The following is a 57671-nucleotide window of genomic DNA, read 5'->3' on the forward strand; positions in this document are numbered from 1 at the left end:
GGAAGACCTAATGGTTTGCAATCACCATGTTCTCTTGCTCCCTCTACGGGCGCACGGCGTCGCCATAACATGCCCCATAGGGTATCATCTCTGGTCTTACACAACGATACATACCCGTATGTTTTACCTTCTGATATGTTTCTGCGGAGAACTGAATTGCTAATTCTTTTGTGTATTTCCCCCCGTTTTTTGCAATAAAATCAAAGAATCCTGTTCCAAATAGTGATAGGTAAGGATTTGAAGTTATCTTCACCTTTTCCCCCACTTCACACCGTACGTGAGAGTTTCCCCTCATACGGCGTTCCATCTGATTCAATTGACCTAACTTTTATATTAAAGAGAAGATAGGTGCTCGATTCGCAAGTATTCTTAGCTTATCGAACATTTGCTTCTTTTCTTCTTCTATTTCATAGTTGGCTAAGATGGATTTTGCCTTCTCTGAATCATCATGATGAATTGCGACATGTATATCTTCTAGCACAATTATCAGGTTTTCATAGTCGTCTTTCCCGCCAAATTCCAACGGAATTTTATGGTGGCAGTGCCAACCAATTAGACCCAATTCCTGTTTAGTAATTGCACATCTTCCATACTGTGCTACAAATTTTGAAATACGATTGTCGTTATATTCTACGGTTCGATGATTCATATAAAATCGTTGCACATGTCTAAGTGTTTCTTTATCAATAGCTTTCAAGGTATCGTGAATTTCCGCCCTACCTTCTTCGGTATAATTTGAAATAGATTGGGTAAAATTCCTTGCTGATTTATGCTTTTGTGCGTGAATCGGGATTAGTACAATATGTTGAATTTTATAGAGTTTCGGATTATAGTTCCGATACCTTTTTCTCAAAGCGGATGAAATATCGTGCTTAGTGGCTCTTTTCCAATCTCGCCTCAGTCGGTTATAGAGTGTTCTTATGAGATGGCAACTCATTTGATCTAAATCTTTATTAATATGGGTTGCAGCCGCATAATAATTTTGTATGCCCATCACAACTGTGTTGTAATGCCATACTGCCTCTGGCGTCTGCTTTTTACTTATTTTCTTGATGGCTTCCTTCAATTTTCCGTAGGCATTTTCTCTGGCTTTTTGACACATCCTGCTATGAGCAACATGCCGATTTCTCTTTTTCCGTGCCTTAATAGTGAATCCCAAGAAGTCACTAGACTTCTTCTGTAAGTTGACAATTTGGGATTTCTCAGTGCTAATTTCAAGCTGTAGCCGCGTTTTGAGAAAATCTTTTGTCGCTTCAAACATCTTAAGAGCCGTTGAGTAGTTACGACATAATATTTTGAAATCATCTGCATATCTAATGAGAAAGCATTCCTTCAAATTACTTTTCTTTAATGCTCTATACTTATCTTGTCTCGCCACATATGGATGTTTAGTCTCTATGGTCTCCCATTGGTCACTAATCCACCAATCTAACTCGTTTAAAACCACGTTAGAAAGAAGAGGACTTAAAATGCCTCCTTGCGGAGTCCCCTTATTCGGGAAACCTTCATTAATGATCTCTGCTTTTAACAAACTTGAAATGATAGAAAGTAATTTTTTATCTCTTATACCCATGTTCCATAGCTGTTTCATGAGCTTTCCGTGATTTACATTGTCAAAGAATCCTTTGATATCTATGTCCACACAGTAGTGAAAACCTCTTCCTTGACTGTTCACCAAAGATTTCACTCTTGCTAATGCATGATGTGTACTTCGGTTTGGACGGAACCCATAACTATGAGCATGAAACTTTGCTTCACATATAGGTTCAAGGATTTGTAAGATACACTGTTGAAACAGTCTATCCCATATTGTTGGTATTCCAAGAGGTCTCTTTTTACCATTAGGTTTCGGTATAAAAACTCGCCTAACCGCTTGTGGTTTGTACCAAGAGAACATTGATTTAACCTGTTCTATCACTTCAGCTGTTAAAAGCAATTTTATGTCGTTGATGGTCATCCCATCGACTCCAGCTGTTACACTCCCCATATTTCTTTTAATGTTTCGATATGCCAATTTGATATTTTCATCCATCGTCATAAGCTCTATTAGCTTATAAAAGTTGTCTCCATTTCGACTTTGCTGATATAAACCGTCCAGAACGGACTGCATATCATAGTATTCAGCGTGTCTAAGCTTCGCAGTTTTCTTTATAAGTCGGTGCTCCTTTCAGAGTTAACCTTTTTTAGTCTCACAAGAACCTTATAATTCGACTGATTTGCCTCATAAAATGGTTGGTCAATCTTCTTCAGACTAATGGCCATCCCTTCATGATGTTTCCATCATTTCATAGGTACTGTGCCATCACTCTCACCACCATAAATAAAGGTTATATGTGCGCTAATCTCACAAACATTTTCCCCTTAAACACTTCACCAAAGATAAGTTCTCCATGTTGGTGGCTTTCCACGTTCCACTACTTCTATCTGTTCATGACACTTTTAGGGCTCTCCTTTAAGCCTGTTGACTGGATGCCGCCTGTAACGACATATGGGTTTTCATAACAACTATTCTTACTTACCCACACCAACGCCACGCCCGTGGCACACACATTTCTATGTGTTAAGCGTTCTAGACCCGTACATTCGGAGATTCGTCAGATTCTGCCTACCGATGGTTTTTGTGAATCCATTCTACCCATGAGTGTTTTGTAGACTCCCGACCTATAGGCTACATCATCCACCTCTGGACAACTTTCGTAGTACTTCCGTACTTTACGGTAGCTCTCGGCCGACTTTACCGAGCTTCACACACTTACAGTTCTTATCCACTGCATCATGCATGTCGGAGTATCAGAGGAAGCCCTTCCAGGCGTTACCCTTTCATTTGACTTCTCGAAATAGTAGTTCTCCTGATTTCATATCAGTGCTTAACCTTTTCAGTTAAGAACGTGTCACACAGTTGTAGGCCTGCAAAGCGGTTTTTATGTGATCCATATCACCTGGTCCCGTGACTCCCGCTCGCTCAATTGCATGCTTAAATTCCTGAACACCTGCCCAAATACTATAGTCTGGATCTGTGATACAATTTGGTGCTTTACAATACTTTGTGTTGTAAGCTCCTTCTGAGCTTTGCATAGGATCCAGTCCACGTCCGCCACTCTCCTGCATCATTTGAGCCAACATTAATGGAACAAACGCTTCTACACCAAATTCCTGCGCATACTTCCGAATGGTAGGTTCCCATTTCAACACTTCAGCCGAAACATTTGCTGTCCCCATACCACCTTGCGGGTATGTAATATCCCCTTGTTTTTTATTCCCTTCCATTCCACCGATTAGTGTCATGGTAGCTCCTATAAGAAAGGTTCAAAGGAGAAAAAGTAGACTCAGAGCAATCACAACGATCCACTTTTTCGGAATCATCTTCAGTACAAGATGCATGAATTACGCCCCTCCTCCAAATACCGCTAACTCTTCTTCTGTCACATCGACTTTAAATAAAATATTCTTTACGGCACTGATACATAAGAGCACATCTCCTGTTGGTAAAAACGGTATTTCATTCAGTTCACTTGTACTGATTTGCCCCGCAAACACTCGTCGTAACATGTCTAGATTGTTGCTGTCTTGTTGCATAATAAATTTGTACTGCGTAAGCTCAAAGAGTGTCTTAATTTTTTCTACTGCTGCTACACTTGCATCCTCTGGCACAAAGTCTCGGATAGAATGACTTGCAAATACAATCCCTGCAAAATATTTACGTGCTTCTCGGCTAAACTTAATCGTGAAATCCACCGCATGTTGACTACGTTCACTCGTATTTATTAAATGATGTGCTTCATCCATGATAATAAGAAAACGCATTACGTCTTCAAATTTTAATTCCTTTCTATCAAACGCTTTCCACTGCGGTTTTCCGTTTTCTAGCATCTCATCCGTTTTTTCTGTGTTATTGCACAACTTTTTGCTCAGTCGAGCAAAAACCGAATTAAGTCCCCGAATCAAACACTTATCCCAAACACCCGGGGCTATTAATCAAGCAATCAAGAAAGTTACTACTTATATTGATAATATTGTCCTAGAATATGAGGGTGTTACTACAAAAGATTATCTTACCAAACGAAAATATGAAGCATTAGAAACTGTTTTATCCTATTTGGTACAAGAAGGGTATTCTCAAGTAAAGCAAGATCATATCAGCAAAAAATCAGGTATTTCAAAACCAATTATTAACTACATATTTAATTGGTTACAGGACTTGGGAGTATGCCAACAAATCAAAGTACGAAGACATGGTAAAATTGCCCCTTCAATTTACATTTTAGCTCTACATAACAATTACTTAAAAATCATTGAATATTTCAAGGTGAAATGGGCTGTAGCAATTGATGTATGTTCTACTTTCACTAAATTTTTAAAGAAAAAGCTCTTTAAAAAAGCTGTTGAATCCAAGCATGAGAAAAAGAATATTTTATCTAATGGCATAGATATTTTAAATTTTGAAGAACTAGAAAAACCAAATAATACTGCACAAAACACTACTGATAGATCACAAGATTTAAATGATTATTTAAGTAAAGATCAGAAAAAAGCATATCGCTATATAACAAGTCAACCAGTAACATATTTAACAGAACAGGATGCTTATACTATAGCCTTAAGAATGTCGAAAAAAATTGACCGTTATCAAAGATGGGATTTTGAAAAATGCGTTGAATGGTTTGAATATAATCAAGCTGAAATAAGTAATCCCGCTCATTTTATGAAAATGTTCGCTGAAAAATCTAAGCAAAGAAAAGAGCGTAACGATTACATAGCAAAAGAAGCCTTAACTAATATGGAACACGAACAAAAATACGAAAGCAAACTTCCAATTATAGACTGGCTTAATAGCAAGAAAATGGATTCCGTTTTACAAAAAATGGGCGTTCTAAAGTCCTAATAAAAAAACATCTAAAACTTAGCCTTGCTCAAAAAAAATTAATTAGCAAGGCTATTTGTCGTATATTCTTATAATCCCCAAGCAACTTATCCTTCTTCGATACAAAGAAATTCAAAACACCTCTCAGCTCCTATAATTATTTCTCATCTTCTAGACTATTCAGCTATGAAATTTACACTTATGTAAAACTGAAAATTCACTTATTTACTTACAGATTAACCTTGAAATTTACTAAGATAAAATCTTGAATCGCTTGGTATAGTTAGCCTAACATCCCTAAAATAGATTCTAATGTTTATAATAGTTTTATTTTTTAAACAAGATTTAATAAATATAGTATTCTATCCCAAAAGGGCAACAACATAGGTATTTTCTTTATTTAGTGGTATGGTTTTGATAATATTCATAAAACTATATGTGTAATGATAATAATATCATTTAATTTTGCTCCTAAAAATGCAGCAACCACCTACCGATTAATTCGATAGGTGGTTTTAAAGTTGTTTAATTTTCGGATAGCCAATAATTAACAATCGCCCCCTTTAATATTCAATCCCAAACATTAAAAATTATTTCACCGATATTTTCTGGTCGCCAATATTTAGCATCTTTTAATTCTTCTTCTGTTAAGTCGTGTTCCTTAGGTATAAAAGGCTTTTCTAAATAAACTTTCGATAACACTTGATAGTACGCTTCAAACTCACTTTCTAATATGGGCATATCAATAAAACTAAAAATAATTTCTCCTTCTACATTTTTATCCGCAAAAGCTAAGAAAGGATAAAACTCATGTAATAAAATAATAAATTTCTTATTGTCTATTATCACTTTCACTTCAAAAAATTTTTTTGGATAGTGTGGTTGTATCCATTCTACTATTTCACATTTACATCTCCTCAATACATCATAAAATATTCTCTTTGTTTCATTTTCATTATGGGAATTTAAATGTATTGCTTTCAACCCTGTAATATATGGCGGTAATTTCACTCCCAAAACCTCCTTCCCTTAAATTAACTAACCGGATATCGAAACATTATTCCTTATCTCCAATATCAATTGTATCTTCTTTGTATTGTGGGATTCCGCATCTGTATTCTCATCACCATCCGTTATCTAAGTATGCTTGTTTCGGGATTAAGTGTTCACTTTTGTATTGATCCGTCCATTTAGTTCTTCTCACTTCTACAAAGTACGCTGTTTCTACTGGCACTATAAAGTCTTGCGCGATGCGTGTTCCTCTCTCAATTACATCCACCTTAAGTATGTAAATTATAAGTTTAAATACTGAGTTTATTTATTGAAAACAAACCATAATAATCATTATGTAAACAAGCTACATTTTTCTTTCAATCTCTAATACACAAAATTCTTCAACTACTCGATTATATTTACACATACGATTGGAGAAAATAAATATTAATAGCTTACAAATATCTGTTTTCCAAGAAACCTTCACTTCAAAAAAACACAAAGGGGTTAAGTGAGAAATAATTCACAAAATATCGATGTCTTGTAAACAAATTCACTGATTACAGCACGATAATTAGCATTAACATATCAACAGACATTAACATGTTAACGAAAACAAAGATAAAAATGTTAATTTCATATCAACAATAACTTAATTATTAAACTAATATTGATTTAAAGTTAATGAATATATTAATAGAAGGATATTTTCTAAACTCTTAATAAATCACAGGCCATTAGCACTGATCGAAAAAAAACTATAAAACGAATATCCCCTTGTAAAGTATATATAGTTGTAAAAAAGAAAACACCTTCACAGATACTCTATAAATAACCTCTGGTAGATTACTGCTATTCGTTTAAATAAACTATAAAACGTACAAATCATTATCAAATACTGTTTTGAATCACTTTAAATTTTAATGAAGACTCAAGAATCAACTATATATAATTTCCACAGAACGAAAAACATCGATATTTATACATTTATAATCGATATAACATTAACAACTAAAGAGGCTTTCATCACTACAGTTAATGTCTTGTTAATATCAGTTCTATTACATATCAATTTCACATTTCATGTTAATGTCATTCTCTCTAATGAACCTAAATTATATATACAAAAGTAAAATTCAATCCACCGGCTGAATAATATTTAGTACTCAAGTGCGTAAAAATGCTTACCATACACAAATATACTATTTATGAAATTTTACATCTAACTTATCAATGAAGGATTCTAAAAGCACCGGATCGATTCTTTTTACTGTGATAAGACATAATTAAAGATTAATATCACCAATATTAGCAGCGTAGCAATTCGTATCCAGCTTAATGTTATTACAAAGTTTTAATATCATCCATATTTTATGTATAAATCTCTATTTTTCTTTTTATAAATACTGTACAGATTGTTTTGTTAATCTCATAGTAATCTTAAGTTGTTTTACTAATACATAATTAACTCACTATCATCGATGTGCATGTAGTTTTAGTTGATATAACATTAACAACGATAATATATTTTGTTTTTATAGTAATGTCTTGTCGATATACTCTTCATTACATGTTAATTTCATTTTTCATGTTAATGTCTGTTTTCAAGGTGTTTGAGATACTAGATTGCCCAAGCATCTAACATATCAACCTCAATCTCTCTAATTTGCTTAAATCATCCTATAAACAACAGTTAAGTTCGCGCTATAAGCTAAACATTATCCATATTCAATGAGCATAATATTTTGTGCGCTTTATATAAGCTTACTAGTGGTAAATTAGATATATTGAACCAACTAAATTCTATATCATGACAAAATACTCTTGCAGTTTTATATAAAATAAACAATGAAATCAATACTAATCATAACAGGGAACATACTATTCATATCACTTCTATAAGAATAACAGGGCTAGAGAAACATTAACTCTATTTAAAAGATTAAAGGATCAATAATTTACTAGTATTATTTAGCTACTAGCATCATCACATTAGTAGTATTGCCTTTTTGTATCTTTTTATACATTGAAATTGGAATTTAATAACCTACTTTTCTCATTTTCCACAGAACGCAGTCAATATATCCTCATAATTTGTTTACAAAACACTTATATTTCCTTATCATTAATAATAAGCAATTTAATATGTTAATCTCATGGCAACTATAAGCCGCATTTCTAGCGCAAAATATACTTATTATCATTAATATAACATTGATATTTATATGTTTTTAGTTAACAAAACATTGACGTTCTAAACAAATTGTAGATTTATAGTCAATGTTTTGTTAATACACTCTTGGTTATATGTTAATCTCACATTTCATGCAAATACCTACTAACTTAGGTATTTGCATTGATATCATCGAAATAACTATTAACATGTTAATTTCAGTCCACATGTTAATTTTAATTCAAGTGTGTATTTGATGATTTTTTCAAGGAGGTAGGACAATGATTGATCAAAAAAGCGATGATGATATATTAAACGATAATGTTTTTGAAAAGGCATGGAGGATAACAGAATTCTCTAAATTAGTCGGACGTCACCATAACACAGTGTATAATTGGTTCAATATTTTAGAAGAAAAAGGGCTACATGAAACTTTAAGAACCCATAACACAAACGAAAAGCTCTATAATACTTTAGATCTTGAAATCGCTCTTTTTATAAAACAAAAAAGAGATGAGAAGTGGTCTTTAGATGCTATTATTGAACTTTTACCACATCAATTTGATTTAAGACCAGTACCACTAGAGAATCAAGCAAATGAAGTATCTACCCAATTAAACCTTCAAGCAACTGCAGAAATCATTGAAAAAATGGTAAATAAGCAAATAGAAGAAAAAATAAAAAATATTGAATCTCAGTATGAAGAGAAGATAGAAAATATATTAAAACAGCTACCACAACCTGAAGATGCAGAAGCTTTAAAGATACGTCAACGTCAAGAAAGACTAGATAATTTCATTATTGAACATAGAGCACGCCAGGAATTAAGAAAGCAAGCAGAAGGCCTCTGGAATAGCAAACCTGATGAGGAACGTATTAAAAAGGTAGGATGGTTTAAAAAAGAAGAAGATTTAGCTAAAAAGCAACTCTTCATTGAGCAGTACATACATGATAATATCATTAATTATATGAAATCTCTCATGAATACGACGGTGGAATAAGAAAAAGTCTGGAGCGAGCTCCAGACTTTTTCTTATTTTGTAGTACCAAACATCTTATCTGGATCTAAAAAGTCCGCTAATTCAGCATCTTCATTGGCTTCAGCTTCTGTATTTTCTTCGTCACTACCCATATCGATAAAATCACCAAAGGCAAAACCTAAGTCCTCATCCTCATCTATACTTTCTATCGTACTAATTTGAGACTTTTTGTACTGAATTTGACTTTGCTTCTCTTTAAATTCATTAAACTCTTCAACTAATCCCTTAGATAATCTTGATGGTAATGCATCAGTTTTATAAAACGTATATACACTTCCCAAGAAATCATTCTTACTTACTAAATATCCATTAAAAACAGTACCGTTTATAGGTAAATTATTTGAGACTTCTACTTTAGCATCATCCATGAAGGAATCATCAATGTTTTTTTGTTCATCTAGGATAGCAAGCATACCAAAATGATGCACTTTTGATGCTTCAACAGAACCATCGTTATTCTTTTTCATTAAATCAATTGGATGATGGAAAGAGCTTCCTCTTAATGATTCTTTAAACATTTCTACAATTGCATGGCTATTTTCAATCTGGTTCATATTACGTGAAACCTTATTAATTACTAAACAACCTGTTTTCTCAAGTAAAATACGTTTAAAGTCTTGAGAATCAAGTATTACAGATGTTCCTGATCCATTTGCAGCTGTATTTAATTCATGAATAATTTCACTAATGCGTTGATTTGCATAATCACGTGAATTAGCAATACCTTTTTTCTCATTTTCATTTAGCTCTTTAAATTCATCATAAAAGTGTTGATTATCAGCAAATACTACAAATGCTACACCTTTTGATTTATCATTAGCTAATTTCCAAATCTCCTGAGAAAATTTATTAACTTGTCTTAGTACATCCGGTCCATCTGCTCTTACTGGAAGTGTTACAACAATCCCCATTTTAATAAAATCTTTACGCTCAATAGCATTTTCAAAAGCGATTCTCGCAAATTTTGCTTGATCTGCTTTTATCTCTGCCATAGGGTATTGTTGTGCAACTTTTTGTAATTCTTGTCTAATTACAGGCTTGTTATGAAAAGCGGAAAACTCTTCAATCGCCTTAATGATTGTAGAAGTTCCTGTTCCTCCACCTAAGCCTGCAAAGAATAACACAAGTTCATCAGATGGTCTTACACGTTCCGTGATAAAATCTTTTAATTTTTCTTTTGCCTCATCATTTGATTCAAGTACCTTTACTGCACGCTCAGGATTTTTACCTAAACCACCTAATTTAAGTGAAACTTGGTTGCTTTTTGGTACATTTTTTAGTTCTGCTAGATCTCCATCATTACTGTTTAATGCTAAGCAGTTATATACTGATGTTCCATCTGTATGTTTATATTCAGCAAATTTATCTACCATTCTAGTACCAGCCTGACCAAAACCAACCATCGTCATCTTAACTGCTACTTCATTCTTCAAGAAATTTTTCGCCATTATTTTATCTCTCCTTATTTACTTATTTACTTTTTTTCTTTTCCCTAACTCAATAAGTACTTGTTGTCCTCTATAAGTTGAGATTAAAAATTTATACGGGTGCATAGACTTTTCATAGATTAAAGACATTGATGATAGTGTACTAACACTTATTTCAGCCGAACGTCTTGATATATTTGTGCGTTCAACCTCTAATGAATAAGATTTGCCTTTTGTTTTCTTTACTCTCCTATCTATGACTACATTTTCTACTATTTCATTAATTGATATGCCCCTCATGTATTTGGTTTCTTGAAATTGTTTATTAACGATGTTTCCTATGTATAGAAATACACTATATAGTATCTCATCTTGTTCAAGAATATCTGCGAACATGTTCACTACTTCATCTGTAAATTTTATCGTTTGATACTTCTCGCTTAAAACCTCGTTCAAGTTGTCCCCCCCTTAAACCATTGGTTAATTATTCCTAGAAACATAGTACATCATTATAAGGCGTATATCAAGTCATTATATATAAAACTTATATATAGAACCTATAAATTCCATTATTAGAAAACCCTTTATTTCACAAGCTTTCATTTATACAGCGTATATATACAGTGTATATATACTATATTAATCTTATATTTCATGTGATTCACATTCTAAGCTCTTAATAGAATAGATTTCACTATCATTACTATATTAAGCCCCAAAAACAGCACAATACGTTAACATGAAACTCACATATTAAATAACACATTTTATTATACGCTGTATATATACATTTTATTTATACAACGTATAATAAAACCTTAATATAAAAGGAGTTTAACCTTTAACATATCAATTTTATATCAATATTAATATAATAAGGAGTTTATATAGGACTTACATATAAAGCTTATATATAAAGCTTATATAAACTCCTTATTATTGATAACAAAAAATGCAATGCTGTAATAGCATTACATTAATAATACTTATACTGCTAAATCACTTTCATTTAATACCTGAAACAGCTTATCCTGAGTATCTTTTTTGTTCATTTGTTTGGTTCTATATGATTCATTTCTTGTTAGGGGAGAAGTTGTCAATGTCATGTTATATTGATGCATCTCTTCATTTAACTCTGTTGTTGGTTCCCAAAGTTGCACATACAGCAAGAAAAAATGTGTTTCTTTTGAATCTAATTCATTATCTGTTTCAGTCATTTCTAGAAATTTAGTTGTGAATGTTGTTAATTTCATATCTACAAAATCATTCTTGCTTACCAATAACTTACTCAATAACTTCTGTGAACTACCCGCTACTTAACGTTCCTTACGGACTGTTTGAAGTGGGGGCTTCTTGAGAACTAGATACTCTTATTAGCTATCTATCTTTACCAAGCTAGGTCTTTTTTTATTTATCTTTTTCCGACAGAAGGCTCCTTCCTCAAAAATGGGAAGGTGTGAAACACCAATTTTAGGTGGGAGATGAATGGCGGTAGGCGTAAGCCTACGTTTTTTAGTATACTGTAGGCATCATACAAAAAAAGTGAGGTGCAACCCATGTTAGTAAATAAAGCATATAAATTTCGTATCTATCCAAATAAAGAACAAGAAATATTAATTGCTAAAACCATTGGGTGCAGTCGCTTTGTATTTAACCATTTTCTTGCTCTTTGGAATAATACCTATAAAGAAACAAGAAAAGGATTAACCTATCCTTCTTGCTCTGCCGAGCTCACCCAATTAAAGAAAAAACAGGATACGATTTGGTTAAAAGAAGTCGATAGTATTGCCCTTCAATCCACATTGAAAAACCTCGCAGATGCTTTTTCACGTTTTTTCAAGAAACAGAATGATATCCCACGATTTAAGTCTAAAAATAATAAAGTTCAATCCTACACAACCAAGCAAACAAACGGAAATATTGCAATTGTAGGTAACAAAATGAAATTACCGAAACTTGGCCTTGTCCGCTTTGCCAAAAGTCGTGAAGTAGAAGGGCGTATTTTAAATGCAACGATTCGAAGCAACCCAAGTGGTAGATATTTTGTATCTGTCCTTGTCGAAACAAACGTACAAGAAATGTCTAAAACTGAATCCACTTGTGGAATTGATGTTGGATTAAAAGATTTTTCCATTCTTTCTGATGGTACAACATACAAGAACCCTAAATTCTTCCGTATATTAGAAGAAAAGTTAGTGAGAGCACAGCGTATCCTTTCCAGAAGAACGAGAGGTTCTTCGAACTGGAATAAACAACGCGTGAAAGTTGCACGAATCCATGAACATATTGCAAATGCAAGAGCTGATTACTTACATAAACTCTCTACTGAAATCATCAAAAACCACGATGTCATCGGTATGGAAGACTTACAAGTCAGTAACATGCTCAAAAATGGAAAGCTTGCAAAAGCGATTAGTGAAGTATCTTGGTCACAATTTCGAGCTATGTTGGAATATAAAGCGAAATGGTATGGTAAACAAGTTGTCGTGGTATCTAAAACATTTGCTTCTAGTCAACTATGTTCCAATTGTAGATTCAAAAACAAAGACGTTAATAATCTAACAATTCGTGTGTGGGATTGTCCTTCTTGCGGCACACATCACGATCGAGATCAAAATGCAGCACTCAATCTGAGAAATGAGGCAATTCGTCTCTTAACCGTAGGAACTACGGGGATAGCCTAATCCATTAGAGTTCAATAGAACTCTGTACTTAGGAATCTTCCACTTCAAACAGTCCGCAAGGACGTTAAGTGGTGAGTAGTTCAGCAAATACCTTATATGTAAATAAAATCCCAGGAAATCATAGTTCCTAGGATTTTTTATCAATTTGGTTAAGAAGCATAGCATGATTTAACTTAAATCTTTAAGTAGATTATTTTCCCATGGAACAACACTCAATAGAGTTTTTTTATAATCAAACAAGTACGATACGTAATTAATATTATACTTATCTTTATTTATGAATTCTGTATCATTTGCGTTAAAGTGGCTGCCGATACGAAAGGCGTTAAAATACTCGTGCCAGTCTGAATAAGAATGTTGTGAAAGTCGTGCAGCCTGTATCATAAAGTTCTTTGCTTCCTGTTTTGATAAATAACCGAGTCTTCTACCGATCCGACATAAACAGATACACCATGCATAATCAAACGCTGCAATTCCTGAATCCGTCAAAATATGTAATCCGTAATTAGCAATATAAAGTTTTTCATGGTCAGGATGGTCTTTCGATAATTGTTTTCGCGCTGCCTCGGAAAGAGGAGTCAATTGATGGCGTATACGATTAAATTCATGCCGTGTCCCTTCTTCTAAAAACCAAATGATTTTCTCTTTTAACTCCGTCGAATTTTCGATTTGCCATGTCCATAACACGTTCTTCAAAAAACGTTTCCCAATAAAGCGGTCTCTGATAAGGGTAAATTCATATCGGGTAAAATAGTTTGTAAGGTAAACGCAATTCAAACAAACGGAAGACAGGCAGCGGAAATATAGTTCGAGTTGTTTCTCTCGTTTTCTTTTATATAAAACAGGCATTCTGTCTCCTCCTTATGCGAATGTTTTAAGCCTAACGAATTTCCATGCTTCCCAAATAAGTGGGAGTAGGAGAAGTAATGCATATTTAGATGGTAATGGGGTTAAAACAATAAGAATCATAAAGAGCAAATAAACCCAGGTGCGGCTAATAAATAGAAATAAAAAGTATAGCGCATAGCGGATAATAAACTTCATATTTATTTCTTGTTTCTGTCTCTTCTCTGGAATTTCAGTGTGAATTCGAATACAGTATGAACGAAATTCGAAGCGTTCCACATAACGCTTTACCACATCCAACGCCCTAGTGGCTACAGTTTCTATATCACCTGATTCGAACGAATGCTTCACTATTAAGAATTGTGCGTCCATATGCTCCGGCTCAATCGACAGTAAATGCTCACAGTCCTTGATAGCATCTGCAAACTGCCCGCGGTCATAGTAAATCTGGGCCCGATAAAGTAAACCATCTAGGTCATCCGGGTAAATGGCAAGTATGTCATTGAATGATTGTAACGCACGTTCTTTATTTTCTACGCGCAAATAATAAATGCCCTGCATGCGTAAAAGTTCCGGATCTTCTTGATAAAGCTCGTATGCAAAATCGAGTGCACTTTTTGCTGCTTCTAAGTTATTATTCATAAGTGTGAGCTGGATTTCTTCACGTAAATGAAAATACGCTTCAAAATCTAAATCATCACTTTTCTTGAAAACATCATAACGCATTTCTTTCTCGCCGCTAATTCTCTCTAGCAAAAACTGTACTGTTTCTTCACTATATTCAAATTTCAACTCCTCTCTTTGTTCACTAAAGCGAAATACATTGTCGAGAAGTTCCCAAATCGAGCAGGGGAAATGGTAATGATATTGTAAAAATTCTATTAATCTATCTTGAATCACTGCCGCATGTTCTACGTCCCATATCACATCGGAACTTAATAAGTCTTCCCAATTTTTCGGTTCGATTCGTGCAAAGAAATCGTTATACAGCGTCTCGATTTTTTCCGTAAATGCGTAAACGGGATGTTCTGAAACGAGAGTGGCGGCAAGTTCAGCGTCACCATCCATCCATGTAGGAGATACAGGGTGGATATAGGAATTCTCTTCGTTTTCATCCGTTTTTTCTAGTTGAAAGGGAGGTGCAGTCTTCATTTGTTTTGCGCTTTTTATCGCTTTATCAAATGCTTCTCTCAGCCGCTGATATCCTTCAGGATCGTCTTCGGGATGATAAATCTTTAGAAGTTTTGCATAAGCCTTTTTAATAGCTGCAACATTATCGGTAGGCTCAATTTCTAACGTTTCCCAAATGCTCATGAATGACTGATCCACCTTTCAATATTCTCTAAATGCTCTTTTAATATATGAGCGGCTTCTTTCACTTTTTTATCATTTTGCGTTGTGAGCGCATTTTCAAATTGCTGTAACAAGATCGCGACTTTTTTGCGTTCGTCACCGAGTAACTCTTCATAGAGCCGTTCGCCTTTTACGAGCAGCAATCGGTTTTCGGACCGGTCTCGTGGATGAATTTTAATTTCTTTCAATTCTAGTAGTCTAGCTTCAATTTCTTTTTCTGTAAGATTTCCGGCGTTTTGTTGGATAATTGCTCTTTTTTTCTCTCCAGTCGTTGTACTTATTACCTCGACTTCGAGAATGCCATTTATGTCATATGTATAACGAATGTCAATCGCCTCTTGTCCAGCAGGAGCAGGAGGGACTTTAATTTTAAGTTCGCCAAGTTTTAAGTTATTTTTAACCAAGCGGTTTTCTCCTTGATAAACATCGACAAGTATGGAGTGTTGTCTATCATTGACAGTATAAAGTCGTTCCACTCGACTTACAGGAATCGGTGTATTTCGTTCAATAATCGGGAAGAAGTATCCGGATCCTTGTTGTCCATTTCCTAATGCTTGAACAACACTAGTTCCTAACGTATATGGACAAACATCCGTTAAGATAACTTCTTCTAGTGCTTTGTTTCGTTCTTTTAAAGCAACTTGAATCGCAGCACCTAAAGCAACCGTTTCATCAGGATTAATATTCGCATGAGGCATGCGTCCGAACATTTTAGAAATGACGGATTTGATAAGCGGCATCCTTGTCGCCCCGCCAATTAGAATGACAGCATCTAAATCCTTAGGGTTTAGCGACGCATCGCGAAGTGCGCGTTCAATCGGATAGCGAAGCCGTAAGAGAAGCGGGGTTACTAATTTTTCAAATTCACTTCTGTTAATGCGAGTTTCATACGTCTCATTATGAATAACGACTTTCATAATCGCGGCAGGCTCATTACATAATGTAAGTTTGCAACGTTCTGCTTGTGCATAAATTAAAGATAGCGTTTTTGAGTCAAGGGAATCGGAATCGAACTGGTGTGACTCTAAAAAAAAGGACATGAGACTGTTTGTGAAGTCTTCACCTCCAAGATAATTATCGCCGGCGATCGATTTAACATCCATCACTCCTTCAAATAATTCCAAAATGGACACGTCAAATGTTCCGCCGCCTAAATCAAATACAAGAAATTTTGTCTCTGCCGCTTCCTGATACAGTCCGTAAGCGATAGCAGCTGCCGTTGGCTCACTAATGAGACGTTCAACTTTTAATCCAGCAATTTCAGCAGCTCGTTTTGTCGCTTTGCGCTGAGCATCGTTGAAATAAGCAGGTACGCTAATGACAGCACCAGTAACCGCTTCGTTTAAATAAGCTTCTGCATCTTGTTTTAAAGATTGAATGATAAAAGATGAAAGTTCTTCTGAAGAAAATGTATACATACCTAACTCGTATTTTTTCTCTGTTCCTATAAATCGCTTAAACGTTGATGCTGTAACGTGCGGATGGGTAATCAGCCGTTCTTTGGCAATGCGTCCGACTAAAACTTCACCGCTCTCGTCAACGCTGATGACAGATGGTGTAAGATATTCGCCAAGTGCATTTGGGATAAGGGCTGCACCATGATCCGTCCAATAGGCTACTAAACTATTCGTTGTTCCTAGGTCAATTCCAATCGTTGCCATAATAATCTCCTCCCGTTTTTATTCCATCATACTATATATTATTATATATAGTATGAGAAAAAATGGAATCGTAGGGTTTTATTTCTTGAAGGAAAGGGGGAGAAACAGATAGTTTAGTAGTGTTGAGTTTGTTATAAGTGAAGAGGTATAATTTCATCAGAATGTTTTTACAAACATGGGGAAATTTTATGTAAAGGGTGGTAAAGAGGTCAGATGATAATTGGAATTATATGTTTGATTTTAGGAATAGCGTTAATTTGGATGAGTGGAGGGGGACTTTTATTATTGGTGCCTGGCATTCTGTTTACAGTGGCGGGTGGTGTTATATGTGTGATTTTTAGACGGTTAGAAAAAGAGAGAAGAAGATTAAGGAAGAATGGTTAGAAGTTACATATTGTATAGTTTGTACTTACATAATTAGGAGGAAGCATCAAGTCTAAAACATCTCTTATATTTTATAAATTATAAAAAAGAACCCTAAACTTCTCGTTTTAGGGTTCTAATTATGAAAGAATCGTTATTCTATATGACTAGTTAACAAATAGACAATATATCTATTCATTGTGCTATTTAAATCTAACATTTCCCTGTTAAGTTATTAATTCTAATATTTTTTTAAGTTATGCATATATTTATATGAGGTATAACTTATCCCAAGTAACAAACTAATTCTGTAATAAAATCTAATATAAATATATATCTTATATATATTTAAAATATAAAGATAAAACTTTTATAGGACAAGTAAATAGGAGGTTTCTCTTACTGTCACAAGGATTCTGAAGATGCTATAGCGTAAAAAATCAAAAATAGTAGTATTTAACAACGGAAAAGTAGGCATAATATTGATATAAAAACTACAAATAATCATAAACAAAAACATATATTTCTACATAAAAAATGAAACAAATTAATGCATTATTAAACATATTTATTCATTCGCTTAATTCAGTATTAATCCACTGTATTTCCACAATTTTATTTTATTTACCCACAAAATGTTCACATTAGGTGCTAAATAATTAACATAATCCGAATTTATCACAGTACTCACACAAATATTGATGATTTTTGATAGATAAGTTACTAGAATACCTTTATATCAGTGATTATTGTATTATGTTATTCACATTTGACTATATTTATCTACTTATACACAAAACTTTAATTTTTTCTTGCGATTATTTGTAGGTATTTGAATGCATTAAGGCAGCTCATAACGTGTTTATATGAAATTATGTGTGGAAATTTAGTCAGTTACAGTGCAGTTGTTGTATAGGATTGCATAAAAAAAGACTCTATTATTAATAGAATCGACGAAAGTTGATTGTTATTAGGAATCAGTGCAAGGCTTTCAAATAATGGAACAAACACGAATAGCCCTCTACTTTTAATTTTTTCAAAAATAGAGAGCGGAGTATTTTTAATTGGTTTCTATTACTTCAAGTACTTGTTCAGCTGTTGTTACTTGAATACCAGTGCGTATTAACATTTCAAAGGCACGCATAAATGTAATCAAATTGAAGTCATCCGGTACTTCAATAACACGAAGCTTTTCTTTAGGTAATCTATCTATCTTTTCAATGAACAATTCGCGAACATCACTAGGAATAAAGCGTTCTTTATGTCCTCTTGCTTTTAAAAGCTCACGTATTTCAATTTCTAAAGCCATATAAGCATTTAGATTTGTACCTTGTTCATAGGCGTACTTTCTAAACAACGTTTCTTCTTGATACTTTAGATAGTTGCGGTGATACGATTCCTCTGTAACAGGTACAGCAAATTTGTATTTTAGTAATTCATACGTTTTACGGAACAACTTTTTGATGTTTCGAAGTGAGTACATAGAGAAATGCAATCCGAAATCAAATACAGCTTGTTCTTTTTGCTCTTTAGGTACATGTTGTGTAATAAGAGGATAGATACCTTCCTTAGCCGCCGTATCAAGAATTTGATATTGTGACGTTTGGTTTAATAGTTTCTTCAGTGTATATACTAACTTACTTGGATATTCCTCATTACGATCTATCATGTCACGCAAGCTATAAATTACACTACGAATTTGTCGGTGGCATGTATATTTAAGTACATGAATAAATTTATTCATGTCTTTTGTAAATTCACCAATATTCATATCTTGTAGCACAGATTCAATAAAACGAGCTTTACGAGCATAAGTAACCTTTGGCGTGAATGGATCACGATACTGTACTTCTCCTGCTTCTTTTGTACATAAGAAATCCGTATGTAAGGAGAGATATAAAGTCGTATATCTTTTTTTATTATTAACCCCTTTTTGTAATTTGCAAATTTTGAATAGGGGAGTTCCTGTACATGGTAGTGCAGTTGTTAATTCTGTCATGACGGCACGGAGTTGATGCGGGTATTTCTTATGTAAAAAGCGGTACATTCCACCAAAATGAGTTTTATTTCCTCTTTCATCCTGTTTGTCCAAGGAACGTTTTAGTGTAGTTTCTCTGTGCTGTTGCATAGCAATGTCCAAGAATAATTTCTTAGCTGCAATTGACAGCCCAAAGAAAGCCTTTGTAAATACCACTGGGCTAATATAAACATAAGGGTTTGCCTTTTCAGTTTCTTCATTCATAAAATGAGTTAGCTTAATGGTATAGCGGCCATCTAATTCCTTTTCAATCGTGACAATGTTATGTAGACTTAGTTTTTTTAACGCAATGTAGAATTGAGAATGCTGTATGTAAGCAAACTCTTCTTTATATTGCTTGTAATCTTCCCACATCATATGTACTGTTACATTTGGAATAACCCCATTTGTGTAACATTTCTTGTGTAGGTATAAGAAGACTTCTAAATCTGCGTTTGTAATACCATATAATTTATGTTTTCGTCCCATAGTTTCAGAAACAGCAGACAGGGTACGACGTGAAAAAGATGGTTTCGCCTGTTCTACAAAGCCATCTACATCTGCAACACGTTCTTCATATGTCATTTGATCCAGTAGATCTTCAAGGTATGTATCTTTATAGCTGTAGTATTTCTCCTCGAAAGTTTCAACAAGTTTTTGCCAAGACTTCAGTGTTACTAATACTGCATTTGTAGATTGTCCATTTAGACCACGTTGGTTATGAATAATAAATGATTTTCCCATCTTTTTCACCTCCTACCTGTAAACTCAGAAATATATGCCAGGATACTATAAAATATACCAATTTTGATTATAACAAATCGAAAATTGCTGAAAGGTGCTCCTTTAAGGGGAATTTTGAGAATATGAAACACGACATAAAACCAGTTGTGACAAGGGATACAGGATTTTCTTTATTTTTTTTTGTGTCAAGGATATGGCAAAAACCGTTTCATGTTTTAGATGTGTCAAATTATTAGTGAAACAGTAGAAAAACGTTGATATATAAGGGATAAATGAAGATGTTTCATGTTTTTACGTCAAGGATATGGCAAAAGTGTTTCATGTTCATATATGAGTCATTTATTATGGGGATATCCATTGAATGTAGTGGTATGAAGGGTTATAAGAAAATTGAAAAGGATATAAGGTCAAGGATATGGCAAAAACCGTTTCATGTTTTAAAATTTACAAGGTCAAGGATATGGCAAAAGTGTTTCATGTTTTATATGTAGGGGAAAAAAGAAAGAAACACCTATAAAACCTTGATACATAAGGGTTTATAAGTGTTTCTTATATTTGATAAGGTCAAGGATATGGCAAAAATGTTTCAGGGTGATCTAGGATCCGCTTTGTACATAGAAGGTAAAACGCTTGATATATATGAGTTTATGGGATGTTAAAAAAAAATTGAAAATATATATTCAAAATAAGAAAAATTAACTAATGTTTCATCTTTTGAATTTTAGGTCAAGGATATGACAAAGATGTTTCAATTGTTTGTTTCAAATAGATATGAATGAATCTAGCTCATTATATACGTGTTATTCATGTAAAAGCTTATATAAGAGTATGGTAGAGAAGTGATAAGGGAAAAAGTGTGTTTCATATTTATAAAAAAGGTTAACAATATGTCCAAAAGTGTTTCAGTTATTAATTCGTTAGATTAATTGATGGCATATTGGTTGGTAATGTATAATAAATGTTATTTCACTTGTACAAACAAGACAAAAGTGTTTCATTATTTTTTTGAACATAACAGAACCAGAAAATAATAATGATTTATATATAATTCGCTAAATATTGGTTTGTTTGAAAGGAATGTACGAAAGAAAGGAGTGACAGCGTGGAGAAATTAGCACAATTGTTTACTGATGCTTTGTTAATATCTGAACCTTTATATGGAAATAACAAAGCAATTTGGGAGAAATGGACTTCTTTTAGTGCAGACGTAGAAAAAGATAGTAGTAAGGTTGTAACATCACAATATGTTTCACCATCTTTTTCAGCATTAGTATCGTGGCTTAGTAAAAAGAATGAAAGTGGAATAACCTCACTACAAATTGCTATTAAGTTGAACCAGTATAAGAACGAAATCCATTCAGAAATTGAACATCTTTTAACAGAAGAGTTTAAAAATGATAACAAGCCAAAATTAAGTGATGAAATAGTAATTCAGGTAGAAGAAAACAAAGATGAAACAGATGATAAAGATTATTTTGAGGTCAATAATTCTGCGGTTTACTTTAAATTACGTGACGGGATCTCCAAGAATCATTTTGAAGAGGATTCAAATATAGGTGTTAAATCTTATCCGATTGAAACGAAAGAAAGTAATGCGATAGCTCAGCTTTCTTCTCATAGGGATGAGGATTTGAAGCTGATTAAAGATGATGAAGCGTCCCGGTGGAACACTTTAGTTAATGATGTAATGAGTAATATGGATGATCTTACAGCGGATGTATTAGATTCAATTACTATACAATGGCTAGCTCAAGCTCAGTCACCGGACGAGTTCATCGAATTTTCATATGAGCAAGTGTTGGATATGTGTAATGTACCTAAAAAGAAAGTAAGTAAGGGAGAATATTATAGACCTGAAGATAAAATTAAGGTTGCTAAGAGGATTGCTGCTTTAGCGAGCATTTTTATATATTTAAATGATGATAACGAAGTAGTTGTTTTAAATGATGAAAATGAAAATGATGAGGAATATAAAGTAAAAAGGGAAGTAATTAAAAGGTTATTTGTTTTAGATTCAGTTGTATTATGGAGACATAATACAACAAATGAATATATGGGTATTGAATCCTGCCGAATTAAACCTGGAAGCTTTTTATCAAGTTATTTATATGGTTCAAATAATACTACAGCTTTATTATCTAAAAAGGCACTTGAATATAATAGTTATCGACATAAATATCATAAACGCTTAATTCGTTATTTAACATGGCAATGGAGAATTAGGCAAATATATTCTACTTTAAAGCGCCCATACTCCATTGGAGGCGATAAAGGATTATTAGCTGTCATGGCAATTCCACTTACATGGAAACCAAGTCGTATTCGAGAACACTTAGAGAATGTTCTTACTGATTTAGAGAGAGAGAATGTGATCTCTAAGTGGGAGTATTCAAGTACATTAGATGAAGAACGTTTAAATAAGAAAAATTGGTTCAAAGATTATTGGATCGATTTAAATATTACTATTCTTCCGCCAGAAGAATTAATTAAGTCTATGTACAATTTACCAAAGAAAAAAACATTAGAAATAGAGAATAATAATGAAACAACAATAGAATATAGTGAAAAGACTAAAGATATTATTGATATGCCACAAAGCACAGTTAGTAAAGAACCTGACATTTTTGATGAAGAAGTTGTTCGAGGAAAAATACTAGATCGACACAATGTTGATAATATAAGTATACGAGAGCTTGCAAAAGAAATAAAAATATCGGCACCTACGTTATCTAGATTTTGCAATAGACAAACCAAGCGTTTATCAGCTAATGCAGTTGAAAAAATGTCAAAGTGGTATGAGAGACAAATGATATTAGAAAAGATGTAATCGTCAAATATATATTTATAGAAATGTGAGAGAGCCTATTTTGGATATTAAATAAAATAGGCTCTTTACTTATGTTTGTGTTTCAATTATCAATCAACAGATCTATTGTAGCTTTATAATCAAGATTGATAAAAAAGAAACAGTTAATCCATTATTAGTAGCGAACAAAAAAACTCCATTTTGAAAAAAGATTGATCAAAAGGGACTTAATTCTCTAAATGAAGTATATAATTTTTATAATAAAGTTTGATCATTTCTAGGAGCCTTATTGTACTAAAGCACCCATTAGTGCAATAACAGTTTATTATTGAATATGAACAGTTAAAAAAAGATTTGGCAAAAAACGCAAAAGATCGAACGAATTATAGCTTAGGTAAAACTAATTTTGTAACTGAAATATTGGAAAAAGCTATGAAGTCTTATAAAGATTATTGTCGAACGTCATTCTAAAATGGGAATGGCGTATTTTTGTACTTTTTTGTGGTACAAATTCGAAAAAGGAAGCCATTATCATATGTATTAAATGCATCTAGAATTTTATGTGGATGGTGAGGATATGAGCCAATATCAAATGCTGTATAGTACACCTTATTTATATTCTTCAAAAATGCTTAGACAAATGTACAAAGAAACAAAAAAAGAGGGAAATCTTTGTGCTATACGAGACCACATGTTAAGACATGAAGTGTATCTGGATCGACAATATCGGGCGTACTATTATTTAAGTCAAGACATTGAAGAGGATCTGTATGGGGATGAACATGCTTTGTCCTGGAATGAGTTATTAGATGACTACCAACTCTACAGGGATCGTAAAGGGAATTTGTCCATTAAACCAAAAGGATGGGATTAACATGACAATCATTGGAGAGTTAGGAGTTGTGTATGGTGTGACAGGAGTCTCTATTTTAGGGATTAAATTGCTGAAAAGGAAAGGTCTTTACCTTCCAGATTGGTTGCTACGTGCGGGTCTCAAATGCTTATTGATTGGGAGCGTTTGGTATGTGCTAATGGATATACTAGATGTGTTTCTACGTTAGTATTTTATCTGGTAGTCGAAAATAATTATAATAGCGCATCTTAAGTGTTTTTTCTAAGCATCCATACAGGCTCAACTACCTTAAGGAGGTATGGAGGAAATGTTATCACTTTTATTAATTCCAGCAACCTTTATAACAGTAGCTTATTTTTGCCAAGGTAAAGGAATGAGTGATAAGAAAAAAATTGCAACCTTTTTTGAAATTACAAAGATCTGTGTTCAGCATAAAGGGGAATTACAATATCCGATTTTCATAAAGGAAATGGAAGATGCCATAAGTAAGAATTATGTTTACAAGTTACCACTTGGTGTCCCAAGTCAGCTAATCAAAAAGTTAGCTGAAGTATTGGAAGAAGGACTCTACAAACCTGTTAAAATATCGTTTCATCAAAGAGAGCTTCATATTCGGGTATTTAAGCAAAAAATACCTGAAAGGTGGAATTGGTCTAAGGATTTGTTAAAGGAGCAAACATGGCGTGTTATGATGGGGAAATCGTTAGATAAGTACATCTATCATGACTTTGAGAGCACACCGCATATGTGCGTGTCGGGTATGACGCGTTTTGGAAAAACAGTATTTCTAAAAAATGTGATGACGAGTTTAATTTTACAACAGCCTCAACATGTGAGTTTTTTTATTATCGATCTGAAGGAAGGTCTAGAATTTAGTCCTTATAAGGATCTGTCCCAAGTAGTAGAAGTAGCTGAAAACCCACAACAAGCGTTAGAAATGTTGGCTAAAGTACGTAAAAATATGATAAGACAGGTTGAGATAATGAAGAATTCTTATTTGACCAATATCATAGATACATCAATTAGAGAACGCTGTTTCATCATAGTAGATGAAGGAGCAAACCTTTGTCCTACACAAGGCTTACCTAAAAAACAACGTGACTTATTATTTATGTGCCAGGAGATGTTATCTGAAATTGCACGAGTTGGAGGAGGTTTAGGATTCCGGCTCATATTTTGCACTCAATATCCTACTTCGGATACATTACCAAGGCAAATTAAACAAAATGCTGATGCAAAATTAGGGTTTCGGTTACCTACAGCAATTGCTTCTCAAGTTGCTTTGGATGAACCAGGGCTTGAGGATTTACCTTCCCTTCCAGGAAGAGCATTGTTTAAGACAGATCGTACAGAAGAAATTCAGGTACCTTATCTGAAGGATAAAGAAATGTGGGATTTACTAAAGCAATACAAGGTGGTGAAACAACATGAAGCATCAAACGCTCAAACAGAAAGTGAGGCAAATCGAGATTTTATCCACTTTGAGTAAATTAGACTTTGCAACGAGGAGACAATTGCAAGCCATTCACTGTTTAGGAAGTATTCGGAATGCAAATCGTGTATTAAAGGATCTGACTCCATATTGTCACATCACAAAAATAGCTCGTGAACATGTATATTATTTAAATAAAAAAGGACGTGATTTATTAGGAATCACAAGGACAGTAAAGGAAAATAGTCAATTACAGCATATATTAATGAGAAACGAATCCTGGATGTGGCTAGGATTTCCAGAATGGAAAACAGAAAGACCTATAGAATTTTCAATCAAGGGTCAGCGATATCAAATTATCCCAGATGCAACCTATTTTGATGATAAAGTCCCTCATTTCGTAGAGGTAGATCGCATGCAACATATGAAAGCAAATGAACATAAAATACAGTTATATGGCCATATAACAGATATCTATAAAAGACAGAATGCTATTGTTCCAGTGATTATCTTTTTTACACTGTCAGACTATCGGCAATCTAAATTAGAGCAATATGCTGTAAAACAAAATGTATTTATGAGAACGTTCGTTATGGACGATATATTTTAGTTGTATTAAACATTTATGTCCCAAAAGTCATGATAATCAACACGCTTATCAAATTTTCTTAGTGTTTTAATAATTTTGGTTGCGGATGTTAAAGTGGGAACACGATCTTTTTTATTTGCTAAATCACTTATTAATGATTTACTTAATCCAGTTCGTTGTACTAACCATTGTTGTTTAATTCCTCTACGATCTAAATAATCACCAAATGGAGTTCTTTTTTTTCCTAGCCCAAACATAGGGAATCCCTCCTAATAGAGAATATCGTACTAATAGCTTGTACAATATTCCATAAAACTAAACCTTTGTTCATAAATATGGAATTATGTTTTAAAACGAAGCATAGAATAATATAAAGAAAATCGAAAAATATGGAATAATTTTGAGGAATCTAGCATTCATAGTAATAGCTACAAGTTGCTGATACACTATCCTAATGGCAACTTGTTGCAAAGGGTATTCCTATAAAATCAAAAGCTTAAATCCATTGATACACATGGATTTAAGCTTTTCTTAATTTATGAAGCAATGAGAATGAGTTTAATAAGTTAAGAGATACTAAATTGATCAGTGGTCGAATTTTGAAGAATTACATATAATTTCACGTACCATATTCGTATTAAAAATTATTTATAAAAGGATTGTATAATACAAAACAATGGGTTTATAATAAGAACGAATGTTCTGTTTTGGGAGGGTGGAATGATGTTCGATTACTCAAAATGCATGAATCGAATGATATTCTGTATCGATTTGTGTTCATTTTTCGCCAGTTGTGCTTGTGTGGTGAGAGGTTTAGATCCATTAAAGGTAAAATTAGCTGTTGTTGGAGATGTAAGTCGAAATGGATCTATTGTACTGGCTGCCACTCCTGAACTGAAAAAATTAGGGATTTCTACAGCAACCAGATTTTATATTGATGTCCTTTTTTGAGTTAAATTAGAATTAATAATTCTATAAATGCTTATCTTAATTTTTATCGAAAGTGAAAAAATATTTAGAGCGAAATTAATTAAAAATCGCGGATAGTGAAATGACAAATAATCCTTGATGATACTATCAAAAAATAAAAAAGTTGTTTAACAGTAAGTCAAAGTATTTAAAAATAAGATCAGTAAAGTATGATGACAAAAAAGATGGTTTCTTCTTATTAGGGGTCCTACTGTATCGCCATCAACCTAAGATAAATCATTATCCCAAAAACGAAAATTTTATTTCTCTATAGTTGTTTATAGGAATTTATTTGGGGGTACTTCAAAATTTTAAGCTGATGGGCATGTGGCAGGACTCCATGCCCATCAATTTAAGAAAATTCACTACCCCTATAAAAAGTAAACAAACTCCCCTGAAAATTTCCTAATGCAGTCTTAGCTTGATAGCGATGGGGTATCGCCATCAAAACGCGAATTTCGTACGCTAAGCGAAGTTTAACCTAAAAAAGTCGAATTCCTATACGCTAAGGATTCGACCTTTTTAGATTGGATTGTTCCACTAAATTTCCCTTTAGAAAGAAAATTATTACTTTAAAAAATTTTAAAAAATAAAATGTATATATTTTTAAAGCATGCTACATTCGAAATGTAACAAATAAATATAAATGAAGAAGGGAAGAAAGAATCTATGAAATTTAAAGTCGAAACACTTCCAAACTATCGCATTGCTTATGTGCGACGAGTTGGTCCATATGGTCCTGCAAATATTGAAGTAATGGAGAAGTTAAAAAAATGGGCTAAAGAGAAAAATCTTCTTAAATCAGCAGTCCTACTTGCAATTCCACAAGATAACCCTGAGACAACACTTCCTGAAAACTGTAGATTTGATGCTTGTATTGTGATTTCAAAGGATTATCAAATAGATGATTCAATTTGCGAAAGTGAACTTTCGGGCGGAAAATATCTTATTTACGAAGTCAAACATACAGCAGAAGATATTCAAAAAGCATATGCTGATATTTTTCCATCTCTACAAAGTAAAGGATATCAAATTGATAACAAACCCATTTTGGAAAGATATACTGGCGATATGATTAACAATCCTTATTGCGAAATATGTGTACCTGTAAAAAACTGAAAAGTTCCTTAGCGTACGCAATTCGCGTTTTGATGGTGAGGCTCCATCACCATCAAGCTAAAGCTTTTAATTAACCCCATAATAATAATTTTATGCATCATTGACCACTAATAATTAGACTTATGTAAATTAAACGAAAAGGTTCGGGAAAATTCCGTACCTTTTTATTATTTCTTCCTCTAGTTGCCATTTAACCCTTGACTTAGAGTCATGTCTAAGTAGTAGCATGTAAAGAAAGGGGGAAATGGAAATGTATAGTATATCAGAAGTAGCTATAAAAACAGGATTCACGGCTCATACTTTGCGCTATTATGAAAAGATTGGTCTATTGTCTTCTCCATTAAGAAAAGGTGGAAAAAGAAGGTATACAGAAGGTGAAATTAGATTACTTAAATTCATGAAAATGTTAAAGCAAACAGGGATGTCTTTAGAAGATATCCAAGAATTTTTGAAGGATGGATGTCTTCTAGAAAATATTGATTCTAATGACATCCAGTTAAAAAAAATTCAAACCAGAATAGATATTTTAAAGAAACATCTTCTCCTTTTAGAAGAGCAAAAACAAGAAATTGAAACAGTTATGAATGTGGCGAAGGTAAAATTAGAGACATATGAAACGATGATCGGAGGCTTACAAGATGAAGAATAAGATATATCTTATGTTAATAGGTTTTGCTGTATTTACAGGGGCTACCTTCAACCTAGCTAAGTATTCTGTTCACTACTTCTCAGCTGCGAGTGCTGCAGCATGGCGATTTGGTATAGCTGCATTGGTTATGGTACTTATCTTGGGATTTCAAAAACAAATAAAGATAAGAATCATTAAGGCTCATTGGAAAATGTATATCTTACTTGGTATTATAGGCATCTTTGGATTCAACACTTTTTTCTTTTTAGGGATGAAGTATACTTCGCCTTTAAATGGGGCATTGATTATGGGAACTAATCCTTTAGTAACTGCACTTTTTGCATATTTTATTTTAAAAAATCCGATTACAAAACAGCAAATGCTTGGCATAGCTTTTGCTTTAGTAGGTGTTATATTGGTGCTTACTCAAGGTTCATTAGAAATTATTCGAACTTTATCTATTTCTAAAGGTGATTTACTTATCTTAGCAGGGAATATATGTTGGGCTTTATACGGTGTATTAGGAAGAAAATATTTAAATGGTAGTTCTTCAATGGAGACAACCACTTATACGATGGTAATTGGTTCTCTTTGCCTTACGATACTAGCGGTCTTTTTGCCAAGCCCTCAAACTTTATCTTATGCTACGTTCTCAGCTTGGGGTGCTATTCTATTTATGGCATTATTTACGAGTGTATTAGGCTATCTTTGGTGGAATAAAGGTATGGCTACTATTGGGGCAAGTAACACGTCTTTATTTTTTAATTTAGTTCCAGTAGTCACGATGATTCTTTCTATCATAACTGGTTCTACTATTTTATTACCCCAAATAGTAGGTACATGTTTTGTGATTTTAGGAGTTCTAACAGCTTCTGGCTTCTTGCGTTTGAAAAGAGAACAAAAAGTTTCAGCTCCATTATAAGAATGAATTTAGATAAAGATTATATAGGGATACCACCCCATCGCCATCAACTTAAGATATCGGTTGGTCCCCAAAATGAAAAAAGCAAACTGAATTTACATAAATAACTGCCAGGAGATAAAAATTTCGTTTTGGAAGTACCTCAAAATATTAACTTGATAGGCATTTAGCGGTACCCCTAGCTGTACTTTGTCTTTCTAATTAGTTGATTTAATACCAAACACTCGTTATAACCATACATAATTTTCTTAATCTTTATAACAATATGATAAAATATAAAGGAAATGTTTAAAGGGGGATTAAAAAATGAGGGCTGTAATCCAAAATAAATTTGGTGGAGCGGATGTACTATCATATACAGATATTGAAATGCCTAAAATAGGTGAAAATGAGGTTTTAATAAAGGTATCATATGCGAGTGTGAATTATGCTGATATAAAAACACGGTTAGGCAATAAAGGGAAAGGGAATTTTCCTTTAACCCTTGGATTGGATGTCGCAGGAATAATAGAAGAAGTTTCTCCTAATTCAAAATTTTCAAAAGGAGAACGGGTAATATCTTTTCCAAAAAACGGATCATACGCAGAATATGTAGTTGCAAATGAACAATTAGTTTTTAAGATTCCTGATAATCTTTCATTAGAACAAGCTGCAACAATGCCGACAGTATCTATTTTATCCTATATACTACTATATGAAATTGGACAAGTGCAAAAAACAGATACCATTGTTATACACAGTGCTGCAGGTGGTGTGGGTTCAATGCTTGTACAATTGGCAAAATTAGCTGGTGTTCAAAAAATCATTGGTACTGTTGGAAATCTAAACAAGACAGATTATGTTAAGACATTAGGAGCTGATATAGTTTGCACCTACAAAACATTTGCAGATGAAGTTTTAAAGCAAACAAATAATAAAGGTGCAAATATCATTTTTGACTCCGTAGCAGGGGAAGTCACGAGCAAAAGCTTAGAGTGTTTAGCATTATATGGTACACTTGTTCAATTTGGTAATAGTAGTGGTAAAGCTGGTACTTTTAAAACAAGCGATGTTCACAGTAGTTGCAGAAATATTAAAGGTTTTAGCTTAGGAACAACCCGAAAACATAATCCATCACGGCTAACACCCGTTGCAGAAAAAGTTTTAGAACTATTCGCTTCTAACAAAGTTTCTATCCCCATTGCTCAAGTATTCAATTTAAGGATGCGGCAGAAGCCCATAAATTAATTGAAAGTCGTAATTACCAAGGAAAAATATTGATTGAAATATAAAAAATATGTGCAATAACACACTACCACTTATAAGCAAAAAAGTGCATTTATTTTAGAGTGAAAACTAGATTAATTAAAAAAGAGGCTGTCCCAAAAGCCTCTTTCCATTAAACAATTAGCAATTTATGTTATTAAATTATAAAAGTTTCGGAGGAGAAAATTATGAAAGTAAATAAAAAGGAAATACAAGTAAACGACAAAACGATTCGTTATACACATATAGAAAAGGGTTCCAAAACAATTTGCTTCATGTTTTCAGGTTCAGGTTACAATTATGATAAACCCTTGTTTTATTATTCGACGATGTTAATGCTTCAAAACAAAATCGATGTTGTCCATATTCATTATTCTTACGATAATCAAATGATGGAAAAACCGATCGAAGAAATAACAAAAATAATGATGGCTGATATTAATCCTGTGATTTCAGATGTTTTAAAAAATGGACAATACAACAAAACGATTTTTTTAGGAAAATCACTCGGAACAATTCCAATTGCGAATGACTTAATGAAGAAAGAGGAATTCTTAAAGTCAAAAATGATATTACTCACCCCTCTAATAAATTTCGATTCGATTTTTGACTCAATCTTGAATAGTCCTCATCAAGGGCTTCTAGTTATCGGGGATAAAGACCATTATTACAATGCAAATCAACTTGACCAATTAAGTAAATCAAATGTAATGGTTGATGTTATCCAAAATGCAAATCATTCCTTAAGCGTTGGAGAATTTGAAACAACCAATTCAATTTTAGCTTTATCAAGGGTGATGGAAAAACTCCAAGAAACCGTTCGGACAAATTAGTGATAAACTAATGTCGCTTTTAAATAAAGTCACGGTATTTATAAAAAAGACGCGATGTTTTGAATAAAGTCGCGACGTTTATAAAAAAGTTGCGATGTTTTGTCCCTTTGGATCTGTTTATCTAAAGGGATGTTTTTAGAGTGAAAAGAAGATCTGAACTGAAAGGCGGATTAAGGAACTGTTGAGTAGCAATAAAGTTACCCCACTAAAGGACCATATTCTGGAATATGTGATTGTATAAATAATTAAATTTTGAGATAATTGCTATTAAGGAAAGGGAGTTAAATGGAATAAGATTGCTCAATAAAAGAAGTAATGAAAATATGACTTACAAGGGGAAGAGTTATGAAGCATAAAACATCAGAAAGATTATTTAGAATAGATTGCGGAGATATCTATCTCCAAGAGTTTTCCATTAAAGATGCAGATAGTATATACAGAATTTCAAATCAACCCGAAATATATAATTTCTTGCCAGACTGGAAATCAACAAAAGAACAAAGGGTAGATTGGGTTACCAATTATGAAATACCAGCAAATAAAGCATTTCTTGATGCCGCTGTAAATACATCAAACATAGATGGTCATTTTTTAAAACTAGGGGTATTTATTAAGGAAACAGATGAATTTATTGGTTGGTGCTGTGCAGGTATTAAAGATGAGCTACCTTCACCGAATAGAGAAATAATGTATGCCATTTCAAGTGAATATCAAAAGAAAGGATACGCTACTAAAGCGTCTACAGGATTGATTAACTATTTGTTTACAAATACAAATTTAGATGTCATTAACGTAGTAGCTTTAATTAACAACGTTTCATCAAATAAAGTTATTGAAAAATGTGGATTTACTTATCTGAGTCAACAGACAATAGAAAACGAATTATATAATCACTATATATTAAATAAATAAGAGTGGATGAAAAATCATTAATAGAAAATGTTGTTGTTCCAGAAAAGGGCACGATTGTTGAGCAAACACAGATAGAAAATGATTAAACTTTTTTATAAAAAATTATTCACTAGCAACAAACACCCCAAGCATTTTGACCAAACTTTTTTCAAAATGTTTGGGTTTCTTCTGTTGAAAAATCAATTTTTGTAGCATGTTTTTGATCGAACTTTATTACAAACCAACAACTAATATTATCAAAAGTTAACCAATTTGGGTGCTAATTTAATTGCTAAAATAAATACAAAAGAGGGGCTAATTGCACCTCTTTTTAAATGGCTATTTTTAATTTTGTACTTCAAATCAGAACCCGTTAGCTTAATAAGGAAAAAAGGTTACTAATGGATTTGTTTTCTTAAGTTGATGGGCATGTATAGTGACCCCTATTACAAAACTACTAAATTTAATTACGTAGTTTTTTCCAGTTTGCCAACATAAGATTTTCTTCTTGTCTAATTTCATTTTCAACTTTTGCTTTTTTTGCATTTAATCCCGGTTCAAGAAATGAACGAAGGTCGTCCAAATTATCAAAGGCATTATGGTTTTTCGATACAGATATTTGGTTTTTTAAACCATATTTTGCTCTATATTTTTCAACACCACTATGATGAGCCATTTCTAAGGTCATTTTTTCATATTTTTTGATAGTGCCCTCTAGCTTAGATATTTCCAGTTTTAATGTTTTAATTTGCTCTTTGAGTATATTATTTCGTGATGTTAAGTTGTTATTTTGAGTCAGTGACTCATGCAATAAATTTTCACATGTTAAAAGATGTTCTAAAAGTTTTGGTTTATCATGGATATATTTATCAACAATATCAGAAAAGTTAGGTATTTCATGATTATCACCTGATTCTGATTCTACTTTAATAGTAATGGGCTCGTTTGCTAGATTAATTATTTCTCTTCCCCATTTAGCCCAAACATCTTTATTATATGTTGAAGGAAATTCGTCTGGTTTTATTTTACGCATTTCTTCTGAAAATCTTACTAAATGAGAGATTCTGATTATTCCAGAAGGGTTTTTTTGTCTGTAAAGATAAACTAATTTCTTTAATCTAGTTTGTTCTTCTGGATTATCATATTTTCTTTTACGACCAGCACCTTTTGGGTTTTTTAATTTACTCAATTATCTCACCTTTTTATTCAAAAATTTTTGAAATAAGCATAGCATAATCATGAATTTCTCCGTTTGTTAACTTGGATTCTCTAGCCAGTTCAGCTAGTTCTAAAGGGTTTAATCTACAAGACTTATATTCTATTTTAATATCCTTATAAATCCTCGATAGTGTTTGTGCTCTAATTTTAAGTTTTTTGTTGTATTCAGTTTTTAATTCAATAATTTCTTTGAAATTACTTTCTATTTCTTCACGAGGGATCCAATTTTTGGAGCAGAAAATACAAAGTCTAGATTCACATCGTCTTAATTCATCTGTGCGATAACCAATTTCAACTTCCTCTTTATATTCAAACATTTCCTGAGGCGCTAGGGACCTGTTAATTAGATCCTTTATTGCAAGCGTAGAATGATAGTTTACATCTCTAGATGTATTTATTAAACGGTTTAATAAGATTGCTTCATATGCCTTAGAATCTATGAAAAATTCAATATGCTTTTGGTAGTGGTATTGGGATTCAATATGCTGATGACCAGCCATACGTGCAATAGTTAATGGATTAAATCCCTGAATCTGAGTTAGTACCTTATGTGCTTGGAATTATTATGGTGGAAAGTGGTGGGAATTCCGAACAGACCCCCGATATTATGCAGTCAAGCGAATCCCAAGGAAGGCCTATGAATTCAATTAACAACCCTAAGGAGTCCATTCATTACGGAGTAATGCACTTAAAAGGATCTTTTGCAGATGCAAAGAAGTACGGTATTACTGATTTAAGTGCTATTGTTCAAACATATAATTTTGGACGTGCGTATATCCGTTGGTTAGCTTCTAACAATAAACAGCATTCACTACCGGTGGCAGATCTGTATTCTAAAACTGTTGTTGCACCATCTCTTGGAAATAACACTGGCGCTATGGTTCGATATAGTCACCCTATCGCTGTGGCATATAATGGTGGCTATCGATATAAAAATGGGGGAAATTTTTTCTACGCTGAAATTGTTAAACAATATGTGGATTTTAATGGAGGAACTGATTCTGCAGATGTGGATACTCGAAAGAACCTTTCGTTACCTTCTGGATGGGAAACAAATAATATAGGTTCTATCACTGTCACACAGCCCCATTCAAAGGTATACTCAGCGCATAGTGAAACATCAGAGCACGTTGGTGATGTTCCCAAAGGAAGTGGCCATGTATACTTAGATTGGCATTATGATGGTAGTCGTTTCTGGTATAAAATTGCAGAAAATAATTGGATCCGTGAAGACGTTTGTAAAATTAATAAAGACGGAAAAACAAAAGGGGTTGTTTGGATTTCTGGCACAAACATCAATCTTAGAAAAGGTGCTTCCACTGGAGATCCTATTATAAATAAAATTACAAAACATTCTGCTTACGATGTTCATTATCGTTATGAGAATTGGATTTATGTAACGGGTGAAGGTGTTGAAGGTTGGATGTATTTCGATGAGAGTTATACAAAGTGGCTTAGATAGTTTAAAATGATCCAAACTTTCAAATTTCTTAAGATAAAGCGGGATATAATAGGATACTAGTTTCTAAACTGATCCTCCTGAAAACCCTCTGTAACCAATAGGTCTTGGTATTACTACATCTAAATATCCGATTGGATGGGAACTTAGATGTATAGTCAAGCACAAGGTGGATATTTTACGGGTAATGTAACTAATGATAAAATACCGTATCTTATTTTAAGTGCAGTTTGGTATGAACAGCCTATGTTATGACTTGGAAACAGTACATGGTTAAAAAAGAACATTTTGATGTTAGGTAACGACGGAGGGCTTTTTGTTCTACTCATCTTAAGATTTGAAAAACTATAATATATCCAAAAAATAATAAATATAGACAGTGAACGAAGGTGCTCATGTAAGGACCTTTTTTATATTCTGTAAAAATAGAAAGGAAGATGAATATGGCAAAATTTATTTATCCAACAGACACAATGAGAGTAACAAGCGGTTTTAGAGGTGACAGACCAGATCATCATGGGGTAGACCTTGCTGAAGCGGGTTATCATCCAATTTATGCAGCGGCTAGCGGGAAAGTTAGTCGTTCTTATTTTTCATCTAGTTATGGTGAATGTATTATGATTGTGCACACCATTGATGGAGTTACATGGGAAACTGTATACGCTCATATGCGTAGTGGTTCTCGAACGGTTAAAGAAGGCGATTATGTTACACAAGGACAAACAATTGGAGTTATGGGAAGTACGGGACAGGCTTATGGTCAGCACTTACATTTTGAATTGCATAAAGGTGGCTGGAATATTAATAAGAGTAATGCTGTGAACCCGTTAGACTACTTGGGGAAAGGGGACGGTGGCAACACTGGAAATGGTTCTGATCCTACAGATGTAGATACTCGAAAGACCATTTCGTTACCTTCTGGATGGGAAACAAATAATATAGGTTTTATCACTGTCACACAGCCCCATTCAAAGGTATACTCAGCGCCTAGTGAAACATCAGAGCACGTTGGTGATGTTCCCAAAGGAAGTGGTCATGTATACTTAGATTGGCATTATGATGGTAGTCGTTTCCGGTATAAAATTGCAGAAAATAATTGGATATGTCAAGATGTTTGTAAAATTAATAAAGATGGAAAAACACAAGGGGTTGTTTGGATTTCTGGCACAAACATCAATCTTAGAAAAGGTGCTTCCACTGGAGATCCTATTGTAAATGAAATTACAAAACAATCTGCTTACGATGTTCATTATCGTTACGAAAATTGGATTTATGTAACGGGTGAAGGTGTTGAAGGTTGGATGTATTTCGATGAGAGTTATACAAAGTGGCTTAGATAGTTTAAAAATCGGCTCTTATTGAATTGAACCCAAAAAGTTAGACAAAAAATTTAAGTAGCTTTTTTGAGCATGGGTCCGATATTTTAAAGGGCTCATGCCTTTTAATTTTAGTTTAAAATGCTCCAAACTTTCGATGTTAGATAAGAATAAAAGATTAGAGTCGTTCGTTTGAGTGGATCTTTATTTTGGAATCAAGGCATGACCGGAAATGAAAAATGGCAGTGTTGTCCTATACACTAAGTTGTTTTCGTGCCTCGATTCGAGAATGAAAGGAGCGGTTCAGCGATTAGTTTGTTTAAAGACTTCATAAACGCTGAGGCTATTCTTTATAAAGATATTAAAAAACACGTATTCAAGTCACCAAAGAAAAGATCGCAGGACTGCCACAACCGGGAACATTATGAGAAGAATAGTCCTGTTGTTAAAGGTGTGATGTTTGATGAGCATGGGTAATTGGAGTAAGAAAGTGGAATGGTTATGGAATACTATCCTGTTCCGACTTGGGAAGATTATAAGATAGCTGAAGAAAATGGTATTAAGAGAACCATGGTTGATTAACGGATCAATATTCAAGGATGGACCATAGAAAATATAATTCACACACCATTTTTCAACAGAATTAGACGTTATAAATGGGGCCCGATGGAAGTAGCAACGACACCAACTCAAAGAAAACTAGCGAAACAGACAACCTAGGAGGAAACATGGGCAGGAAACAAATTTACATCGATGTTTTATTACAGATTTCCCGAACGGGAAAGCCCACTACGGTGCGACAGCACCCCTTTTAAGGGTGGGATGAGAGTGAGTTCGGATACGGAGTACCATAGCTCACACAACGATTATGCGATGGGTTCATCAATATGGACCTCAATTAGAAGCGAAAGTACGACATCATCTTAAAACAACAAATGATTCATGGAGAGTCGATGAAACTTATATTAAAGTGAAAGGGCAATGGATGTATGTATATCGTGCCGTTGATTCAGAAGGGAATACCATTGATTTTTATCTAAGTAAATCAAGAGATAAACAAGCAGCCAAGCGCTTTTTCAAGAAAGCCTTGGCTTTTTCGTACATTTCTAAACCTCGTGTGATAACAGTAGATAAAAACTCTGCCTATCCTGTAGCGATTCGAGCGTTGAAAGAAGAGAAGCATATGCCCGAAGGCATAAAAATAAGGCAAGTTAGGTATCTCAATAATATAGTGGAACAAGATCATCGTTTTATTAAGAAAAGTGTGCGTTCTATGTTGGGATTTAAGTCATTTAAAACTGCAACTTCTATATTGAGTGGTATTGAAGCCATGCATATGATAAAAAAGGGACAGATTGATTTACGGAATCAGTCTGTCCAAAATCAAAAGGAGTTCATCCACCAAGTGTTTAGACTTATAGCATAAAATACGATTTCACTAGGAATCTACTATTATCCGCGTTCTTCTTCATATATTTGCACCAGAACCTTTTAGAGGGTCTGTACGACAAACTAGTACTAAATAATTGAGTATATTTTATTGGGAGAATACCCACAAGAAACACCAACCGAACCTACAGAGCAGCAATAAGCTGGTCTTTTTTATTTTGAAAGGAGTGAAACGATGCAAGAAATTATCGAGTTAAAGCAAGAAATCCAACAAATTAGATCAGATCAAAAAGATATTAAGTCCGAACAAAAAGTAATGCAGCAGGATATTCGAAACTTAGAGTCACGTACTTTAGGCAACGAAAAAGACATCATAAACATTAATAAACAGTTAGATAAAATCAGCGCTAATACTACCTGGATTCTCCGGATTATCATTGGTGCGATTGTAACAGCACTTATTGGATTACTCTTGAAAGGAGGTGTTTAAAATATGCCACTTACAAAAGAAAATATTTTAAAACGTTTGCGCAACTGGAAAACATGGGTTGCGCTTTTTTCATGCTTTGGATTAATTTTATCAGTCTTTGGAATGACCGGATTCGAAGGCAACTTGGATAAGGTGGAAAAGGCTGTTTATTTATTTGGAATCGCTCTAGGTATTTGGACAGACCACGAAGAAAATGGAGAAGATGCTTAATGAAAAAATCAATTAAACTAGCTTCCTCTGTATTTATGACTCTATTGCTCCTGTTAAGCTTTGCGACAGGGGCTTTTGCTGGTAGAACGCTTATTATCGATGATTTACCTAAAGTGCCATACCGTTATGGCGTAGGAGCTTACGAGGGCGTTGTGGCGCATAGTACAGCAACTCCAGAAGCACCGGCTATTAATATTCAAAAGTATGAGTCTCGTACATGGCGCAACGCATTCGTTCACTATGCAGTCGATTGGAACGAAATAATTCAGATTGCTAATACAAAATACATCGCATATGGTGCAGGACCTGGTGCAAATAAACGATTTGTACATGTAGAGTTATGTGAAACACGAGACTATGAAAAATTCAAACGTTCATACGATAAATACGTGAAATTGCTTGCAAAGATTTTGCGCGACCGTGGTATTAGCGTAGAAAAAGGACTATGGACGCATAACGACGTAATGCATCATCTTGGCGGTACAGATCACGAAGACCCACTAGACTATTTACGGAGTCACGGAGTATCAAAAGCTCAATTCCGTGCAGAGGTGAAGCATGCATACAATAATGCTAATATTGAAGTTTCTGTTCCTGAGCAACCATCTAAACCAGAAGAAAAGCCTACTGCTGTAACTGATGGTTTAGCGTACATTCAAGACTACAATGTGAATTTACGTAAAGGTCCTGATGCAAGCTATTCTGTTATTCGTCAGTTAAATAAACCAGAATCATATATTGTGTGGGCTGAAAAAGATGGATGGTTAAATCTTGGTGGAGAGCAATGGATTAAATACGATTCTTCTTATGTTAAATTCGATAAGAAAAGCACAGTGGATTCATCTATTGTAGGAAAACGTATTGTGTCCAAAGTAACCAACTTACGTTTCTATGATTCTCCATCTTGGCAGGATAAGGATGTTGCTGGTACTTTAGATGCAGGATTAGGATTTGCAATTGATGCAAAGGTAAGTGTAAATGGTTCTCCGCAGTATAAGGTACACAATAGCAAAGGTAAAACATACTATATTACTGCAAACGAAGCTTTTCTATATGTGAAATAAGAGTTGCAAAAGAGCATCCATTTAAAGGATGCTCTTTTGTATAATATGTTCTTTACAGCTTGCTCATTGATTCTATTTAAGTTGCTATACTCCTCTACTAAAAATCTTGAAAGAAGTTGAGTCAATTAAGGATAACTATTCTATTGTATCAATATAGCCACTGACAGATTGTATGATACCATAGTCAGCTTGGTTCTGGTGCAAAAAATACTGTCATTGTGTACACTGAAAATATTCATAAATAAAGAGCGTGTACGACGATGAAGAAACCAGTGGATTTTAAATGGAGGCATTATGAGCCGGAGATTATTCTATTAGCAGTTAGATGGTACCTCCGGTACAGTTTAAGTTATCGAGATTTGGTGGAGATGTTGGAGGAACGTGATTTATCCATTTCTCATACAACGATTATGTGTTGGGTTCATCGATATGGGGCGGATCTAGATAAGCGCGTTCGTCGTCATTTGAAGAAAACAAATAATTTCTGGCGTGTCGATGAAACATATATCAAAGTGAAGGGAAAATGGATGTACTTGTATCGTGCTGTGGATTCCGGGGGAAAAACCGTTGATTTTTATTTAAGTAAAAATAGAAAAGCGAAATCAGCTAAACGTTTCTTCAAAAAGGCTTTAGCTTCTTGTCATACCTCAAAACCTCGTGTCCTCACAGTTGATAAAAATCCAGCCTATCCAAAAGCTGTGAAACAATCACAAAAAGCAGGAAACTTACCAGCAGGAATCAAGTTCCGACAGATGAAATATCTAAACAACATTGTCGAACAAGACCATCGATTCATCAAAAAATGAGTCTAGTATATGCCAGGATTTCAATCTTTTCACACAGTAACCAAAACACTTGCTGGAATAGAAGCTATGCATATGATTAGAAAAGGACAGACTTTCCATGGGGGAAAGTCTGTCCAAAAGCAGATACAACTGATTAATATTCTCTTTGGTCTTACCGCATAAACAGTCATTCCGTTAGGAATGACTCATTCTTTTTACTCTTCATTATCTTTTTGCACCAGAACCCATATAAGAATGTCTTTTCTGATTGTTTTTTAGCAGAAGCAAGCAGCTCCAACTATGATTAATAAAATAAATAATACAACTAATAAAGCAAATCCTCCAGCAAAGCCGCCGCCACAACTACCACCAAAGCCCATAATAGTTCCTCCTTTAGATAAGAGGAGAAAACAAGGGGTCACTCATGTATTTTAACGGATTCACATTACTTTATGCTTTTAAATAATATATGAGCAGGTCCTTAGAAAACAAAGAAAAGACACTCTAAGGTGCCTTTTCTTTGTTTTTTCTCGCGTATTGAGATGACTATTCAAACCTTGTATTAGGGGACATGGTTCAAACAGATATTACACTTATAGCTTAACATTGACAGAATATACAGTAAATTGATAATGTTTATGCAAAATATTCCCAAAGTTTAGTATAGATATTTTTCACTATTACTATATTAAAAATAGAATTAATGCACAATTGCATAACAATATAGTATGCGATTAGCAGTATAATTTAAATATGTACAATAAAGCTGAAGAGACAGAGACCATCTACGGAAATAGATGGTCTTTTGCTAGTAAAGAATAAATGCATTATTTTGATGGTATTCATCCAAATGAAAGGCTTACACTTTTCCCTGCACATTGTGTGGGGATTTTTCATAAAGAAAAAACACTCTTATGAGTGTCTTTTCTGATTGTTTTTTTAGCAGAAGCAAGCAGGTCCTTTAGAAAATAAAGAAAAGACACCCTAAGGTGGCTTCCTCCGACTTGAACTATCATATTGTACTAAATATTGGATTGAATTATATTCATTTTGAATACTGTCCTAGTAAGGGTTTTCAGTCCTTAGCATACAATTTTATTTTTCGATATGGTGAGGCTCCTACTGTGTACATATACATACACGTATTATTCTATATGAGCAAATTTAACTTTATTTGGATCTACCTTTGCGTTTATCACTTTGACCTTTACAGAATAGGTAGCTTCTTCTAGAGAATTTATAGGGGCTGAAAATGGTTGGAAAGATGAATGCTTATGATTAAGGATAGTTGCACTTGTTACATATGATAAATCACCTATTAAATTATAAAACTCAAATACTACACGGCTTGGTTCTTGTTCATTAGCTGAACTTACATCAGCAATCCCAATAAAAGTATTAAAATAAGGGTAGTATCTTATGGCATCCCCATCATAAAGCCAAAACTCACTTTCATTTACGGATGATTTTTCATTGTTAATTTGAGCGGAAACTGTATTCTGAGCAGGACTATAAAATGTACCAAAGACTAGAAAACCTATACTCATTACCGGAATAAGAATTCTTTTCTTCAATTTAACGACTCCTTTAATTACAGTTTTTAACAATTTAATAATACTATTTTCCTTTTAAAGTGTAAATATGGAAAAAATTTTTATCAAAGAAGCAAAGTGATATGTCTAAAAACAAGAAGCACCGAAAAATACGATTGATACAAAAATAACCTATCTAATTGGGTTTACCACACCATTTTGGTGAGATTACGCCCACTCCCCCTTTTGTGTAAAGTCATAAAGAAAAGACACCCTAAGGTGCCTTCCTCCGACTTGAACCATTTCCATTTAATACGAATCTATCCGTATTACCCCTTTGTTATAGATGTAAACACAGCCTATAAAACAGAGTCGTCTATATACACCAGATTGTTAGTTCACAAAATACAAGAGATTTGAGATCAGTATCGGAGTAACGCCACATCCCCTATAATGATTGATATGTTACGCCTTTCAAAAGAATCTGATTTATAGAACGTGTCCACAATTTATATTTTACTATATTTAATATTCATTTAGTGTATTTTCCGTTAATATGTATAATTACATAAAGTTTAAGGGGAAAGAGAGTATACTTTGGTATTGTGTAATAAAGATAAAGCCCACCTACGGAATGAACGGTTCTGGTGCAAAAACTCTAAAACTTTTGCAAGCAATCTCCTAAACTTGGACATACTGATAGTATTACTCTAGAAAAAGGTGTGTGATCGATATGGAAAAGGAAAATTTGTTCAAATGGAAGCATTACCAGCCGGAACTCATCTTATTAACAGTAAGGTGGTACCTACGGTACAATTTGAGCTTCCGTAACCTAGTGGAAATGATGGAGGAACGAGGCTTATCCATAGCTCACATAACGATTATGCGATGGATTCATCAATATGGACCTCAATTAGAAGAGAAAGTACGACATCATCTTAAAACAACAAATGATTCATGGAGAGTCGATGAAACTTATATTAAAGTGAAAGGGCAATGGGTTCTGTTGCAAAGTTTGAAAAAAGCATAAACAGGTTGGTAAATGAAGAGCAATGTTTAAGAAGTAGCTAGTAATTGTTGAAGTTCATTGTACGTTGAAAAGGCGGAGTCTCTTTGAAGACTTTGCCTTTGTTTATATAGAGCATGAATGGTTTCAATACCTTTTATCGTACGTGAAGCATGACGAAGATTTTGAAATCCTGCGGATTTAGCAAAACGTCTCTTTACATGCCTATGATTCTGTTCAATAAGATTGTTTAAATGCTTGATAGTACAATGGATTGTAGTTTGATAAAATCCTTGTTTTCTTAATTTGTTAAATGCGCAAAGTAATGCTGGCGCTTTGTCTGTAGTGAGAACCGTTGGTTCTCCAAAATGGTTTACTAATCTTTTCATGAAGGCATAGGCAGCTTGATGATCTCGTTTTTTACGAAGTTGAATATCCAATGTGTGTCCATCTTTATCAATTGCACGATAGAGATAACGCCATTCTCCCTTAACTTTGATATGAGTCTCATCCAAATGCCAAGATAAGCGTGCAGATTTATTTTTCATTTTCCAAATTTGATAGATGAGATTGCCATATTCATGAACCCATCGCATGATGGTTGTTGGGTGACCTGAAATACCGCGTTCTTTCAGGATTTCAGAGACATCGCGATAACTTAAAGAAAAACAGCAGTAGTACAGGGCGGCTACTAAAATAATATCTTTCTTAAATTGTTTTCCTTTAAAATATCCCATGTCTGATTCTCCTAGATCCTGTTTTCTAGAGTGTAGCTTCATGTAGAAAACTTTGCAACAGAACCATAATTATGCTCTTTTTGGTTCTAATTTGATTTTACAGTAGCAGATGAGACTTCGTCATTCCATATTCTTTCCCCATCACCCATAGAGCCACTTAAATTATAAAGAGCTCCCGTATTTGCTAGTCCAAGCGCTCGACTTTGCCCATCAAAATCTTCATATATAATCGTATAATCTCCATGAGTATGTGTACGAACAGAAGAAATAGAATCATTAGAATCCCCAGTGAAATTAAAAATTTTAACAGGATTTTTACTTGCAGGTATATTTATAGTAGCCCCGTTACCATCAGCATCTTTATAAAAAGTCGAATGTATGGCCGCTCTATTTACTACTAAGCTACTATTACTCGAGTTCTTTCGATTAACAGGATGTTCTTTTAAGTAATCTTCAAAATCAGCTTTGTTTTTAAAATTAATTGACATTTGTGGTCCAGTCATTCCTTTAATCATTACTTGATAAGGTGCAACAGATTTTACTAGAGAAGCTGCAGAGGCCTCTGAATTAGATACACCTAGCACCATAGTTCCAGCTAATAATGCTGTAGAAAGTACGCCAACTATACGTTTCAATATCAACACTCCTTTAAAGTTTATAATACATATTCTATATGTAACATCATAATTTTTAGAAGTAGTGATATTAAATTCACTTAGTTACATTTTAGAAAGTTTCTTTGTCTACAAGGTACAAACGTAAAAAATTTTGAGTTTGGTTCAATTATGTTAGTAACCTTTTAAAATGATTAACCTCCTAAAAGGTATACGTTTGTTGTGAAATACATACAAGAAACAGCATTTTAATTAAAGGGTTCTGGTGCAAAAACTTCAAGATAATTGCAAGTAATCTCTAAATCTTGGACATACTGATACTATTACTCTAAAAAGGTGCGTGATCAGTATGGAAAAGCGAAATTTATTCAAGTGGAAGCATTATCATCATGATATTATTTTGCAAACAGTACGATGGTACCTACGGTACAACTTGAACTTTCGTGATTTGGTGGAAATGATGGAGGAACGGGGCTTATCCGTTGCTCATACAACGATTATGCGTTGGGTTCATCAGTATGGTCCTGAATTAGACAAAAGAATCCGTCGTCATCTCAAGCAAATCAATGACTCTTGGAGAGTCGATGAAACATATATCAAAGTAAAAAGTCAATGGATGTACCTGTATCGTGCTGTCGATTCGAAAGGAAATACCATCGATTTTTACCTAAGCAAAGCAAGAAAACACAAGGCTGCAAAGCGATTCTTCAGGAAAGCTTTGCAGTCTTTTCATATTTCTGAGCCTCGTGTCGTGACAGTCGATAAGAATCCAGCTTATCCTATAGCAGTTGAAGAATTGAGAAAAGAAAAAAAGATGCCATTAGGGATCCAACTAAGGCAAGTGAAATATCTCAATAACATAGTAGAACAAGATCATCGGTTTATTAAAAAGCGAGTTCGTTTGATGTTAGGATTGAAATCCTTTCACACAGCTACATCCATTATTTCTGGAATAGAAGCTATGCATATGGTAAAAAAAGAACAGATTGATTTACGGGATCAGTCTGTCCAAAACCAGAAAGAATTCATCCATCGATTGTTTGGGCTTACAGCATAAAATAGAATTCCGCTAGAAATATATGAGCTATATTCTCTTTTATTTTATCTTTGCACCAGAACCAAAATTATATACAAATTTAACAAAGAAGAATCAGATGCTAACTACTCTTCTGATTCTTCTTTTATTTTAGGTTATTATTTAGGAAGTGTTATATTATTTCTAGAAAATTGTACACTAAGGAGCTTGCAAAAAATGATTGGTATTTAAAGAACGTTTGTAAAGGTTCCTGATGAATTAAAACATATTACAGAAAAACTTTCTTTAGAAGAGTGGACTACACTGTCACGATCCTATTTATAAGTAGGATCATTTTAAAGCTAGCCTACTAGGCGATATACTTGCTCAAATAATTAGTATGGAAGCTTTTTTCATTATTAATATTCCTTTCATCATTTTGACATTACACATTTATAAAGAAAAAGAGGATAAACTATTGAAAATTAGCCAAGGAAAATATGAAGAAATAAAATTACGCGGTAGAATTCCAGGAATGGTTGAATATCTAGAGGACACAATGCTTTCAACTGATTTTCACTATTCTATTCCTCCTCACTGGCATAGAAGTATTGAAATTAGCCTAGTAGTATATGGAGAAGTTTTTTTGTATGTGAATGGGCAAAAAAAGAAAGTATCAGCTGGCGAATTTATTTTTGTAAACAGTGGAGATGTTCATGAACTTGAAAAGGTTAAAAATACAAGTTGTGCAGTAATGATGTTAATTATTTCTTATGAATTTCTTAAAGAGGTAAATGAAGATTTTGATAAATATAGATTTAATATAAAAGAATCCATTGTTCAGAAAACAAACCTTCAACAAATATTTTGTGAATTAAAGGAATTAGTCATAAATTCTGATGATTTAAGTTATATAAAAATTAATAGTTTGATTTATGAAATCGTTTATATTCTATTGCGATACTTTAAAGATGGGGAGAATGTAGGCAATGATTTTCAACTTGGGAATAGACAGAAGCAGATGATTACGTATATTTATGAACATTACGATGAAGAACTCAAACTGAAAGATGTAGCCCGTCATTTTTTTGTAAGTGAAGAACATTTTTCCCGTATGTTCAAAAAATCCTTCGGATCAAATTTCACCTCTTTTTTAACGAGATACAGGCTCTATAAAGCTTATGAAGATATTATCAGTAGTACAAATTCTATAAAAGACATAGCAATAAAACATGGATTTCCAAATGTAAAATCATTTATTTCACAATTCAAGGGGAAATATGGATATACACCATTGCAGTATAGAAAAAATATAAGATCAAAAAATGACCATAATTGCATCAAATATAAACAACAATAAAAATACGTTTCATGTTACATTTTGTACATGGAACGTATTTTTATTTCGTAATAGTGCATGAAGTAAGATTCAATGGAGGTTTATACAATTATATAGCTCAAAGCACTTAAATTAAGAAAGGACGAATACTAGATGACTAGAAAATATGACTTAGGCCTTTTAGAAAAAATTCAAGAAAAACAAGAAACCATCCATGTACAAGGGGCAGAAGTCTTAGTAAAAAATATACCAGATTGCGATGAAAAAGGAGCGATGGATCCACGTCTTTATAAAGACACAAAGGTTCAAATGAATGTAATGAGGTTTATGCCTAAAAACATGATAAAAATGGATGATTCTGAAAAATCGATAAAGAATATGCGAAAACAATTTAATAGTATTAAAAGTGTTCCCATTGTCACTAAAGACATTAATATTACGCATAAAACAGTTAAAGCAGAAGATGGGTATAGTATTCCAATCAGAATTTATACCAGTATTTCTAAACGAGAGAATGCGCCAATTTTATACTTTATTCATGGTGGAGGATTCATGGCTGGATCACCAGATGTGATAGAAGAACTTGTGAAATTGATAGTAGAAAAAACAGATATACTAGCTATTTCTGTGGATTATCGATTAGCTCCAGAAAATCCTTTTCCAATTGGGCATACAGATTGTTACACCACTTTAAAGTGGATTTATGAGAATGCTGACACATTAGGTGGTGATAAAAATAATATCTTTGTGGCAGGTGATAGTGCAGGAGGAAACTTAACGCAATATTGTACAACCAGAGATATGGAAGATGGTGGGAAGTGCGTTAAGGGACAGTTACTTCTGTATCCTACACTTAATATGTGTGACTATGAGGATGAATTTTATTTTTGGAGTCTAGACAAGTATGAAATTGCTCCTAAGTATAAAAAAGGATTAGAAAAAATGCTGAATATAATGCATTCAATGGTCGGGAATATGTCAGAAATACTTGGTACTCAAAAAACTAATTCTAAATATTTAAGTCCATATGTTGATGTATCCCCAGACTATCCAAGTACATTTATTACGGTCGGAGAACATGATTTTTTAACGATAGAATGTTTAGCGTATGCAGCTAAATTGACTAAAAAAGGAGTTGAAACTGAGACAGTCCTCTATCGTGGTTTAGGGCACGCTTACGGAGATAATGTAGGTGTCTATCCTCAAAGTGAGGATTTAGCAATTGAGATGGGGAATTTTATATTAAAACATAGTGAGAGGTAATGGGCTTGATGAAAAATAGAAACGTAATATTAATTTCAATTTTCGCTATTTTACTATTTATCTTTGCATTTACAGACCTACAGATATCCCATAGTTTATATCAACCAACTAATAAAATTGCTCTTTTTTTACAAGTTGTAGGAGAAATTCCAGCGATGCTTATTGCTTTATTTTCTAGTATGTATTTATTTAAAACTAGAAAGAATAAAGGTTCAAGAGGATATTATCTTGCTGGAATTGGCTATGGCGTAGTCATTCTTTTGTTCGCTTTTATAGCTTCATTTATGCTAGTACATAATTTAACCATCTCAAAATTCTTAATACCGATTTTTATGAGTGGTTTAATTGTAGCCTGTTATATGATTGCCAAATCATGGAGTGATTATGATGATGCAAGATTAAGGGATATTGCATTAATTGGATTATTAAGCGTAGTTATTGTGTTAATTACATTTAATCTAATGAAACTAGGGTGGGGTAGAGAACGTTATCGTCATATGGTTTCTATTGGATCTTTTGACGGATTTTCAAAATGGTTTATACCTCAAGGAAGTGCCCAAAGTGATGAATTTATGTCATTTCCTTCAGGGCATAGTGCTAATTCAGCGTTGGTCATTTGGTTGAGTTTATTACCAGGATATTTCGCTTCATTAAAAAATAAAAAAATAGTTATTTGGATTTGCATTCTTATGTGGATGATATTAGTACCAATTAGTCGTATTGTAGTAGGGGCTCATTTTGCTTCAGATGTTACAATTGGATTTGCTATTTCATTAATTGTTTTTATGTCTCTGAAAAAAATTATGTGGAGCGATAAGAAAAAAATTAATGTATCAAGTATCCATAAACAGATAGGCAAATAATATTTATTGAATTTTACATTAGTAAATACTTCAATAAACATTATATTTTCCCCTATTCAGTTTAGAGATAATAGGGGTCACTATACATCGCTATCAAGCTAAGAAAATACAACTACCCCCAGAACGAGATTTTGTGCTAATTCGTAATAAAAAAGCTCATTTTTTCGTTTTGGGGTGGATTTGTTTTCTTAAGTTGATGGGCATGGGGTCACCATATATGCCCATCAACTTAAGAACGGAAACCAAATGAACTTTCGTTCAAATAAACTAAAAAACTCTTAAAACACTTTTTCTCCTTAAAAATGAGCATACCAAATAAACCTAGGTAGGTATTATTTTTAAAGATTATGTAGCTTTCTTTTGTTTTCTAATTCCACTATACTCATAGATAACACCCATAATATCAAAGACTGTTTTCTTCTCATACCTATGGGATTTTCGTCCGTTTTTATGTAAGAGATTAAACAGCCGAAACAATATTCTTGTTAATTCTTGGGTGTCTTTTTGTAGAGCTTGATAAAGAAGTAGAAAATAATCTTTAATAATATAAATCGCTTTATATTCGCTTAATTCTCGTTTCTTCTTGATGAGGAGTAATTGACGCATTTGAAACATGGTGGAGGAACAAAGAAGGATACTTATTAATTGTCCGTATAAGTGACATTCTAATCGTTCTAATTTTACAGAATTACAATGATGAATACGAAAAAATGATTTCCATGTTTTAAAAACCCTATCTCTCTAGCTAATTGCTCTAAATCATCAGGTGACATATATCGTTGCAACTCTTTAGAAAACAATTCTAGTTCATCAAAAACCGATAAGTTCATATCAAAAACGCCATCCTTTCCTATGATTCTACAGAAAGAATAGCGTATTTTTTCATTTTAAGGAAATTTAGTTTAGTTAGCTTGATAGCGATGGGGCGGTACCCCATTTCAGGGATCTTTTTATGTTAAATAAAAATTATTTAACACCAACAGCATCAAATGCTTTATTTACAGAAGTAACCTCAGCTGATTGTGTTCCATATAAATCTGCGGCTGACTGTACAAGGGCTTGTCTTGCTTGAGAAAATGTTGCTGATTCTGTTAGATATTGAGTATTTGCGCGATAAAAGATTTTACCCATTTTATCTTTACCAATACCATTTACAGTTACCCCATAATGAGTACCACCCTCTGCAACGAGATACGCTGCTTTATTGATAATCCCACTATTTGTGTGTACTAATTTGCTTTGATTCGTTCCTGTATAACGTTTAGAATAATGGTCTGGATCACCGTATTGTGTTGGATCGCTCATAGAACGAAGGGCTTGTCCTGATTGGAAGAATAAATCTTCCCCAATTAAATAATCAGGTTTTGAATTATTATAATATTCAATTAATGTGCCGAAAATATCTGACATTGCTTCATTAAGTGCGCCAGATTCATCTTGATATATTAAATTGGATGATGACTCTGTAACTGCATGTGTTAGTTCATGGCCAACAGCATCAATTGCAGCTGTAAATGAACGTGTTGATCCATCTCCATCCCCATATACCATTTGTTTTAGTTCCGGACTCCAAAATGCGTTTCCATACTGTTGTCCAAAATGAACAGATGAAACAATTTTAGCCCCATTTCCGTCATAGGAGTTTCTTCCCTGAACTTTTTTATAATAATCATATACCATTCCTGCATAAGTATGAGCATCTACAGCTGCTTGTGCATTTTTGCTTGTAAAACTGTTAGTGTTATTACTAAAAAGGACACCTGGAAGAAACGAAGTGTCATCATCACTTCCTTGATTTTGTGCATCATACGTATAAATTCCCTGTCCACGCGTTTTATCTGCTAAATAATAAGTATTATTAGATTTTAAGAGGTTCAAATTTTTGGTATTTCCAAATGAATCTTTCCCTGTCCCAGTTGTTACTGTTTCGGTAATATTTCTTGGATTTTTTGCCGCATGTAAGACTTCAATATGGTCTAGGATTTTTCCAGTCTCTGCTTCAAAAAAATAATCATGGCTACCTGGTTGTGGGGATAAAAATCCTAAATGAACATAATATGCATAGGATACTGTGTCATCTTTTGCATATACTACAAGTTCAGATGTTGGTTTCACATCATAGTTTGGTTTAAATCCTAGTTCCTTTTCAGCAAAGGACACTGCTTCATTGGCAGAAATTTTTTGATTTGGTTGTTGTAATTTTTGGTCTAAATCAGGAATAACAGTTCCTGAAAAAACAGTTAATACTCCTTTATTATCAACATGTGCAACTTGTGTAGATCCCCATACTGGAACACCATTATATGTTTGTTGTAATCGAACAACTTTTGCTCCTAACGTATCATCTTCTTGTTTCTTTACAGTGAATGATTCTTTAGCACTTTTGGTACCTAGTTTATATTTGTCCTTATTTTCATCAACATATCGAAATACTACATCCTCAGTTTTTTTTGAAGATGGTGTAGTCAGCTGTCCAGAAATAAACTCTGTAGACTTGATAGCCTCATTATACTTCTCTGTAGACAGCACATTATTTGATGTAGCTGCATAGCTAGATGTCGGTAAACTAATTGATGTAGCAACAATACCAGCTGACAATAAAACTACTAAACTTTGTTTCTTTGTTTTCATATTTCTTTCTCCTTTGTTTTTACATTCTGCTTTAAACAGAATATTTATATTTTTTGAAAATTATATATATACATATATATTCTGTAAAGGTAGTCAATTGTAAAAAAATGGGAAATAATTCATATTATTTCAATCTGTTTACCTGTAATTTTGGTTGTACAAGACCTTAAAGTGTTGAGTTTTCTATATTTTCATAATAAATATGCAATTTTGCATATTCGGGTCCCGCCACATGCCCAGCAAGCTAAGATTTTGAATTGTCCCCAAAACGATTATTTTTGGGACAATCGAATAACAAGCGACTTTCGCCTGTTTTTTGTAAAAAAACTTCCCCAATACTCATCTCAAAAACTATGTTCTTAAAACGTACATTTATAATTTATTTTCTTCACAGCAAAAAAGATAAGATCAAGGACTCGATCTTATCTTTAGCATAAGGAGAAAACAATAGGGTGATAACTATCACATTTCTATTATATTATAATTTCTGGAAATTTTTAATATTAAAACCATAAATAAATATGATATCTATATTGAGAAAATTAGTTATAAAAACAATAAAAATGAAAGTAAACTTTTGAATATTAATTTGCTTTCATTTTTAAAACACTAAATTTCAATGTTCTACTTTTTTAATATGTAATATTGCATACAATTTATAGTTGATAATCATTATTACTGTAACTATAATAGTTACAGTAAGGTTAATATTAAAATTACAACATGAATGGAGATGTTATAAAATGGGTATGAAAAAAATCATTTTAGCTGGTGCATTAGGAGCCGCAGCACTTGCAGGAACAAATTTACCAGGATTAGAAGTATCAAAAGCTAGTGCAGCTTCTATTGAATCAAATATATCAACAATTGAAGGTCGTGTAGTTGAGATTAGTAATAATGTTATATTTGTAGAATCAAAACAATATACAGATCCTATCAGTATCAATTTTGATTCTATACCAAATGTAAAAATAGGAGATCAAGTAAAAGTTACTGGTACAATGATGCGTAATTTTACTGAATATATGATTGCAAATTCTATTGAAAATAAATCATTAACACCAGGAATGCATTTAAAAGAAAATGGTCGACCTGATTATGTAGTAGGAGAAATTAGTGAAAAAGGAAAAATTGATGAATACGTAGACGTACCTATAGATTATGTACTTGTTAAATATCCTAAAATCAACGGTGGAGATGAAATTCTAGAAGTTTACTTAACACAAGGACAAAAACTTAATGTCGGTGACAAAGTTAAAGTAAATAATATGGAATTTGCACAATGGGGTGGAAGTTCTATAAATTGGAGCATAGAAAACAACATTGAAAAAATTCAAGAATCGAAAACTTCAAATCAAACTAATGATGATCAATGGATTTGGTCTTAGTAAAACATTATTATTTATTTTAGTTAATCTTTTCTATCAGTTATACCAACCAACAAATATATAAAATCCTAATGTATTTGTTTAAATTGTTTGACCATTAACATTAGTACTATCTAAAAAAAGAACTTGTAGTCCTTCTACAAGTTCTTTTTTGTTTTTTTACAAAACTGAAAATAAACTTTTGAATATTTGTTTACATTCATTTCTTTGATTTTATTGGTTTTATCGAACTTTACTCATTTTCTCCAAAATCGCCAACAAAAGTATACATTCAAAACACGATAAATAAAGAGTTTAAAATACCTATAAACAAAAAAAGAAAAAGCTAGATCTGTGAAATGAAAATAAAGTTATTTAATTTTAAAAGCTCAAACAAGCATACCCCGTTCTAATTTAGGACGGGGTTAAAAATAAAGTTATTTAATTTTTAATTTAAGATACTTCACTATCCTAAAAAATATAACAATAAAGTCGTTTGAAAATCTAAATTTTATTGAACAATCGCTCCCTATACTTAAGTAAAGATTGTACTTTTATAGCAACTTCTTTTGGTTTAAGTTATTTTCATAAAAATGTTAATATTAGTGAAAATAACTTATTAATAAGGGGACTACTAAATGACGAAAATTGAATTTGGAATTCTAAGTAGCGAAAAAGATGAAAAAGCAATTGTTAAAAATATCAATGACTATTTAGCGTCTCTAAATAGAACATTATCCAAACAAAAAAACAAGAGTATGCTTGATGCTCGGCTTCCTTATATTTACAAACATTTTTATTGGAACCTAAATAAGGCTGAGAGAGTTTATTTCGAAATTTACCCTAACAAAGATATAGAAGGAAAATACAGATTCGAAACAAAGAAGAATTTAAACTGGATAATTTTTTTTAATAAACTAGATCTAGTAACGGGAGTTGAAAATCAGGAAAAATATATTAAAGATATATTAGAAGCTACCAAGTTTGAATTTCAATTCCTTAAAGAATCTCTTGAGAGCGTAGAATGACACTATTGAGGTTCAAGTTTCTTTAAAGGAGTTCCTCCATTAAATGGCTCGTTTGATGAATAGTATGACTAACATTTTTAAATGCCTTTATTATTTTTCAAATGACTTTATTAAAAATTAAACAACTTTATTATCTGTATACAAGATCTATGCTAGCTTTTTACATAAGTCACATTTTAGGCAGTAAAAAAGGATCTTCAATTAGAAGATCCTTTTAGCTTATTATTAAATTAACCTACTTGTTACTTGAATAATAAATTTTAATAAAAAAGCTATATTTAAACACATTATTAATTAAATGATTAATTCTTTTTCAAGAAAAGTTACTACATCATTCCATTCTTTTATTGTTGAACCTTTTTCATATTCAAATTCTCCGAAATCTATATTGTTATCTGGTTCATCTTCATAAAGTGAAAATTCTCTTATTAATGAACCTTTTTCTATAATTATAAGTTCTGCATTAAAATTTTCATCATAGTAAGCGTATGTAACGGAATTCTCTTTTGCAAGTTCTATCCAAGATACATTTGATAGACCAAAGAATGCTTCGCCTTCAAGGTCTACAAAATACGTCCATCTATCTTCATGTTCAGAAAAACACACTGATTCATCGATAAAATTCCCATATTCATCTAATTGAAATTCGATATCTTTATTCATCCAATCACAATAACGTTTTTTAGCTTCTTCTAATGATAAACTTATTTTAAAACAACATTCTCTCAATCTAGTTTCTCCTCCTCATCTTATAAATAAAATGTGCAACATTATAGATAGGATGTTGGTTTAAAAAAACCTATATACTATTACTTATCTTTAATATTACAGAATAGCCGTGTATAGTTTTCAAAAAATTACATCCTAATATACCTTTAATTGACATAATACCACTTATCAGAAGTTAATCTATCTAGAAACCTAGAAAAGTCCCTTCAGAAGAAGATTTGAAGAGACTTTTCATTCACTTAATCAAGATTATCGGAAATATATTTCGCATTTTTGAGAAGCTACTTCTTTGTTATATTCATCAAGAATTTCTTTTAACATTGCTGCATCCGAAGGTAAGTTTTTGTTGAAGTTAGACCATCCTTGAAACACCAATTCACTTGGCATTTCAATTAGACCCGTAATAGCATCCCAAAACGCAGCCCAGTTTTCCCCGTAAAAATCAGGAAACACAAGTTTTTCTTTAAATAGCAAGTGTAAATCTCTATTGTTTGTTACTCCGGTTAAATTAATGATCGTTGTTACTTTGTAGTCATTTTTCATTAATTAAAATACACCTCTATTGAATTTTAGATTTATATCGTATCATTCTTAACCTCAATTCAATAATAGTTCACATAATTTTCGTTATTGGAGGTTATTGCAAACCCTTCCCTGTTTCTAGAAGGGTACATCTATATAATGCATATGACTTATCTCTTCTTGTTTTTAAAATCTAACTCCAAAATAGTCCCAAACTTATTATCAATTGCATTTATTGTTTCAACTTTCAAGAACAATGGAGTGATTAAGTAAAAACCACTTATCAATGCAATTGGAAGTAGAATTAAAGTTTCAATCATATCTATCTTTCCATCCAAATAATACATTGGTATAAATAGTGTCATACCTAAAATAAGAACTAACAAACCTGTTTGGACAATATTTTTCATATTCATCGCTCCTTTTCCTAATTATACCATTGGAAGAAGTGATTTGTTATGAACATTTGTCTGTATATCATATACATGTGAGGTTAACATAACGCACTATTATCAGTAGTCAACAATGGATAGAATTTTCGTTATGGGGGGATTTTGATTTTTTAGGTTGATGGGCATGTGGCGGGACCCCACATCCATCAACTTAAGAAAAGTAAACACCCCCAAAAACAAAAAAATGAGCTGACTTCTCAAAATAACTAACTGTAGAGAAAGAAAAATTTCATTTAGTGGGTACTTCAAAACCTTAGCTTGATGGCGATGGGGTCACCATATCAAAAAAAGAAAATTGTGCTATAGACATATTTTTCAACCACTTCCTGTTCGTTAAGGGACTCGTTATTTTTTTTACAGTTTTTTATTATGAAATTCTAAATAACTAATTATAATAGGTGAAAAAAACGATCAATAGCTGGGGTACGGAAAGGATTCGAATTTACATTCTTTCTCAATACATATTATGGATAAATAAAGTAAAATATGGGTTGGGGTTATGTCTCATGTTGTGTTAATCCTAACAATAACTAAGGGTACATAATATGCTTTCATACCTTTGAATAATTTTGTTATAGAAGGGATGGAGATTTAAATGGCTCAAATTGTTGGTATTGATAGATACCTTTGTACTGGGGCTTTAATCTATATGCGTGAGGGCCTTTCCCTAAGTCTTGTCAGGAAGTAAGGAACAGTAAGCAAACACTTATACAATATGAATAGAGGAGAGGAATGCCTTATGAAAATACGTAGTCAAATTACTTGTGCAAGTCTGGCCCTTTTAATAGCTGGAAGTTCCCTGTTATATACAACACCAACCTCAATTGTAAAAGCAGAGCCCACTCAAAATGTATCTAGTTCGTTACAAACAAATACTCAACGAGATCGTACTTCCGTCAAGCAAGCAATGCGGGATACATTGCAACTTGGATACCCGGGGATACTTGCTAAAACTTCTGAGGGTGGAAAAACGTGGGGGTATGCCGCTGGGATAGCGGATCTGAGAACCAAGAAACCAATGAAAACAGATTTTCGCTTTCGCATTGGGAGTGTGACGAAGACGTTCACCGCAACGGTTATACTTCAATTAGCTGGAGAGAATCGCCTGAATCTAGACGACTACATCGAAAAATGGTTGCCTGGTGCCATTCAAGGAAATGGATATGATGGTAACAAGATTACTATTCGGCACATATTGAACCATACAAGTGGTATCGCTGAATACTCAAGGTCAAAAGACGCTGATTTTACGGATACAAAAAAATCGTATACGGCTGAAGAGTTAGTGAAGATGGGGATTTCTCTGCCCCCAGACTTTTCCCCAGGAGATGGATGGTCTTATTCAAACACAGGATATGTATTACTGGGTATTCTTATTGAAAAAGTAACCAGAAACAGCTATGCGGAAGAGATTGAAAATCGGATTATTGAACCGCTTGAATTGTCGAATACATTCCTACCTGGCAATTCAAGCGTTATTCCAGGCACCAACCATGCCCGTGGATATGTCCAACCAGACGGAGCAAGTGAGCTAAAAGACGTTACTTATTATAACCCAAGTGCAGGTAGCTCTGCTGGAGATATGATTTCTACTGCTGACGACTTAAACAAATTCTTCTCTTACTTGCTCGGTGGCAAATTACTGAAAGAACAGCAACTAAAACAAATGCTTACTACAGTTCCTACAGGAAAAGAAGGAATCGATGGATATGGTCTTGGAATCTATGAAACTAAGCTTCCAAGCGGTGTCTCGATATGGGGACACACAGGTGGCATTCTAGGGTTTACTACTCTTGTTGGAGGTAAACTTGGAGGCAAGCATACGTTGGTCGTCAATTGGAATAGTTTGGGTAGAACTGACAGTCCTAATCCTTTTAAAAATATTTTACTTGCTGAATTTAGCAAGTAGGAAAAAAGGAAAAATTCATCGTAGTTTTCATAGTTAAAAATATACTTTTCTGGTTCAAAAGCCCCAACTTATTTTCAAGAAAAATTTGGGGCTTTTTTTGTTTTGGTGGCGTTTATTCTTCTTAAGTTGATGGTCACGTGGTGTTACCCCATGCCCATCAACTTAAGAATTTAGAATTACCCCAAAACGAAAAAATTTGTACATTTTCACCTGGAGACAACAAGGAAGCAATTCTACAAGAATGGAAAGATATAACTAAAGCAATTCAAGCACACATCATTGTT

At 33.3% G+C, this 57671-nt stretch carries 48 protein-coding genes and 10 pseudogenes (1 of these 58 running past the window's edge); 32 read left to right on the top strand and 26 right to left on the bottom strand.

Features of this window, described 5'->3' with window-relative positions; all coding sequences use genetic code 11:
• Positions 1-58 precede the first annotated feature (58 nt).
• The 4 genes and pseudogenes from ORL93_RS26555 to ORL93_RS26570 all read right to left on the bottom strand — a co-directional run.
• Positions 59-220, bottom strand: a pseudogene (locus ORL93_RS26555) (lysozyme family protein); the annotation flags it as partial.
• A gap of 108 nt (positions 221-328) precedes the next feature.
• Entirely contained in the window at positions 329-2110 is a 1782-nt protein-coding gene (ltrA, locus tag ORL93_RS26560; protein WP_265959897.1) for a group II intron reverse transcriptase/maturase, read from the bottom strand.
• Between the two features lie 788 nt (positions 2111-2898).
• A pseudogene (locus ORL93_RS26565) lies at positions 2899-3381 on the bottom strand (lysozyme family protein); the annotation flags it as partial.
• Between the two features lie 3 nt (positions 3382-3384).
• Positions 3385-3876 (bottom strand): annotated as a pseudogene (locus ORL93_RS26570) (VirB4 family type IV secretion system protein); the annotation flags it as partial.
• A 10-nt stretch (positions 3877-3886) separates the two neighbouring features.
• On the opposite strand from ORL93_RS26570, the gene ORL93_RS26575 reads away from it, so the two are divergent.
• Positions 3887-4882: a Replicase RepFR55 gene (locus tag ORL93_RS26575; protein ID WP_265959899.1), complete on the top strand. Its 996-nt coding sequence runs from the start codon at positions 3887-3889 to the stop codon at positions 4880-4882.
• Positions 4883-5431: 549 nt separating this feature from the next.
• On the opposite strand, the gene ORL93_RS26580 is transcribed toward ORL93_RS26575, so the two are convergent.
• Together ORL93_RS26580 and ORL93_RS26585 are read right to left on the bottom strand one after the other, a co-directional pair.
• A complete protein-coding gene (locus tag ORL93_RS26580; protein ID WP_098149372.1) occupies positions 5432-5872 on the bottom strand; it encodes a hypothetical protein in 441 nt (146 codons plus the stop codon).
• A 112-nt stretch (positions 5873-5984) separates the two neighbouring features.
• Complete coding sequence (locus ORL93_RS26585; protein WP_265959903.1) at positions 5985-6140, bottom strand: deoxyuridine 5'-triphosphate nucleotidohydrolase; 156 nt, start codon at positions 6138-6140, stop codon at positions 5985-5987.
• A gap of 2168 nt (positions 6141-8308) precedes the next feature.
• On the opposite strand from ORL93_RS26585, the gene ORL93_RS26590 reads away from it, so the two are divergent.
• On the top strand, positions 8309-9028 hold the full coding sequence (locus ORL93_RS26590) for a MerR family transcriptional regulator (protein ID WP_265959905.1): 720 nt from the start codon (positions 8309-8311) through the stop codon (positions 9026-9028).
• A gap of 32 nt (positions 9029-9060) precedes the next feature.
• Here ORL93_RS26590 and ORL93_RS26595 read toward each other — a convergent pair whose 3' ends face one another.
• From ORL93_RS26595 to ORL93_RS26605, 3 genes are all read right to left on the bottom strand, one after another.
• On the bottom strand, positions 9061-10515 hold the full coding sequence (locus tag ORL93_RS26595) for an FtsZ/tubulin family protein (RefSeq protein ID WP_098136453.1): 1455 nt from the start codon (positions 10513-10515) through the stop codon (positions 9061-9063).
• 18 nt (positions 10516-10533) lie between these two features.
• Positions 10534-10950, bottom strand: coding sequence for a hypothetical protein (locus tag ORL93_RS26600; RefSeq protein WP_006097440.1), 417 nt, complete (start codon positions 10948-10950; stop codon positions 10534-10536).
• A gap of 530 nt (positions 10951-11480) precedes the next feature.
• Complete coding sequence (locus tag ORL93_RS26605; protein WP_309534156.1) at positions 11481-11747, bottom strand: hypothetical protein; 267 nt, start codon at positions 11745-11747, stop codon at positions 11481-11483.
• Positions 11748-12050: 303 nt separating this feature from the next.
• On the opposite strand from ORL93_RS26605, the gene tnpB reads away from it, so the two are divergent.
• Positions 12051-13178, top strand: a complete 1128-nt coding sequence (gene tnpB, locus ORL93_RS26610) for an IS200/IS605 family element RNA-guided endonuclease TnpB (RefSeq protein WP_265959908.1) — start codon at positions 12051-12053, stop codon at positions 13176-13178.
• A 168-nt stretch (positions 13179-13346) separates the two neighbouring features.
• Here the strand turns inward: tnpB and ORL93_RS26615 are convergent, their stop codons facing one another.
• The 4 genes from ORL93_RS26615 to ORL93_RS26630 form a co-directional block, all read right to left on the bottom strand.
• On the bottom strand, positions 13347-14027 hold the full coding sequence (locus tag ORL93_RS26615) for a DUF1266 domain-containing protein (RefSeq protein ID WP_265959909.1): 681 nt from the start codon (positions 14025-14027) through the stop codon (positions 13347-13349).
• Positions 14028-14039: 12 nt separating this feature from the next.
• A complete protein-coding gene (locus ORL93_RS26620) occupies positions 14040-15338 on the bottom strand; it encodes a J domain-containing protein (RefSeq protein ID WP_265959910.1) in 1299 nt (432 codons plus the stop codon).
• Entirely contained in the window at positions 15335-17038 is a 1704-nt protein-coding gene (locus ORL93_RS26625) for a molecular chaperone HscC (RefSeq protein WP_265959911.1), read from the bottom strand. The genes ORL93_RS26620 and ORL93_RS26625 overlap by 4 nt, the downstream gene beginning before the upstream one ends.
• Before the next feature lie 1423 nt (positions 17039-18461).
• The gene (locus tag ORL93_RS26630) at positions 18462-20162 is read right to left on the bottom strand and encodes a hypothetical protein (RefSeq protein WP_265959912.1); all 1701 of its coding nucleotides are present in this window, start codon (positions 20160-20162) and stop codon (positions 18462-18464) included.
• 1102 nt (positions 20163-21264) lie between these two features.
• Between ORL93_RS26630 and ORL93_RS26635 the strand changes: the two genes are divergently transcribed.
• The 5 genes from ORL93_RS26635 (at position 21265) to ORL93_RS26655 (ending at position 25863) form a co-directional block, all read left to right on the top strand.
• Positions 21265-22989: a helix-turn-helix domain-containing protein gene (locus tag ORL93_RS26635; protein WP_097795943.1), complete on the top strand. Its 1725-nt coding sequence runs from the start codon at positions 21265-21267 to the stop codon at positions 22987-22989.
• A gap of 556 nt (positions 22990-23545) precedes the next feature.
• Positions 23546-23842, top strand: a complete 297-nt coding sequence (locus ORL93_RS26640; RefSeq protein ID WP_029427758.1) for a hypothetical protein — start codon at positions 23546-23548, stop codon at positions 23840-23842.
• Between the two features lies 1 nt (position 23843).
• Complete coding sequence (locus tag ORL93_RS26645) at positions 23844-24029, top strand: hypothetical protein (protein ID WP_003203313.1); 186 nt, start codon at positions 23844-23846, stop codon at positions 24027-24029.
• 99 nt (positions 24030-24128) lie between these two features.
• Positions 24129-25310 carry an FtsK/SpoIIIE domain-containing protein gene (locus tag ORL93_RS26650; RefSeq protein WP_265959913.1) on the top strand — a complete coding sequence of 394 codons (1182 nt, stop codon included), beginning with the start codon at positions 24129-24131 and terminating at the stop codon, positions 25308-25310.
• Positions 25249-25863, top strand: coding sequence for a replication-relaxation family protein (locus ORL93_RS26655; protein WP_265959914.1), 615 nt, complete (start codon positions 25249-25251; stop codon positions 25861-25863). Before ORL93_RS26650 ends, ORL93_RS26655 begins: the two co-directional genes overlap by 62 nt.
• Before the next feature lie 5 nt (positions 25864-25868).
• On the opposite strand, the gene ORL93_RS26660 is transcribed toward ORL93_RS26655, so the two are convergent.
• A complete protein-coding gene (locus tag ORL93_RS26660; protein ID WP_003209566.1) occupies positions 25869-26099 on the bottom strand; it encodes a helix-turn-helix domain-containing protein in 231 nt (76 codons plus the stop codon).
• Between the two features lie 466 nt (positions 26100-26565).
• On the opposite strand from ORL93_RS26660, the pseudogene ORL93_RS31330 reads away from it, so the two are divergent.
• The 7 genes and pseudogenes from ORL93_RS31330 to ORL93_RS26695 all read left to right on the top strand — a co-directional run.
• Positions 26566-26775: pseudogene (locus ORL93_RS31330) on the top strand (Y-family DNA polymerase); the annotation flags it as partial.
• 705 nt (positions 26776-27480) lie between these two features.
• Positions 27481-27930, top strand: a complete 450-nt coding sequence (locus ORL93_RS26670) for an AraC family transcriptional regulator (RefSeq protein ID WP_018783421.1) — start codon at positions 27481-27483, stop codon at positions 27928-27930.
• A 250-nt stretch (positions 27931-28180) separates the two neighbouring features.
• Positions 28181-28579: a MerR family transcriptional regulator gene (locus ORL93_RS26675; RefSeq protein WP_098149189.1), complete on the top strand. Its 399-nt coding sequence runs from the start codon at positions 28181-28183 to the stop codon at positions 28577-28579.
• Positions 28569-29480: a DMT family transporter gene (locus ORL93_RS26680; RefSeq protein WP_265959916.1), complete on the top strand. Its 912-nt coding sequence runs from the start codon at positions 28569-28571 to the stop codon at positions 29478-29480. The genes ORL93_RS26675 and ORL93_RS26680 overlap by 11 nt, the downstream gene beginning before the upstream one ends.
• 306 nt (positions 29481-29786) lie before the next feature.
• On the top strand, positions 29787-30707 hold the full coding sequence (locus tag ORL93_RS26685; protein ID WP_309534144.1) for a quinone oxidoreductase family protein: 921 nt from the start codon (positions 29787-29789) through the stop codon (positions 30705-30707).
• Between the two features lie 206 nt (positions 30708-30913).
• Positions 30914-31558, top strand: coding sequence for an alpha/beta family hydrolase (locus ORL93_RS26690; RefSeq protein ID WP_265959917.1), 645 nt, complete (start codon positions 30914-30916; stop codon positions 31556-31558).
• Positions 31559-31903: 345 nt separating this feature from the next.
• Positions 31904-32470, top strand: a complete 567-nt coding sequence (locus ORL93_RS26695; RefSeq protein WP_265959918.1) for a GNAT family N-acetyltransferase — start codon at positions 31904-31906, stop codon at positions 32468-32470.
• 442 nt (positions 32471-32912) lie between these two features.
• Here ORL93_RS26695 and ORL93_RS26700 read toward each other — a convergent pair whose 3' ends face one another.
• Together ORL93_RS26700 and ORL93_RS26705 are read right to left on the bottom strand one after the other, a co-directional pair.
• The gene (locus ORL93_RS26700) at positions 32913-33638 is read right to left on the bottom strand and encodes a hypothetical protein (RefSeq protein WP_265959919.1); all 726 of its coding nucleotides are present in this window, start codon (positions 33636-33638) and stop codon (positions 32913-32915) included.
• Positions 33639-33651: 13 nt separating this feature from the next.
• A complete protein-coding gene (locus ORL93_RS26705; RefSeq protein ID WP_265959920.1) occupies positions 33652-34167 on the bottom strand; it encodes a hypothetical protein in 516 nt (171 codons plus the stop codon).
• Between the two features lie 32 nt (positions 34168-34199).
• On the opposite strand from ORL93_RS26705, the pseudogene ORL93_RS26710 reads away from it, so the two are divergent.
• The 8 genes and pseudogenes from ORL93_RS26710 to ORL93_RS26745 form a co-directional block, all read left to right on the top strand.
• Positions 34200-35129: pseudogene (locus ORL93_RS26710) on the top strand (lysozyme family protein); the annotation flags it as partial.
• 440 nt (positions 35130-35569) lie between these two features.
• A complete protein-coding gene (locus ORL93_RS26715; protein ID WP_265959921.1) occupies positions 35570-36466 on the top strand; it encodes a M23 family metallopeptidase in 897 nt (298 codons plus the stop codon).
• A 249-nt stretch (positions 36467-36715) separates the two neighbouring features.
• Positions 36716-36919 carry a hypothetical protein gene (locus ORL93_RS26720; RefSeq protein WP_265959971.1) on the top strand — a complete coding sequence of 68 codons (204 nt, stop codon included), beginning with the start codon at positions 36716-36718 and terminating at the stop codon, positions 36917-36919.
• 370 nt (positions 36920-37289) lie between these two features.
• A pseudogene (locus ORL93_RS26725) lies at positions 37290-37868 on the top strand (IS6 family transposase); the annotation flags it as partial.
• A 198-nt stretch (positions 37869-38066) separates the two neighbouring features.
• Positions 38067-38321, top strand: a complete 255-nt coding sequence (locus tag ORL93_RS26730) for a hemolysin XhlA family protein (RefSeq protein WP_006097576.1) — start codon at positions 38067-38069, stop codon at positions 38319-38321.
• 3 nt (positions 38322-38324) lie between these two features.
• Positions 38325-38531, top strand: coding sequence for a hypothetical protein (locus ORL93_RS26735; RefSeq protein WP_265959922.1), 207 nt, complete (start codon positions 38325-38327; stop codon positions 38529-38531).
• Positions 38531-39595 carry an N-acetylmuramoyl-L-alanine amidase gene (locus tag ORL93_RS26740; RefSeq protein ID WP_265959923.1) on the top strand — a complete coding sequence of 355 codons (1065 nt, stop codon included), beginning with the start codon at positions 38531-38533 and terminating at the stop codon, positions 39593-39595. The genes ORL93_RS26735 and ORL93_RS26740 overlap by 1 nt, the downstream gene beginning before the upstream one ends.
• Positions 39596-39855: 260 nt before the next feature.
• Positions 39856-40563 (top strand): annotated as a pseudogene (locus ORL93_RS26745) (IS6 family transposase).
• 92 nt (positions 40564-40655) lie between these two features.
• On the opposite strand, the gene ORL93_RS26750 reads toward ORL93_RS26745, so the two are convergent.
• Together ORL93_RS26750 and ORL93_RS26755 are read right to left on the bottom strand one after the other, a co-directional pair.
• Positions 40656-40760, bottom strand: a complete 105-nt coding sequence (locus ORL93_RS26750) for a YjcZ family sporulation protein (RefSeq protein WP_000505684.1) — start codon at positions 40758-40760, stop codon at positions 40656-40658.
• 765 nt (positions 40761-41525) lie between these two features.
• Entirely contained in the window at positions 41526-41954 is a 429-nt protein-coding gene (locus ORL93_RS26755) for a hypothetical protein (RefSeq protein ID WP_098161351.1), read from the bottom strand.
• A 691-nt stretch (positions 41955-42645) separates the two neighbouring features.
• On the opposite strand from ORL93_RS26755, the pseudogene ORL93_RS26760 reads away from it, so the two are divergent.
• A pseudogene (locus ORL93_RS26760) lies at positions 42646-42921 on the top strand (IS6 family transposase); the annotation flags it as partial.
• A 47-nt stretch (positions 42922-42968) separates the two neighbouring features.
• Here the strand turns inward: ORL93_RS26760 and ORL93_RS26765 are convergent.
• Together ORL93_RS26765 and ORL93_RS26770 are read right to left on the bottom strand one after the other, a co-directional pair.
• Complete coding sequence (locus ORL93_RS26765) at positions 42969-43655, bottom strand: IS6 family transposase (protein WP_265959925.1); 687 nt, start codon at positions 43653-43655, stop codon at positions 42969-42971.
• A gap of 86 nt (positions 43656-43741) precedes the next feature.
• Positions 43742-44290, bottom strand: a complete 549-nt coding sequence (locus ORL93_RS26770) for a hypothetical protein (RefSeq protein WP_265959926.1) — start codon at positions 44288-44290, stop codon at positions 43742-43744.
• A gap of 328 nt (positions 44291-44618) precedes the next feature.
• Between ORL93_RS26770 and ORL93_RS26775 the strand changes: the two genes are divergently transcribed.
• The 4 genes from ORL93_RS26775 to ORL93_RS26790 all read left to right on the top strand — a co-directional run bounded on the left by ORL93_RS26775 (position 44619) and on the right by ORL93_RS26790 (position 48749).
• Positions 44619-45326 (top strand): IS6 family transposase, encoded by a 708-nt coding sequence (locus tag ORL93_RS26775; protein WP_265959927.1) that lies wholly within the window; start codon positions 44619-44621, stop codon positions 45324-45326.
• 436 nt (positions 45327-45762) lie between these two features.
• Entirely contained in the window at positions 45763-46644 is an 882-nt protein-coding gene (locus tag ORL93_RS26780) for an AraC family transcriptional regulator (RefSeq protein WP_265959966.1), read from the top strand.
• A 132-nt stretch (positions 46645-46776) separates the two neighbouring features.
• Entirely contained in the window at positions 46777-47886 is a 1110-nt protein-coding gene (locus ORL93_RS26785) for an alpha/beta hydrolase (RefSeq protein WP_265959928.1), read from the top strand.
• A gap of 8 nt (positions 47887-47894) precedes the next feature.
• Complete coding sequence (locus ORL93_RS26790; RefSeq protein ID WP_265959968.1) at positions 47895-48749, top strand: phosphatase PAP2 family protein; 855 nt, start codon at positions 47895-47897, stop codon at positions 48747-48749.
• A gap of 345 nt (positions 48750-49094) precedes the next feature.
• On the opposite strand, the pseudogene ORL93_RS26795 reads toward ORL93_RS26790, so the two are convergent.
• The 3 genes and pseudogenes from ORL93_RS26795 to ORL93_RS26800 form a co-directional block, all read right to left on the bottom strand.
• A pseudogene (locus ORL93_RS26795) lies at positions 49095-49481 on the bottom strand (IS4 family transposase); the annotation flags it as partial.
• Positions 49430-49579: a hypothetical protein gene (locus ORL93_RS31620; RefSeq protein WP_176547995.1), complete on the bottom strand. Its 150-nt coding sequence runs from the start codon at positions 49577-49579 to the stop codon at positions 49430-49432. The pseudogene ORL93_RS26795 and the gene ORL93_RS31620, both read right to left, overlap by 52 nt.
• Before the next feature lie 136 nt (positions 49580-49715).
• Positions 49716-51380, bottom strand: coding sequence for a M4 family metallopeptidase (locus ORL93_RS26800; protein WP_265959929.1), 1665 nt, complete (start codon positions 51378-51380; stop codon positions 49716-49718).
• 743 nt (positions 51381-52123) lie between these two features.
• Here ORL93_RS26800 and ORL93_RS26805 point away from each other — a divergent pair.
• Positions 52124-52768: an ATP F0F1 synthase subunit alpha gene (locus tag ORL93_RS26805; protein ID WP_097795546.1), complete on the top strand. Its 645-nt coding sequence runs from the start codon at positions 52124-52126 to the stop codon at positions 52766-52768.
• 617 nt (positions 52769-53385) lie between these two features.
• Positions 53386-53775 (top strand): hypothetical protein, encoded by a 390-nt coding sequence (locus ORL93_RS26810; RefSeq protein ID WP_016115303.1) that lies wholly within the window; start codon positions 53386-53388, stop codon positions 53773-53775.
• 294 nt (positions 53776-54069) lie between these two features.
• Here the strand turns inward: ORL93_RS26810 and ORL93_RS26815 are convergent, their stop codons facing one another.
• From ORL93_RS26815 to ORL93_RS26825, 3 genes are all read right to left on the bottom strand, one after another.
• Entirely contained in the window at positions 54070-54504 is a 435-nt protein-coding gene (locus tag ORL93_RS26815; protein WP_265959930.1) for a hypothetical protein, read from the bottom strand.
• Positions 54505-54753: 249 nt separating this feature from the next.
• Positions 54754-55047, bottom strand: a complete 294-nt coding sequence (locus ORL93_RS26820) for a barstar family protein (RefSeq protein WP_265959931.1) — start codon at positions 55045-55047, stop codon at positions 54754-54756.
• Positions 55048-55196: 149 nt separating this feature from the next.
• Positions 55197-55436, bottom strand: coding sequence for a hypothetical protein (locus ORL93_RS26825; protein ID WP_265959933.1), 240 nt, complete (start codon positions 55434-55436; stop codon positions 55197-55199).
• A gap of 781 nt (positions 55437-56217) precedes the next feature.
• Here ORL93_RS26825 and ORL93_RS26830 point away from each other — a divergent pair.
• On the top strand, positions 56218-57387 hold the full coding sequence (locus ORL93_RS26830) for a serine hydrolase domain-containing protein (protein ID WP_265959934.1): 1170 nt from the start codon (positions 56218-56220) through the stop codon (positions 57385-57387).
• A 212-nt stretch (positions 57388-57599) separates the two neighbouring features.
• Positions 57600-57671, top strand: a pseudogene (locus ORL93_RS26835) (recombinase family protein) (its annotated part continues 321 nt past the right edge of the window); the annotation flags it as partial.

The sequence above is a fragment of the Bacillus sp. DHT2 genome (genome assembly GCF_026241455.1).
Lineage (GTDB): Bacteria > Bacillota > Bacilli > Bacillales > Bacillaceae_G > Bacillus_A > Bacillus_A pseudomycoides.

Excerpts from the sequence above, each read along its gene's own strand:
- ltrA (WP_265959897.1), bottom strand. The coding sequence starts at position 2,110 with ATGCAGTCCGTTCTGGACGGTTTATATCAGCAAAGTCGAAATGGAGAC.
- ORL93_RS26590 (WP_265959905.1), top strand. The coding sequence starts at position 8,309 with ATGATTGATCAAAAAAGCGATGATGATATATTAAACGATAATGTTTTT.
- ORL93_RS26595 (WP_098136453.1), bottom strand. The coding sequence starts at position 10,515 with ATGGCGAAAAATTTCTTGAAGAATGAAGTAGCAGTTAAGATGACGATG.
- ORL93_RS26605 (WP_309534156.1), bottom strand. The coding sequence starts at position 11,747 with ATGAAATTAACAACATTCACAACTAAATTTCTAGAAATGACTGAAACA.
- tnpB (WP_265959908.1), top strand. The coding sequence starts at position 12,051 with ATGTTAGTAAATAAAGCATATAAATTTCGTATCTATCCAAATAAAGAA.
- ORL93_RS26615 (WP_265959909.1), bottom strand. The coding sequence starts at position 14,027 with ATGCCTGTTTTATATAAAAGAAAACGAGAGAAACAACTCGAACTATAT.
- ORL93_RS26620 (WP_265959910.1), bottom strand. The coding sequence starts at position 15,338 with ATGAGCATTTGGGAAACGTTAGAAATTGAGCCTACCGATAATGTTGCA.
- ORL93_RS26625 (WP_265959911.1), bottom strand. The coding sequence starts at position 17,038 with ATGGCAACGATTGGAATTGACCTAGGAACAACGAATAGTTTAGTAGCC.
- ORL93_RS26630 (WP_265959912.1), bottom strand. The coding sequence starts at position 20,162 with ATGGGAAAATCATTTATTATTCATAACCAACGTGGTCTAAATGGACAA.
- ORL93_RS26640 (WP_029427758.1), top strand. The coding sequence starts at position 23,546 with ATGAGCCAATATCAAATGCTGTATAGTACACCTTATTTATATTCTTCA.
- ORL93_RS26645 (WP_003203313.1), top strand. The coding sequence starts at position 23,844 with ATGACAATCATTGGAGAGTTAGGAGTTGTGTATGGTGTGACAGGAGTC.
- ORL93_RS26650 (WP_265959913.1), top strand. The coding sequence starts at position 24,129 with ATGTTATCACTTTTATTAATTCCAGCAACCTTTATAACAGTAGCTTAT.
- ORL93_RS26655 (WP_265959914.1), top strand. The coding sequence starts at position 25,249 with ATGAAGCATCAAACGCTCAAACAGAAAGTGAGGCAAATCGAGATTTTA.
- ORL93_RS26660 (WP_003209566.1), bottom strand. The coding sequence starts at position 26,099 with ATGTTTGGGCTAGGAAAAAAAAGAACTCCATTTGGTGATTATTTAGAT.
- ORL93_RS26670 (WP_018783421.1), top strand. The coding sequence starts at position 27,481 with ATGAAATTTAAAGTCGAAACACTTCCAAACTATCGCATTGCTTATGTG.
- ORL93_RS26675 (WP_098149189.1), top strand. The coding sequence starts at position 28,181 with ATGTATAGTATATCAGAAGTAGCTATAAAAACAGGATTCACGGCTCAT.
- ORL93_RS26680 (WP_265959916.1), top strand. The coding sequence starts at position 28,569 with ATGAAGAATAAGATATATCTTATGTTAATAGGTTTTGCTGTATTTACA.
- ORL93_RS26685 (WP_309534144.1), top strand. The coding sequence starts at position 29,787 with ATGAGGGCTGTAATCCAAAATAAATTTGGTGGAGCGGATGTACTATCA.
- ORL93_RS26690 (WP_265959917.1), top strand. The coding sequence starts at position 30,914 with ATGAAAGTAAATAAAAAGGAAATACAAGTAAACGACAAAACGATTCGT.
- ORL93_RS26695 (WP_265959918.1), top strand. The coding sequence starts at position 31,904 with ATGAAGCATAAAACATCAGAAAGATTATTTAGAATAGATTGCGGAGAT.
- ORL93_RS26705 (WP_265959920.1), bottom strand. The coding sequence starts at position 34,167 with ATGGCTGGTCATCAGCATATTGAATCCCAATACCACTACCAAAAGCAT.
- ORL93_RS26715 (WP_265959921.1), top strand. The coding sequence starts at position 35,570 with ATGGCAAAATTTATTTATCCAACAGACACAATGAGAGTAACAAGCGGT.
- ORL93_RS26730 (WP_006097576.1), top strand. The coding sequence starts at position 38,067 with ATGCAAGAAATTATCGAGTTAAAGCAAGAAATCCAACAAATTAGATCA.
- ORL93_RS26735 (WP_265959922.1), top strand. The coding sequence starts at position 38,325 with ATGCCACTTACAAAAGAAAATATTTTAAAACGTTTGCGCAACTGGAAA.
- ORL93_RS26740 (WP_265959923.1), top strand. The coding sequence starts at position 38,531 with ATGAAAAAATCAATTAAACTAGCTTCCTCTGTATTTATGACTCTATTG.
- ORL93_RS26750 (WP_000505684.1), bottom strand. The coding sequence starts at position 40,760 with ATGGGCTTTGGTGGTAGTTGTGGCGGCGGCTTTGCTGGAGGATTTGCT.
- ORL93_RS26765 (WP_265959925.1), bottom strand. The coding sequence starts at position 43,655 with ATGGGATATTTTAAAGGAAAACAATTTAAGAAAGATATTATTTTAGTA.
- ORL93_RS26775 (WP_265959927.1), top strand. The coding sequence starts at position 44,619 with ATGGAAAAGCGAAATTTATTCAAGTGGAAGCATTATCATCATGATATT.
- ORL93_RS26785 (WP_265959928.1), top strand. The coding sequence starts at position 46,777 with ATGACTAGAAAATATGACTTAGGCCTTTTAGAAAAAATTCAAGAAAAA.
- ORL93_RS26790 (WP_265959968.1), top strand. The coding sequence starts at position 47,895 with ATGAAAAATAGAAACGTAATATTAATTTCAATTTTCGCTATTTTACTA.
- ORL93_RS31620 (WP_176547995.1), bottom strand. The coding sequence starts at position 49,579 with ATGAACTTATCGGTTTTTGATGAACTAGAATTGTTTTCTAAAGAGTTG.
- ORL93_RS26800 (WP_265959929.1), bottom strand. The coding sequence starts at position 51,380 with ATGAAAACAAAGAAACAAAGTTTAGTAGTTTTATTGTCAGCTGGTATT.
- ORL93_RS26805 (WP_097795546.1), top strand. The coding sequence starts at position 52,124 with ATGGGTATGAAAAAAATCATTTTAGCTGGTGCATTAGGAGCCGCAGCA.
- ORL93_RS26810 (WP_016115303.1), top strand. The coding sequence starts at position 53,386 with ATGACGAAAATTGAATTTGGAATTCTAAGTAGCGAAAAAGATGAAAAA.
- ORL93_RS26820 (WP_265959931.1), bottom strand. The coding sequence starts at position 55,047 with ATGAAAAATGACTACAAAGTAACAACGATCATTAATTTAACCGGAGTA.
- ORL93_RS26825 (WP_265959933.1), bottom strand. The coding sequence starts at position 55,436 with ATGAAAAATATTGTCCAAACAGGTTTGTTAGTTCTTATTTTAGGTATG.
- ORL93_RS26830 (WP_265959934.1), top strand. The coding sequence starts at position 56,218 with ATGAAAATACGTAGTCAAATTACTTGTGCAAGTCTGGCCCTTTTAATA.